This is a genomic window from Pseudomonas sputi, assembly GCF_021603585.1.
Classification (GTDB): Bacteria; Pseudomonadota; Gammaproteobacteria; order Pseudomonadales; family Pseudomonadaceae; genus Aquipseudomonas; species Aquipseudomonas sputi.
This window is the reverse complement of record NZ_BQHI01000029.1, coordinates 1-56272: the sequence shown is the minus strand read 5'-3', so window position 1 is coordinate 56272 and position 56272 is coordinate 1. Positions and strand designations below refer to the sequence as shown.

Below are 56272 nucleotides of genomic sequence, written 5' to 3'. Positions count from 1 at the left end.
TCTGTGAATTGCTCAAGCAGCTCTTTCGGGATTTTTGGCAGCTCTCGCAACGCGGGTTTCTTTTTGGTTGGCATACATGCACCTCTTACTCATGTTATGCCCGAACACAAAGTTTCTGACACCCCCGGAACGGGTTGGCTTTCAATGCCGCCTGATGAACCCTGTCAACGCCGCCAACGCCTCCGGCGAGCGCAGCCGCTGGGTGAACAATTCGCCCTCCTCCTCGATCACCTTGCGAATCAACTCGCGATCCGGCGCCCGCATCAATTGCTTGCTGATGCGTACCGCCTCGGCCGGCAGCTCATCAAACCGCAACGCCATCTCCCGGGCCTTGGCCAGTGCCGCTTCGCCGCTGCCCAATGCCTCGGTGGCAATCCCCCATTGCGCGGCTTGCTCACCGGTAAAGCCGTCACCGAGCAACAACAACTCCGACGCCTTGGCCTGCCCGAGCAAGCGCGGCAGGATCAGGCTGGAACCGAACTCCGGGCACAAACCGAGATTGACGAACGGCATCCGCAACCGCGCATCCCGCGCCACGTAAACCAGATCGCAATGCAGCAACAACGTCGTGCCAATCCCCACCGCCGCCCCGGCCACGGCAGCGATCACCGGTTTGCGACACTCCAGCAGATTGAGCATGAACTGAAACACCGGGCTGTCGAGGTCGCTCGGCGGTTGCTGGATGAAATCGGCAATGTCGTTGCCGGCGGTGAAGCACTCGGCGCTGCCGGTGATCAGCACGGCGTTGATTTCGGGGTCGCGGTCGGCCTGATTCAGCGCCTCGGCCAACTGGCTGTACATGGCGCGGGTCAGGGCGTTTTTCTTGTCCGGGCGGTTGAGGCGCAGGGTCAGCAAACCGCGTTCGCAGTGCAGCAGAATGGCTTCGGGCATGGCGTGTCTCGCGTCTGAAAGATCAGCGCTCAACCACGGCTCAGAAAAACATCGGCCAGCAGTTGATTGCGCGGCAGTCCGGCCAGGAACAGACGCTTGGCAAAGGCGTCGACGCTAGCCGTCGAGCCGCAGACTAAGGCCAGGGTTTGCCGGGAAACAAGGCGCAGTTGCGCCAAAGCGCCCGGCAACTCGGCCGCGGTCCATAGTTCGACGCTGAGGTTTTCCCGCTGCGCAGCCAGTGCTTGAAGGGGTTTGGCCAGATAATGCCCGGCGGCATCATGGGCCAGGTGAATGATGCGGATGGTGCCCCGGTGATCCTGGCGCAAGGCCTCGCGTAACACACCGAACAACGGCCCCAGCCCCGTACCCGCTGCAAGAAACAAAAGCGGTCGGTCGTGCCAGTCCGGGTCGTAATGCAGCGCGCCGCCGCGCAGTTCGCCGAGCCGGATCGGGTCACCGATCTGCAAGCGGCGCGCGGCATCGCTGAATTCACCCGGCTCGCGGCAATCGAGGTGGAATTCGAGAAAGCGGTCCTCTTCGGGAAGGCTCGCCAGCGAATACGGCCGCGCAATGTGGCCGGCCCACAGCACCAGATGCTGGCCGGCGCTGTAGCGAAACGGTCGCTGGGGTGTCAGGCGCAATCGCAGCACGCTGTCGCCGAGCCAGTCCAGCGCTTCGACCACTGCCGGACGACCATCGGTGACGGGATCGAAGGTGTGCACCTGCAAGTCTTCAACCACCTGACACTGACAGGCCAGCCGCCAGCCCTGCTCACGCTGTTCGGCGCTCAGCGCATCCGGTCGACTGTCGGCAGGCAAGCCTTGGACGCATTGCACCAGACACGCATGGCAGCTGCCGGCGCGGCAGCTGTAAGGCACCGCCACGCCGTTCTGATTGAGGGCATCGAGCAGGTTGCTGCCCGCCGCCACCGCCCACTGTCGTTCACCGACCCGCAGTTCAGGCATCGACGTTCTCCCACGCCGCCGCGCAGCGATTGCGCCCGTCGCGCTTGGCCCGGTACAGCGCCTGATCGGCACGTTGCAAGGCCTCGTCCAGATCGTCGCCCAGTTCCAGCAGGGTCATGCCGGCGGACAGGCTCAGGTTTTTCACATTCAGACCCACCAGTTCAACGTCGGTGAAGGCGATGCGCAGGCGTTCGCAACAGGCGGTCAGGCGCTCGGCGTTGCAATCGGGCAGCAGCACCACGAATTCTTCACCACCATAACGCGCGAGTACATCGCCGTCGCGCAGGCAGGCGCCAGCGACCCCGGCGAAGGCTTGCAACACCTGATCGCCGGCGGCGTGGCCGTGGATATCGTTGATGCGCTTGAAATGGTCGAGGTCGATCAGCGCCAGCCCATGCACCACGTCGGCTTCCATCGCATTCAACTCGCGGGTGGCCAGGCGCAGGAAATGCCGGCGATTGAACAGCCCGGTCAGTTCGTCGGTGGCCACCAGGTCTTCGAGCTGGCGCATCATCCCGCGCAGGGTGTCCTGATGCGCCTGCAGGGCGAACCGGCGCTGGCGCATGCGTTGCCGTGAGGTCTGGACGAAGCGTGCGTAAATCACCAGCCAGGCCAGCACGATCAACAGGATGCAGGCCTGCAACGCGGAAAGCGCCGGATCGTGCAGACGCAAGTGGTAACCGTCCCAGAGCGTGATGGCGCAAAAACTGAAAAACACCAGCATCGCGCAGCGCACGAACGCCCGCTGTGACAGATGGAACAGGCCGAACAGCAGGATCAGTACATAAAAGACCAGAAACTCGCCCCGAGCCTCCTGCAGATGGGCGATCAGCCACGTCTGCCAGCCAAGGCCCAGCAGCACCTGTGCTTCGGTCAGGCTCGGGTCGGAAAAGCGCAGGTTGCAGCCCGAGTAAAACACCGCGAACAGGGTTGCCTGGCTGATGACCACCAGGGCGCTGCCGACGGCGACGCCAGCCAGCGAATCTTCGTAATGTCCGGTGAAATACGCCAGCCACAGCAGCAGCAAAGCCAATCCGTAGGTGGCTGCAGCGAGGGCAAAGCGTTTAAGCAAAAGACGTTGAATGGCGTTATGGGTCAATCGTTGACTCACCGTGCGATAAGAGGCTGACCGAGTGTCCTACTCTACAGACCGGCTGCCACTTTAGTGGCCCAGTCGATAAATGACCATTGATTTTCGGGCCGGGTATTTGGCGTCAAAAACCCGCAGCCATGCGACCAACGAATGACTCCCGGCAGATGTGCCCGCCAGCGAGGCGCGGTATACTGCCGCGCCTTTTTAGCGTCGCGCCAGCAGCCCCGGCGTGCCTTGAAAGGTGTCTGCGACCGATGCACCCAAGCCGCAGGCACCTTATTGAATGTTCCCGTCTTTTAGAGGAGCGCGACTCATGACCGTGATCAAGCAAGACGACCTGATTCAGAGCGTTGCCGACGCCCTGCAGTTCATTTCCTACTACCACCCCGTGGACTTCATCCAGGCGATGCACGAAGCCTACCTGCGCGAAGAATCGCCAGCGGCCCGTGACTCGATGGCGCAGATCCTGATCAACTCGCGCATGTGCGCCACCGGCCACCGGCCGATCTGCCAGGACACCGGCATCGTGACCGTGTTCGTGCGGGTGGGCATGGACGTGCGCTGGGATGGCGCGACCATGAGCCTGGACGACATGATCAACGAAGGCGTGCGCCGCGCCTACAACCTGCCGGAAAACGTCCTGCGCGCCTCGATCCTCGCCGACCCGGCGGGCGCTCGTAAAAACACCAAGGACAATACCCCGGCGGTCATCCACTACTCCATCGTTCCGGGTAACACCGTGGAAGTGGACGTGGCGGCCAAGGGCGGCGGTTCCGAGAACAAGTCGAAAATGGCCATGCTCAACCCGTCCGACTCGATCGTCGACTGGGTACTCAAGACCGTTCCGACCATGGGCGCCGGCTGGTGCCCGCCGGGCATGCTGGGCATCGGCATCGGCGGCACCGCCGAAAAAGCCGCCGTCATGGCGAAAGAAGTGTTGATGGAATCCATCGACATTCACGAGCTCAAGGCCCGTGGCCCACAGAACCGCATTGAAGAAATGCGTCTGGAACTGTTCGAGAAGGTCAACCAGCTGGGCATCGGCGCCCAGGGCCTCGGCGGCCTGACCACCGTGCTCGACGTGAAGATCATGGACTACCCGACCCACGCCGCCTCGCTGCCGGTGTGCATGATCCCGAACTGCGCCGCCACCCGTCACGCGCACTTTGTGCTCGACGGTTCCGGCCCGGCCTCGCTGGAAGCGCCACCGCTAGACGCCTACCCGGAAATCGTCTGGGAAGCCGGCCCGTCGGCCCGTCGCGTCAACCTCGACACCCTGACCCCGGAAGACGTGCAGAGCTGGAAGCCGGGCGAAACCGTCCTGCTCAACGGCAAGATGCTCACCGGTCGCGACGCCGCGCACAAGCGCATGGTCGAGATGCTGAACAAGGGCGAAACCCTGCCGGTAGACCTCAAGGGTCGCTTCATCTACTACGTCGGCCCGGTTGATCCGGTCGGTGACGAAGTGGTTGGCCCGGCGGGCCCGACCACCGCTACGCGGATGGACAAGTTCACCCGTCAGATCCTTGAGCAGACCGGTCTGCTGGGCATGATCGGCAAGTCCGAGCGCGGCCCGACCGCCATCGACGCGATCAAGGACAACAAGGCTGTGTACCTGATGGCCGTCGGCGGCGCCGCCTACCTGGTGGCGCAGGCGATCAAGAAATCCAAGGTCCTGGCGTTCGCCGAGCTGGGCATGGAAGCGATCTACGAGTTCGAGGTCAAGGACATGCCGGTCACCGTCGCGGTGGACAGCAAAGGTGAATCGGTACACATCACCGGCCCTGCGATCTGGCAACAGAAGATCAGCGAAAGCCTGGCGGTGGAAGTGCAGTAAGCGCTTTTATCGGCTTCGCAAAAAACGGGCGGTCAGCGATGACCGCCCGTTTTTTTTGCCCGCCGTCAGTCGGCACCTGTCAGATCTGACAGGTGCCGCGGCGAAAACCCTCTGTTAGCGTGGAAACTCGACGTTCACAGGTTGTGTTGCCATGGCCCTTGATGCAGATGCGCTTGTCACTCCGCCTTCCCTTGCCAAGACAGCGTCCATTGCAACGAACGGGCGCAGTTTCGGGCAGGTTGGCGTGTCCGGGCAGCCGTCTTACGCCTTGCAGGTGCCATTACTGTCAACCGCCGGGCGCACACTGATTCCCGAGTTACAACTGGTCTATTCCGGCAACGCGGGCAACGGCAAGTGTGGCCTCGGCTGGGATCTGCGGTATGCAGCCATTTCGCGAAAAACCAGCAAGGGCGCACCGACCTATACAGCCGACGATGTCATGGAGGTCGACGGCACCGACCTGCACCCCGAACGGACGACGCGCGGCAAGATCAAGTCGACCCGTCGTACCCTCGGAAAAGGCCGGCGAGCCCGAACGTTTTCGGTGGTGCGCTACATTCCGCGGCTGGAAAGCACTTTTGCCCGCTACGAATTCTGGACCCCCGAGACAGGCAACCCCTTCTGGGTGGTGTTCAGCCCCGACGGCTCGCAGCATTGCTACGGCAACACGCTCGACGCGTGCATTCACGACAGCGAGGACGAGAGCCACATTGCGGTGTGGCTATTGGTGGAAACCGTGAATGTGGCAGGTGAGCACATCTACTACGAATACAAGCGCGACGACAACGACCCTGATCCGCGATTCGACTATCAGACCCAGCGCTACCTGCGCCAGGTCTGTTACGGCAACAAGACAGCCAGCGCCGGCCTGTTGTGCCTTGAACATGAGCGGCCGCAGGACCTTGGATGGTTTTTCCTGCTGATCGTGGACTACGGCGAACGCGACACCAGACTGGACGTCGTTCCACCTTATCTGGCCGAGGATGAAAAAAAATGGCTGCCGCGCAGTGATCCGATTCGCCTGCACAGCTTCGGCTTCGAAGTCGGCACCCGGCGCCTGTGCAAGCAGTTTCTGATGTTCAACCACACCGGCCGCGATCCGATGCTGGTCAATCGCCTGTTGCTGGAACACGAAACCACGCCTCTGCGATACAACCACCTGAAAGCGGCGCATTACATGAGTTACGACGCGGCGGGCCGCGTCAAACACTCTCCCCCGCTTGAATACTTCTACAACGCGTTTGAACTCGACACGGTCCCCCAGCCCTTCCTGACACTCGACGCCATGCCCGGACTCAACGACGGTCAGCCTTACCACTGCGTTGATCTTTACGGCGAAGGCCTGCCCGGATTTCTCTGCCAGTACGACAACGCCTGGTATTACCGGGAACCCTTGCGCGGCACGCCTGGCACAGATGAAATCGTCTACGGCCCCTGGGCCTTGCTGCCGCTGATCCCGAATGCCGATAGGCTCCAGCCGGCGGTGCAGATCCTGACCGACCTCACCGGTGACGGTCGCCTGGACTGGGTCGTCGCCCAGCCTGGCGGCAGCGGTTATTACACCCTGAACCCGGACAGCAACTGGTCGCCGTTCAAACCGTTCAAGCAGTTTCCCGTGGAGTTTTTCCATCAGTTGACACAACTGGGCGACTTGAGCGGTGACGGCCTGGATTCTGCCGCCCTGGTCGGCCCGAACTGTGTACGGGTGTATGCCAACCTGCGCGAAGAAGGATTTGCACCTGGCAAGGACGTACCGCATACCCCGGATCGCTTGCCACTCTTCAGCGCCGCCCGCAGCGAGCTTGTCATGTTTGCCAATCTGCACGCCAGCGACCGCTCCGGACTGTGCAGGGTCCGCCACGACAAGATCGAGGCCTGGGCCAGTCGCGGCCATGGCAAGTTCGCCAAAGGTGTCGAAATCAGCCCTCTGCCCTTCGAATACGGATCTTTCAATGTCGATCAGGTTCGTTTCGCCGATCTCGACGGCTCCGGTGCGCCCGCGTTGATCCGCCTCTGCTCCGATCACTTCGAGATCTACTGGAATTACGGGGGCAATGCCTTTGAGCAAGTACCGGTAAACGTCGACTGGCCCGAAGGCATCCGCTACGACAACCTCTGCCAGGTGACCTTTGCCGACCTGCAGGGCCTGGGTTGCGCCAGCCTGCTGCTGACCGTGCCGCACATGAAGCCGCAGCACTGGGTTTATCACTTTTGCAGTGAACGGCCGTACCTGCTCAGCGGATCCAATAACAACATGGGCTACAGCGCCACGCTGCAATATCGCAGCAGTGCGCAATACTGGCTGGACGAGAAACGCCTGGAGTTGATGGCCCGCAGACGTCCGGTCTGTCGGTTGCCGTTTCCTCAGATGGTGCTCCATTGGCTACGCCAGGATGATGAAATCACCGGCAATTACCTGATGCAGTTCCATACGTATTTCGAGGCTTACTACGACGGTAACGAACGTGAATTTCGCGGTTTCGGCCGCATATGTCAGACCGACAGCGAACTGGAACCGGGCAAGGCCGAGAGCGGCCATACGGCGCCGATGCGAATGACAAGCTGGTTTCATACGGGTCAGGCCATCGATCAGGTGTTGAAAGGTACTTGCGAACTCGACGGGGAGATAAAGCCACTGCCGCCCACGGTTATTTCGCAGTTCGATGCAAAACGCCGCACAGAGCGAGTTCGCACGCGGCGCAATGCCAACGACACCGAAATCGCCTATGCCCTGGCCGGTCAGCTGCTGCGCACAGAAGTGTGTCAGGCAGACGACCCCGCCCCGGCCCCGGTGTTTTCGCTGTCCGAGGTTCGCTACCTGGTTCGGGTGGTCAACGACAGTCCGTCGAGCCTGCTGGTGCGCGAACTGGAGAGCCGCAACCACCAATACGAACGTTTCATGGACGACTCGATCTGTCAGCACGTTATCAATCTGGAGTGGAACGAGTACGGCCAGCCGACTCACAGTGTCACGGTGGCCTGCGCACGCCGCCGCACGGAAAACGACCCTCCGCCCTTCGAGCAGGAGGATCAACAGCGTGCCTGGAAAGACAGCTTCGATGAGCAACAGGAAAATTTTTATCTGACGGAAACCCTCGCCGAGTACCTTCACCTGATGACTGACGGGCACTGGCTGCTCGGTCTGCCCTGGCGCCAGCGCAGTAATGCACTGATGCTGCCCAAAGGCGCGTTGCCGGGCGGGCTGCGCGCGGAGGACATCCGTTTTGAAAACTTCGAGCAACATAAAGACAGTGCCGAGTGGAAAGCCGCCCGTGAACTGACGTCCCTCTCGCAGCAAACATATCTGGAGGGAGCTGATGGCCAGATCCTTTACCCCCCGCTGGCGGGGCCGACGGAACAGGCCGTATTCGACAAAAAGGCATTGTCGGCATACGACACAGTTCCCATTGTCATTCGGGACGAGCTGGTAAAAATCGGCTATAAGCCCATGAGCCTGTTTTTGCCACCGGATCCGGATGAAGATGATCTGAAAAACCTGTGGTCAGCCGAGAGCGGCTTTTTCACCTACACCGATGCGAACGGTTTTTACCACGTCACCGATGTGCGGCAGACCGCCAGTCATGGGGTGACACACATCACCTGGGATGCAGACCACCTGCTGATCATGGCCACCACCCTTGCGGATGGCTGCACGACGACAGTCACCCATGACCCCCACACGCTCCAGCCTTTGGGCATCACGGACGCCAACGACAACATCCAGGAAGTGCTCTATGAGCCGGGCGGCCAGCCCATGGTGCACAGTTTTCATGGCACCGAAGAAGGCAAACCGGCCGGCTTCATGCCACTGGCCGAGTACCCCGAACAGACGGACCTGAGCGTCGAGTACGCCCTCGCCCATCCAAAAGAAGTGCTGGCATCCGCCGCCAGTGTGGTGCGTACGGAACTGTTCAGCTGGATGCCATTGCTGCCGCCCGCAACGCTGCCGGGCAAAAGAAAGGCATGGATCGCCAAAGGGCTGATTCTGCCCGACGGACGCATCCGCGCCTCGGCCCGGCGCTGGCTGAACCAGCAAAAAAAACGCACGACCAGCGAACAGACACTGCTCGGAATCATCCATACCGCCAAGCGGCAACCGGTGCACATTCTCAATCTGGTTGCCGACCGCTACCACACCGACCCGCTGCAATTGATTCAGAGAAACATCGTTTACATCGACGGCTTCGGCCGCGAATTGCAAAGCAAACAACTCGTGCCGCCAGGCGATGCCTTCGTGGCCACGCACGAGGACAACCTCGAAACGGGGGCCGATGGCAAGCCGATCGAGATGCCGGCCGTTCAACGCTGGCGCGTACAAGGTCGTGTGGAATACAACCACAAAGGCGAAACCATCCGCGTCTACCGCCCCTATTTCCTCAACACCCATCGCTACATCAATGACAGCGCGATGCGTGAGCACGGCTACCACGACCGGATGTTCTACGACGCCCTGGGGCGGCCCGTCCAGACCATCAATGCCCTCGGCCATCGGGCGTTCGACATCCTGCACCCATGGTTCAAGCTCAGCTATGACTTCAACGACACCGACGACACCGACGACGCGCCAGCCACCCGGCCCGCCAGGCGCCCCGGACTGCCCGCCAGACCGGCGAAGAAGGTCAAGTCATGAACGCCAGTGTGCATTGGCACACACCGTCGCTGGCCGTCACCGGCCCGCGCGGCGAGGCCATCAGAACGGTCGAATATTTACGCAAGGTCGCCAGCGGTCCCGTACAGGCGCTTGTCACTCGCCAACAGCATGACTTGGCCGGCCGGCCAGTGGCGCAATACGACCCGCGTCTGGTCATACCCAATACCCAGACTGTGTTTGCGCTGAACGGCCAGCCGCTGAGGACGGCCAACGTCGACTCCGGCACGAACGCCACACTGCGGGGACTTGCTGGAGAATCCCTGCAAACCTGGGACGCAAACGGCAATCATCGCCGCATGATTCATGATCCACAGCTACGCATGGTCAGTCTTGAAGAGAACGGTGCGGCGGATATCGAAACATTCACCTATGCCTCGGCGACAGCCAATGCCGGAAACAATCTGCGCGGGAATTTGATCGAGCTGAAGGATCCGTCAGGCTCCGTCGAATTCAAAAGCTACGCACTGACCGGCCAACCACTGAGTGAAACCCGCACCTTTACAGACGCCCAGACGTACACCAACCAGCAAGCCTTCAGCCCGCTCGGAGCGATGCTCGAGAGCACCGATGCAGGCGGGCACCAGCAACGATCGTTTTACAACGTTGCCGGACAGCTCGTTCGAGCACAGCTCAAGATTGACGCTGAGCCAGATTGGAAAACGATCTTGCAGGAAGCGCATTACAACGCGGCCGACCAGATCGTCGAACAGTTGACGGGCAATGACGTGAGCAGTCGATGGCACTACAACCCGGCCGACGAACGTCTACATCGACAGGTCACGCAAAAGGCCTCGGCGCCGGCACTTCAGGATTTCGAGTACCAATACGACCGGGTCGGCAATATCACCCGGATTATCGACCACACCTATGTCCCTACGTATTTCAAGAATCAGCAGGTCGATGGCCACCGCGAGTTCAGCTACGACTCGCTATCCCGGTTGACCCGTGCAACCGGTTACAGCGATGCGCCACCGAAGGACAACCCCGGCCGGCCACAGCCGACCGATCCCAAAGACCGGCGCAACTACGTTGAAACCTACGAACACGACTCCGGTGGGAACCTCATCAAAACCATCCACGTACGCGATGGCATCCACCACACCTTAAAGATGTGCATTGATCCCGCCAGCAACCGGGGCGTACGTTGCGAGTCCGACGAACCACCACCCGACTTTACCCAAGCATTCGATCCGGCCGGCAACCTGCTGACACTGCAGCCTGGCCGGCCGATGCGCTGGAACAATCGCAATGAGCTGGAAAAGGTGACACTGGTCGATCGCGGCGGGACCAACGATGACCAGGAGACCTTCCGCTATAGCCAGGGCGAACGGGTCTACAAGCGCCTTGAGACACACGCCTCCAAAGTCAGTCACTTTCATGAAGTGCGCTACCTGAGTCGTCTGGAGATTCGCACGAAGGACAACGGTGAACTTCTCCACGTCATCGTCATTCCCATCGGGGCCGGTGAGGTGCGATGTCTGCACTGGAAAGCCGGCAAGCCACCGCTGATCGACAAGGATCAACTGCGCTACACCCACACGGATCACCTACGATCGGCACTGCTGGAAGTGGATCATCAAACCCGGATCATCAGTCACGAACGCTACTTTCCATTCGGTGGAACGGCGACCCTTACCGCTCGCGATGAGATAGAAGTCGATTACAAAACCGTGCGTTTTTCGGGCAAGGAGAAGGACTTCTGCGGGGTTCAATATTTTGGTGACCGTTACTATGCCGATTGGCTGCAACGCTGGATCAGTGCAGACCCGGCGGGAAATGCAGATGGACTGAATCGGTATGCCTATGTGGCAAACAATCCAGTGCGATATATCGATCTTCAAGGCAGGGAAAAGGCAGAGAACGTTATTCACAACTATTCGAGATTCATAAACGTTGTCGCCGGGCACGCCGAACAAACAATTGGACAACTCCACAACATTTTCCAAAAGAAAGTCGGGTTGGAACTTTTGAAAAATCTGGGAGGTGAATCCGTAAATGCGGTAGTCGGCTTTGTCGGCGGCTACTACGGCGGCCAATTGATTAGCCCGCTCATTCCTGATTCTCAGCACTATGCGCACCTTGCTACGCTTGCAAATACAAGCAATGCCAGTGTGCAAGGCAAGCCTCCATTCAGCGAAGGTCTGAGCGGCGGCAACGTTGGCGGAGACTTGCTCGGAGCGATGGGTGCCATTGCGACAAACAGTCTGACCAGTCCACTTATACCGCAGACCTCGAAAATGTCCGTTGCCGCGATTGATAAAGACCTGGGGCTGGTTGCCGACAAGGCGATTGACTGGAAAGAGCTTCCAGGCAAGGTGCTCAATCCCGATTTTTTAATGACCAGAGTGATCGGTTCGGTGGTGCCGGGAATCAATGCGTTTATGAATATGGGATCCCGGGTCCAGGAAGCTGAAGACATCATCAACCAGCTCGATCCTGTGAAAATCAACAAAATCGAAACAATGCTCGCTGACTGGAAAGCTGCCGTCATTGAGCGCTGGACCAATGCCGAAAAAGCCTTCGACGCGCTTGGCACAAACGTGATCTACCCAGCCGACCTGCTGCCGAATGTGAACAACATGACATCAGCCGAGGCCATCGCACCTGTTCGCCGGTCGGCACTGAAACAGGCAACCGAGAACACACTGAATTACATTGATCGCGCACAAAAAGGTATGGCCTGGTACAAGAAAATGGGCACCACGGACAATCAGTTCTTGCAACGGCAAGCCCATCCAGACGTAAATTTTTCCCGAGCACGCCACTTGTGGTCCAAGGTCCGAGGGTTGGTAGCTTGATTCACAGGCACACCCCCTCGCTCATCGTAAACGACGGGCGAGGCCTGCCGATTCGCCAGGTCGCGTATCTGCGCGCTATCGCCGGCGCCCCGGTGGAAACGCTCATCACCCGCCTGCGCCACGACAACGCCGGGCGCCTGGTCGAACAGCAGGACCCGCGGTTGTCGGTACCCAACTTCGTGAATGTATTCGGCTTGAGTGAGCAGCCTCTCAAGGTCGACAGCGTCGATGCCGGCCCGAGCCTGACCCTGCCAGGGCTTGCCGGGGAAGAGCTGAGGCGCTGGGATGCGCGGGGCAATCTCTGGTGCACAACCTTCGATGATCAATTGCGGGCGGTGAGGCTCGATGTAAACGCGATGGCCGGCGTAGAAAAGATGACTTACGCCGATGCCACGCAGGATCCCGGTCACAACCTGTGCGGACAGATGATCGAGCTGGAGGACTCATCGGGCTCGGTGAAGTTGCACAGCTTCGCAATGACCGGCCCGGCACTGCGAGAAACCCGCACCTTTCACGATGGCAAAGCGTTTGTCAGCCGTCGCAGTTACAGCCCGCTGGGCGCGGAATTGACGCAGACCGATGCCGGGGGACATCAGCGACTGTCGACATACGACGTGACCGGTCAACTCAATCGGGTGCAGTTGCAAATCAACGGACAGACCACCTGGCAAACCGTGTTGCAGGATGCGCAGTACAGCGCCTCCGGGCAGATCATCGAACAACAGGCCGGCAACGGTGTGACCAGCCACTGGCATTACCGCGCCGCCGACGGGCGCCTGCATCGCCACTGCGCGCAGAAGGGCTCGGGACCGGTGCTTCTGGATTTCGAGTATGAATACGACCGGATGGGCAACATCACCCGCATTCTCGATCACGCCTACACGCCGACTTACTTTCGCAACCAGCGGGTCGAGGGTCACCAGACGTTCGATTACGACACGTTGTACCGACTGATGCGCGCCACCGGCTACAGCGACGCTCCGCCCTCGGACAACATCGGACCGCCACAACCGACCGACCCCGCCGACCGGCGCAGTTACGTCGAGCACTACAAATACGACCACGGCGACAATCTCGTCAAGACCACCCACGTGCGCGACGCCACCAGCCACACCTTCGAGATGTTCATCGACCCCGTCAGCAACCGCGGCGTGCGTTGGAAACCCGGTGATCCGCCACCGGATTTCAGCCAACTGTTCGACCGTGCCGGCAATCTGCAGGCCCTGCAACCCGGCGTGCCGATGCACTGGAACACCCGCGGCGAACTGGAAAAGGTGACGCTCATCGATCGCAATGGCGGCCGCGCAAACGACGAAGAGTATTACCGCTACAGCCAGGGCCAGCGGGTCTACAAACGCCACGACACCCACACAACGAAAGTCAGTCACTTTCATGAAGTGCGCTATTTGCCGGGGCTGGAGATCCGCACCAAGCACAACGGCGAGGAGTTGCACGTCATCACGCTCGACATCGGACCTGGCGGAGCGCGCTGCCTGCACTGGAAGAAAGATCCGGCAAACATCGGCGCCGACCAGCTGCGATTCACGCTGCCGGACCACCTGGGTTCGGCTGTCAGGGAACTCGATACACAGGCGCGATTGATCACCGACGAGCGCTATCTGCCATTCGGCGGCACCGCTGTTTATACCAGGCACTCCGCCGTGGAGGTCGATTACAAGACCGTCCGTTACTCGGGCAAGGAAATGGATGTCACCCGGCTGTATGACTACGGCTCCCGCTACTACGCCGACTGGCTGGGGCGCTGGGTCAGTGCCGATCCGGCGGGCACTGTCGACGGACTGAATCTCTATGCGTTCGTGGGGAACAATCCGCTGCGCTTCATTGACCTTCAGGGCATGAACAAGGAAGAAAGCGCCGCCCGCCAGCAGATCACCGAGTATTCGAACCTGCTGTCGGCCACGAACAGTGAACTGAGGAAGCTCAACTACCAGCTCTACAACCTCACTCGTACACGTGATATTTACAAAACCGCCGGCAAGAAATTTCTGTTCAGCCTCGCGTCGTTTGCTGTCGCGATCAAGGCTGGCGCCATCGGAGGGACGATCGCCGGCGGCGCGGCCAGTGTCACCGGGCCCGCAGCGCCGGTTGCTGTCGCGATCAAGGCTGGCGCCATCGGAGGGACGATCGCCGGCGGCGCGGCCAGTGTCACCGGGCCCGCAGCGCCGGTTGCGGTGCCGGTGGCAGCCGCCATCGGCGGAATCATGGCCGCGGAAGCGGCCAGCAAGGTCATGGAAAAGCTCGGCGATGAAACCACTCTGGGCTACACCATCCTGCCCACCCCGTCGGCGCTGTCAGTCGGCCAACTGAAAAACAAGGCCTCGGCACAGCCGTTCAGTGTCACGGCAACCGCCAGAAGCTTCGACCCGAGAACCTCAGCGGGCCTGACCAAAACAGGCATCGAAACCACCGCCAGAGCGGTGGGCAAACACCTCAAGGTGCCCTACCTGAAACCGTCACTGGCCATCTTTCGGCAAGCCGCCGAACTGACCGAAGCGCTGAATGACGCCTGGGGCCAGGGTGATCTGGATCAGCTCAGTGCGCGACTCGACGAACTGTCGATTCACCTCGACCGGGAGGAAGCCACGGCCCTGCAAAACATCACCGCTCTGGCGAACGCAGATCCCGCGCCGGTGCGACTGGAGGGAGCCATGTCGTTGCCGCAAAAAACGGACAACAATTTGCCCGCCCTTGAACAGAAAATGAAGATTGGACGCGCAGCGATCAAGCAATCCAGAAACCTGTTGAGCCGAGTCTCGGCCCATATCGAGCAGCGACAACACGCGGCCTGAGTCAACGTTGGTGGCCGCAGCCGTGCTATCGTGCCGGCCCGACTATCAGCGTTTGCCAAAGCATGCTCGCGACCTCTCGCTTCCTGCGCATGACCCTTTATGCGTTTCTCATTCTTGCCGGCGCCGCGCTTGCCGCGACGCTCGCGATCCGCCACGCCGAGCGCCAGGCGCTGGAAGAAGACGCGGCCCGGGCCAATCAGCAACTGGCGCTGTACGCCAACTCGCTGCACACCCTGATCGACCGCTATCGTGCCCTGCCCGCCGTGCTCGCACTGGACCCGCAATTGCGTGCGGCGCTGGCCGGTCCCGTGAGCGCCGAACAGCAAACGGCGCTCAATCTGAAGCTGGAAAAGATCAACGGTGCCGCACAGTCCTCGACCCTGGAACTGCTCGACCGCACCGGGCTCGCGGTGGCCGCCAGCAACTGGCGTCTGCCCAGCAGTTATGTCGGCCACAACTATGGATTCCGTCCCTATTTCAGCCAGACCCGAACTCAGGGCACCGGGCGTTTCTACGCGGTCGGCGTAACCAGCGGAATCCCCGGTTACTTCTTGTCCAGCGCGGTGCTCGGCGACAACGGCGAGTTCCTCGGGGCGATGGTGGTCAAGCTCGAATTTCCCGAACTTGAACGCGAATGGAGCCAGGGCAGTGACACCCTGCTGGTCAGCGATGCGCGCGGGATCATCTTCATCGCCAACCAGCCCGGCTGGCGCTATCGCCTGCTACACCCGTTGAGTCCGGCCGATTACCGCGAGATCAAGGCCACCCGCCAATACGATAAACAGTCGCTGGTGCCGTTGACGCATCTGGCGCTGCGCAGCTTCGACGACAACAGTGATCTGCGCCGCGTCGAAGGCCCGCAAGGCACGGCGGATTACCTGTGGGAATCGCTGCCGCTGACCGCCGAAGGCTGGACGCTGCATCTGCTGCGCCGCCCGCAAGTGTCCTTCGAAGACCAGCGCAATGCCGGCCTCGCCGCTGCCGGGGTATGGCTGGCGCTGGTGTTCCTGTTGCTGTTTCTCAACCAGCGCTGGCGTCTGGCGAAGATGCGCCAGCGCAGCCGCGAAGAGCTCGAGCAACTGGTCGAGGAGCGTACCCGCGATTTGCGCACGGCGCAGGACGGCCTGGTGCAGTCGGCCAAGCTTGCGGCACTCGGGCAGATGTCCGCGGCGCTGGCCCACGAAATCAATCAGCCGCTGACCGCCCAGCGCATGCAGCTTGCAACTCTGAGGCTGCTGCTCGATCACGGTCGGGTCGATGACGCCTACAAGGCGCTCAAACCGGTGGATGAAATGCTCACGCGCATGGCCGCCCTCACCGGCCACCTGAAAACCTTTGCCCGCAAGAGCCCCAGCGGCCTGCGCGAACGGCTGGATCTGGCGACGGTGGTCGATCAGGCCCTGCAATTGCTCGATGCGCGCCTGCGCGATGAACAGGTCAGCCTGGTGCTGCACCTGACCCGTCCGGCGTGGGTCCGCGGCGATGCCATTCGCCTGGAGCAGGTGTTGATCAACCTGCTGCGCAACGCCCTCGATGCGATGCAGGGCAAGCCTTGCAAGCGTCTGGAAATCCGCCTGGAAGTCGACGAGCAACTGTGGCGCCTTAGCGTTATCGACAACGGCGGCGGCATCGCCGAAGCTCATCTGGGTCAGGTGTTCGATCCGTTCTTCACCACTAAACCGGTGGGTGACGGGCTGGGTCTGGGGCTGGCGGTTTCCTTCGCCATCGTCCATGAGTCCGGCGGGCGCCTGTGCGCCGAGAATGGTGACAACGGTGCGGTGTTCAGCCTGACCTTGCCGATCGATCTGGAGGCACACATCTGATGCTCAATTCGGTGATGGTGGTCGATGACGAAAGCAGCATTCGCAGTGCCGTCGAACAATGGCTGAGCCTGTCCGGGTTCCAGGTGCAGCTGTTCAGCCGCGCCGAGGAATGTCTGGCAGCACTGCCCAAGCACTTTGCCGGGGTGATCCTCAGCGATGTGCGCATGCCGGGCCTCAGCGGTCTTGAGCTGCTGGCCGAAGTGCAGCGCCGCGATGCCGACCTGCCGGTGATTCTGCTGACCGGCCACGGCGATGTGCCGATGGCGGTCGAAGCGATGCGCGACGGCGCCTACGACTTTCTGGAAAAACCCTTCAGCCCCGAAACCCTGCTCGGCAGCCTGCGCCGGGCGCTGGACAAGCGTCGGCTGGTGCTGGAAAACCGCGCCCTGCACGAACAGGCCGATAACCGCGCCAGACTCGATGCCACGCTGCTGGGTGTGTCCCGTGGCTTGCAGACCTTGCGCCGGCAGGTGCTGGATCTGGCGACGCTGCCGGTCAACGTGTTGATCCGTGGCGAAACCGGCAGCGGCAAGGAACTGGTCGCCCGCTGCCTGCACGACTTCGGCCCGCGCGCCGACAAGCCGTTCGTGGCGCTGAACTGCGCGGCGATCCCCGAGCAACTGTTCGAAGCCGAATTGTTCGGACATGAGAGCGGCGCATTCACCGGGGCCTCGGGCAAGCGCATCGGCAAGCTGGAATACGCCGATGGCGGCACGCTGTTTCTTGATGAAATCGAAAGCATGCCGCTGGCCCAGCAAGTGAAACTGCTGCGGGTGTTGCAGGAGCAGAAGCTGGAACGGCTGGGATCGAACCAGAGCATTCGGGTGGACTTGCGCATCGTCGCCGCGACCAAACCCGATTTGCTGGATGAAGCGCGGGCCGGGCGTTTTCGCGAGGATTTGGCGTATCGCCTGAACGTCGCCGAATTGCGCCTGCCGCCATTGCGTGATCGTCGCGAGGACATTCCGCTGTTGTTCGAGTCCTTCGCCCAGAGTGCCGCCGAGCGACTGGGCCGGACCTTTGCGCCGCTCAGTGGCGCGCAATTGAGCCACCTGCTGAGTCATGACTGGCCGGGCAATGTTCGCGAGTTGGCGAACGTCGCCGAGCGGCAGGTGCTGGGGCTGGATGAACCGGTGCACGGCATCGATCCGGGGCAGTCGCTGGCGGCGCAGCAAGAGGCGTTTGAAGCGCAGTGCCTGCGTGCCGCTTTGACCCGGCACAAGGGGGATGTGAAAGCCGTGCTTGAGGAACTGCAACTGCCGCGTCGCACCTTCAATGAAAAGATGCAGCGCCATGGTCTGACCCGGGAAATGTTCGTACCCGAATGAATCGTTCCCACGCAGAGTGGAACGATCAGATAGGCGAAAATCCGCTTACTCATTCCGGATCATCGGCAAAAAACCGCTCAACCCATCTGCCCAGCCCCTCTAAACCGGCCCTCCCCCCGTTGGCACAGCTCCTGCTATAGCCCTCGCAGGCTGCGTTTCAACGCGCTCCACAAAAACAATTAAACGAAGGATCCTTCAATGGATAACTCCAACGCCCTGCCCCTTGGGTCGGCTGCCGTGCCGGCCAAAGAACGAACCACCGCCAGTCGCATCAAGTCGATCTTCAGCGGCTCCGTCGGCAACATGGTCGAGTGGTACGACTGGTACGTCTATGCCGCCTTCTCGCTGTACTTCGCCAAAGCCTTCTTCCCCAAAGGCGACACCACCGCCCAACTGCTCAACACCGCCGCGATCTTCGCCGTGGGCTTCCTGATGCGCCCGATCGGTGGCTGGCTGATGGGCCTGTACGCCGACAAGGTCGGACGCAAAAAAGCCCTGATGGCCTCGGTTTACCTGATGTGCTTCGGCTCGCTGATCATCGCCCTGAGCCCGGGTTATGAAACCATCGGTGTCGGCGCGCCGATCCTGCTGGTGTTCGCCCGCCTGCTGCAAGGCCTGTCGGTCGGTGGCGAATACGGCACCTCGGCGACTTATCTGTCGGAGATGGCGACCAAGGATCGTCGCGGCTTCTTCTCCAGCTTCCAGTACGTGACTTTGATTTCCGGCCAGCTCATCGCGCTGGGCGTGCTGATCGTGCTGCAACAGTTCCTGACCACCGAAGAGCTGTACGCCTGGGGCTGGCGTATTCCGTTCGCCATCGGCGCGCTGTGCGCCATCGTGGCGCTGTACCTGCGTCGCGGCATGGAAGAAACCGAGTCGTTCACCAAGAAGGAAAAGTCCAAGGAAAGCGCCATGCGCACCTTGCTCCGTCATCCGAAGGAACTGCTCACCGTGGTCGGCCTGACCATGGGCGGTACGCTGGCGTTCTACACCTACACCACCTACATGCAGAAATACCTGGTGAACACCGTCGGCATGAGCATCTCCGACTCCACCACCATTTCCGCCGCCACACTGTTCCTGTTCATGTGCCTGCAACCGATCATCGGCGGCCTGTCCGATAAGATCGGTCGTCGCCCGATCCTGATCGCTTTCGGCGTGCTCGGAACGATCTTCACCGTGCCGATCCTGATGACCCTGCACACCATCCAGACCTGGTGGGGCGCGTTCTTCCTGATCATGGCGGCGCTGATCATCGTCAGCGGCTACACCTCGATCAACGCCGTGGTGAAAGCCGAGCTGTTCCCGACCGAAATCCGCGCCCTGGGCGTCGGCCTGCCGTACGCGCTGACCGTGTCGATCTTCGGCGGCACCGCCGAATACATCGCGCTGTGGTTCAAGAGCATCGGCATGGAAACCGGTTACTACTGGTACGTGACCGCCTGCATCGCGGTGTCCCTGCTGGTGTACATCACCATGAAAGACACCCGGAAACACTCGCGGATCGTCACTGACTGATCCCGCAACGCCAATCAAAAAAGGGGCAGACCTTCGCGGGTCTGCCCCTTTTTCATTGGCCGATCAGCGGTTCCCGGTGATTAATCGCTGGTTAATTCGCCGAAGCGATCCTGCACCTGCCTGAATCGATCACAGTCGCCACGCCCCGTCGAGCACCCTCTGCGATGTGGTTTGCGGGCCTTAATATCGACTTAATCGATTGTTATCAGCATTATTTTGCTCTTTTTAATCAATTTAATTGGCGCAGCATGAACCCCATGCGAAACACATCGCCAACGAATAAAGAATCTGGAGAACGACCATGAAAACCAAACTGATCCTCGCCCTGACCCTGTCCGTACTGGCCGCCAACACCTTCGCCGCCGATGGCTCGGACAAAACCAAATCCGCCGACTTCATTTCCGGCGCCAGCGCTGCCATCGAAACCAGCCACACCGGCACCTACGCTGCCGACGGCTTCGATAAAACCAACGTCGGCAAAGCCGTCGCTGCTGATGGTTTCGACAAGACCGGTACTGCCAACGCCATCGCTGCCGACGGTTTTGACAAGACCGGTACTGCCAACGCCATCGCTGCCGACGGTTTTGACAAGACCGGTACCGCCAACGCCATCGCTGCCGACGGTTTCGACAAGACCGGTACTGCCGCTGCCATCAGTTGATCGCGGGATACACACACCACAGCCCGGCTTCGGCCGGGCTTAGTCATGTCTGGAGGACTGGAAATCAGCCGCCCGTCCTTGCACTATGGCCGCTTTCTGAAAGCCGTTTCCAGGATCCCCCGCCATGCCCGATGACATCCATTTCTACGAACCGGCCAACGGCCACGGTCTGCCCCACGATCCGTTCAACGCCATCGTCGGCCCGCGTCCCATCGGCTGGATTTCTTCGCAGGATGCCGAGGGCCGGCTGAACCTGGCGCCCTACAGTTTCTTCAACGCGTTCAACTACATTCCGCCGATCATCGGGTTCTCCAGCGTCGGTCGCAAAGACAGCCTGAACAACATCGAGCAGACCGGCGAATTCGTCTGGAACCTCGCCACCCGCCCGCTGGCCGAGCAAATGAACCAGAGCTGCGCGATGGTCGGGCCCGAGGTCAACGAGTTCGAACTGGCCGGGCTGACGCCGGTGGCGTCGAAGGTGATTGCTGTGCCGCGCGTGGCCGAAAGCCCGGTGTCCTTCGAGTGCAAGGTCACCCAGATCATTCAGTTGCAGCGCGCCGACGGCGAGACCGTGCCGAGCTGGCTGGTGCTCGGCGAAGTGGTGGCCGTGCACATTGCCAAATGGCTGTTGAAGGACGGGATCTACGACACCGCCGCCGCCGAACCGATTCTGCGGGGCGGCGGGCCGGCGGACTATTTCCAGCTGGGGCCGGAGGCGTTGTTCAAGATGTGGCGCCCGGGCGCGACGAAGTAAGCGGTTACCAGATCAGCTCGGCGTCGTCGGTGACGCCCTTGAGCTTGTCCAGTTCATTGATCGCGGCGTCATCGGCCGCGATGGCGCCGGAAAAAACCCGATCGTTCAGCAGTTTGTGAAAGCGCGGGGCGCCGCCGTCGACCAGGGCCTTGACGGCGATTGCCGCGTGATAACCCTTGTTGCCGCCCAACTCGACGGGGACTACAGCGGAAACCGCTTCGAAGTGTTCGAACTCTTTACGTGCCATATCGCAGGTCCTGGCTCAGTCAGATAAGCCGGACATTAAACATTCAACCGGCGAGTTTGTGTATCGGCGCAGTGCATTGCCCTACGGCCTGTGCAGCCGAGACTTCCTTGAACGTGTGGAAATCCAGGCTGTTGACCACCAGGTCCTGCACCAGCTCGGCAAAGATTTCCATCGTCGGACTGCTGAAGTACGCGGTCATCGATTGCTGGTTGCTCCAGAAACCGGAGACCAGCCACAAATCCGGATCGCACTGCGAATGCTGCAAGGAGAAGCTCAGGCAACCGGGGGCGGCGCGGGACGGTTCGATCAGGGCGCTCAGGCGCATGCCGAGTTCCGCCGAGCGTCCGGCACGCGCTCGAACGAAGGCCATATGACTGACGGGAATCTGCTTGGACATGTTCAACCCTCCCAGGGAGTCGCGTGGCAGCCGGGAACGGGCTGCGACAGGATTGAAGGTTAAGGGCGGCCCCCTGTTCGCCGTTAGTCGATTCCTGCCGTCGCGTTGCACAATCCTGCGAGACTGTCTTGCAGACCTGTAACAAGTCGTGAATTCCTGTCACCGTCCTGTCACACCGGTTTCGGGCAACGCTGACGACCTGCGTCCTGCTATGGCTGGACGGGCCAACAACCCAATGCAGGATCAGGCAAGCATTTCGCAGGATGTGTCTACCGCCCTGGCTTGCACAAACTTATGCTCTGCCCCATTCCACCGACTTTGCCGAGGATGCCGCACGTGACGTCATTCGATCGTTTTCAAGCGCCAGCCGATGCCGACATGGAAAAGCAGCGCGCGGAACTGGCGGCCATCATTCGCCGCAACACATCCGAAGATGGCAGTTATGCCACCGCCGTCGACTCACTGTTCATGTCGCGCCACACAAAATCCCACGATTTCGCCCCGGTGCTCGCGCAACCGGCGCTGTGCATCATGGCCCAGGGGCGCAAAGAGGTACGGCTGGCGGACGAATTCTTCAATTACGACCCGCTCAATTACCTGGTGGTGTCGGTTTCGATGCCGTTGAGCGGGCGGGTGGTGAATGTCTCGCCCGAGGAGCCGATCCTCGCCGTGCGCCTGGACATTGATCCTGCGCAAATCACCGCGCTGATCGCCGACGCCGGCCCGATGGGCGTACCGACCCGACCGACCGGGCGTGGTTTGTATGTGGAAAAAATCGACAGCGCGATGCTCGATGCGGTGCTGCGTCTGGCGCGTCTGCTCGACGCGCCGAAAGACATCGCCATGCTCGCGCCGCTGATCCGCCGGGAAATTCTCTATCGCCTGCTGCGCAGCCCGCAGGGCCATCGCCTGTACGAAATCGCCATCGCCAACAGCCAGAGTCACCGCATCAGCCAGGCGATCAAATGGCTCAACGGCAACTTCGAACAGCCGCTGCGCATTGATGATCTGGCGAAGGAAGTGAACCTCAGCGTCTCGACCCTGCATCACCGTTTCAAGGCGATGACGGCGATGAGCCCGTTGCAGTATCAGAAGCAGCTGCGCCTGCAAGAGGCGCGGCGCCTGATGCTGACCGAAGGGCTGGAGGCGTCGGCGGCCGGGTATCGCGTGGGCTATGAAAGCCCGTCGCAGTTCAGCCGCGAGTACAGCCGGTTGTTTGGCGCGCCGCCATTGCGGGATCTGGCGCGCCTGAGATTGAGTGTCTGATCAGGCGCCCAACACGCGACACGCCTCACTCGGCAACGTCACCGAAACCGGATGCCCGATCCCCAGCCCGATGCCCTGACACGGCGTGCTCAGCGCCGTGAAGGTCACGCCGGAACATTCCACCGTGGTCTCGATGGTCGCGCCGATATCCCGCACGAACGTCACCTTGCCCAGCAAGCGATTGCCCGCCGTGGCCTGCGGCGCTGAGAGTTGCAGGTCTTCGGGGCGGATCAGCATTTTCACTTTCTGCCCGACCACGATGCTGCTGCAGATCGGCACTTGCAGCGCATCGCCGCCCGGCAGCACGACCTTGCCATCGCCCAGTGCGGTGGCCGGAAAAATATTCCCCGAGCCGATAAAGTCCGCGACGAATTCGTTGGCCGGATGCCGATAGATTTCAATCGGCGTGCCCACCTGCTGCACCCGATGCTCGCCCAGCACCACCACGATATCGGCCATGGTCATGGCTTCGCGCTGATCGTGGGTGACCATGATCGTGGTGATGTTCAGGCGTTGTTGCAGTTGCCGGATTTCCACCTGCATGGACTCGCGCAACTTGGCATCCAGCGCCGACAGCGGTTCGTCGAGCAACAGGATTTTCGGGTGCGAGGCAATTGCCCGGGCAATCGCCACCCGCTGGCGCTGACCGCCGGACAGTTTTGCCACCGGGCGATCGATCATCGGTTGCAGCTGGATCAGCTCCAGCAACTCCACCACCCGCGCCTGTTGATCGGCTTTGCTCACACCGCGCAGTTTCAGCGGATAGGCGATGTTCTCGCCCACGGTCATGTGCGGGAACAGCGCCAGCGACTGGAACACCATGCCGAAGTTGCGCAGGTGCGCCGGGGTGCGGCCGATGTCCTCGCCGTCCAGGCGGATCTCGCCGCCGGTGAGGGTTTCCAGCCCGGCGATCATTCGCAGCAGCGTAGTCTTGCCGCAGCCCGACGGGCCGAGAAAGCACACCAGTTTGCCTTCGGGCAAATGCAGGTTGACGTCCTTTACCGCGCAGGCCGAGCCGTAGTGTTTCTCGACGTTTTCCAGAATCAGACCAGACATAACTCACCTCAAGAAATCAGAACGAAACGCCGCCTTCACCGACCAGCTTCTCCAGCGCCCAGATCAGGACGAAGTCGATCAGCACGATCAGCACGGCAAACGAGAACACGGTAGGGTCAAGCGATGACACGGTGCGGCTGTACATCCAGATCGGCACGGTCATGACGTCGATGGTGTAGAGGAAATAGGTCACGGCGAATTCGTTGAACGAGACGATGAACGCCAGCAGCATCCCCGCCAGAATCCCCGACTTCATCAACGGCACCACCACATCGACGATGGCGCGCAGCGGCGAGGCGCCGAGCATTTGCGCCGCCTCTTCGACTTCGCTGCCGATCGAAAGCATGGCCGCGGTGCAGTTCTTCACCACGAACGGCAGCGCCAGAATCACGTGGGCAATCACCAGCCGTGAGGTGGTCATGTGGAACGGCAGGCTGTCGAACACCAGCAGCAAAGCCAGCCCCAGCACCACCATCGGAAACACCAGCGGCAGCGACATCAATTGCAGCGCCACACCCTTGCCACGGAACTCGCAACGGGTCAGCGCGTACGCCGCCGGCACCGCGATCAACGTGGCGAAAATCATCGTCAGGCACGCTACCAGCAAACTGGTGCCCATGGCCTGGCCGAGGCTCAGCACATCGCTGGCATCGGGCGAGACGAAGGTGTGCCACGCCGCCTTGTACCACTGCAGGCTGTAGCTGCTCGGCGGGAAGTCGAGGTTCGACGCGCCGCTGAACGACATCACGATCATGGTCAGAATCGGCAACACCGCCAGCAGCAGAATGAACCCGGAAAGGATGCCGGCCAATTTGCCGGTATCGCCCGGCAACAGCGACTGACGCTTCTTGGACAGGGCACTCATTGCGAAGCCTCCAGCAGACGGCGACGGCGGCCGGTGATGTATTCGGACAAGGTCATGATGGCGAGCGTGGTGACGATCAGCACCACCCCGGCAGCGGACGCGGCGGGCCAGTTCATCAGCGGGGCGATCTGGTCATGCACCATCACCGCCAGCATCGGCACGCGCCGACCGCCGAGCAGCAGCGGCACCACGAAGCTGCTGGCGTTGTAGGCGAATACCAGCGTTGCGCCGGTGATGATCCCCGGCAGGCTCATTGGCAACACCACTTGACGGAACACTTGAAAACGACTGGCGCCGAGGGTGGCGGCAGCTTCTTCGTAGCTGCGGGCGACGCCGCGCATGGCGCTGGCAATCGGCAGCACGGCCAGCGGAAACGCGGTCTGCACCAGGCCCATCAACACACCGTTCTGGTTGTACAGCAACATGATCGGGCGCTTGATCAGACCCAGACCCATCAGGGTCTGGTTGAGCATGCCGCCGGGGCCGAGGATCACCAGCCAGCCGTAGCTTTGCAGCAGCAGGTTGACCAGCAGCGGCAACAGCACCGCCGCCAGAAAGATCCGCCGCACGAACGGCGAGGTCAGGCGCGACATGGTGTAGGCCACCGGGATCGCCAGCACCACCGCGATCACCGCGCTGATTAACGCCAGACGCAAGGTCAGCAGCAACGATTTGAGGTAGTAGGGTTCGAGCAACTGGGCGTAGCTGGCCAGGCTGAAACCGCTCCACTCCGAGCCTTTGGTGCCGACGCTCATGCGCAGCACCAGCAGGCTGGCGGCAATCAGCACGCCGAGAAACAGCATCGACGGCGTGAGAAAAAACCACGCCCGCGCAGTCGGCGAAACACCTCGCGCCGGGCGCACGTCACCCGCGCCAACCGGTTGGGTCAGGGATTGATGTTCCATAGCAATGATCTCGTCAATGGAGAACGAATCTCCCGGGCACCCCGATCATGCGGTGCCCCGGAAGGTCGGCGTCAGGAAGAAAAGATTTCCGTATAGCGACGAATCCACTGGTCATGCACGGTCGCCAGGAAGGCGTTGTCGTGCATGATCGCCTTCTCCGCGATCTGCTCCGGGGTGAGGATGAACGGGCTCTTGCGCGCTTCGGCGGAGATGATCGCCTTGGCGTTGACCGGGCCGTTGAAGATGTCTTCGGCCATCTTGCCCTGCACCAGCGGGTCGAGGGAGTGGTCGATGAAGGCGTAGGCCAGGTCGGTGTCGCCCGGACGGTGCTTCGGCATCACCGAGAGCATCAGGTCGGTGTAGAAACCTTCCTTCATGCCGAACGTGGCGCCCAGGCCATAGTTCGGGTCGCGGATCTGCTTGGGGAAAAACGCGGGAGCGTAGAGACCGCCCATGTCCAGGGAACCGGTGCGGAACAACTCGGCAATCTGGTTGGGGTTTTCACCCAGGGTCACCACGCGGTCTTTCAGCTCCGCGAGTTTCTTGAAGCCTGGCTCGATGTTGTGCTCGTCACCACCGGCCAGTTTGGCGGCGATGATGATCAGGTCCATGGCTTCGGTCCAGTTCGGCGGCGGCAGGAAAATGTTCGGCGCCAGATCAGCGTCCCACAGCGCGGCGTAACTGTCCGGTGCGCTGCTCTGGGTGCGAGTGCTGTAGACCAGACTGTTGCACCACAGCAGGTAGCCGATGCCGTGACCGTTGGCGCCGGTGCGGTATTTTTCCGGGACGTCGACCAGGTTGGGAATGCGGTTGAGATCAGGTTTTTCCAGCAGCCCGGCAGCGGCCAGACCTTCGGCGCCAACGCCCGCCAGGGTGATGATGTCGTACTGCGGACGGTCACCGCCGGCCTTGAGCTTGGCGACCATTTCCGAGGTGCTGCCGGTGCGGTCGGCAATCACTTTGGCACCGGTCTTGGCTTCGAACGTTGCGGCGATATTGCGCAGTGCGGCCAGGCCGGTGTCATCGGACCAGGTCAGCAGGCGCAGGGTCTTGCCGGCAAAGCGGGTGTCGCTGGCACTGGCCCGGATGAAGGGCATGCTCATGGCCGCCGCAGCCACCGAGGCCACGCCGACGGTTTTGATGAATTGACGCCTGTTCAGATCGTGCTCGCCCATTTGGGACTCCCATTATTCTTGTAAGTACGAGACTGGTCGCAACCCTTGCATCTGCTTGACCGATATGGCTCAAGCGCCCGGTTTCAAAGGGCTTGAGCGTGGTCTGCGGGTTCATCCTGAGGTCGTGCAAAACACCTGACTATCGATAAAAACTCATTGAAGCCATGACGCCGGCGCATGCCTCGTTGCGAGGCATGCGCTGACCTTTTTCGGGCATTCAGAGCGCGCGGATCACGTGCTTGATTTCCTGAAATGCCGCCAGGCCCCACGGCCCCAACTCGCGGCCGATGCTGCTCTGTTTGTAGCCGCCCCACGCGGTCTGCGGGAAGATCACCTGCGGCGCGTTGAGCCACACCAGCCCCGCCTGCAAGGCGTTCGCGACCCGGTCCGCCGTCTCTGCGTTACGCGTCACCACACTCGCCACCAGACCAAACTGAGTGTCGTTGGCCAGGGCAATCGCCTCTTGTTCCGAAGCGAAACTGCGCACGCAGATCACCGGGCCGAAAATTTCTTCACACCACAGCGCACTGTCCAGGGGCACTTCGGTGAAGATCGTCGGCTGCAAGAAATATCCACGCGCAAGATGCGCCGGGCGATTGCCGCCGCAGATCAGCTTGGCTCCGACGCTGAGGCCACGGTCGATGTGACCGAGCACACGTTGGTACTGCGCCTGATTGACCAGCGCGCCCATCTCGACTTCAGGATCGAACGGATCGGCCACCCGGATTTTTTCCGCGCGGGCCTTCAGACGAATCAGGAATTCATCGGCGATTTCATCGGCGACCAGCACCCTGCTGGTGGCCGAGCACATCTGCCCGGCGTTGAAGAAACCGCCACCGCAGGCAAGCTCCACCGCCAGATCAAGGTCGGCGTCTTCGAGGATCAGCAACGAGGATTTGCCGCCCAGTTCCAGGCTCACGCCCTTCACGGTTTCCGCGGCGCGTTGCATCACTTGCACGCCGACGGCGTTGCTGCCGGTGAAGGAAACCTTGGCGATGCGCGGGTCCGCCGACAGCGGCGCACCGACCGCCAGACCGGTGCCGCACACCAGGTTGAACACGCCTTTGGGCAGACCGGATTCGGCGATGATGGTCGCCAGTTCCAGCTCCGGCAGCGGCGTGACTTCCGACGGCTTGAGCACCACGCAGCAACCGGCGGCCAGGGCCGGGGCAAGTTTCCACGCGGTGGTGACCATCGGGAAATTCCACGGCACGATCAGCCCGACCACACCACACGGTTCGCGGCGCAGACGTGCGCTGAAGTCGTCGCTGGGCAGCGGCACGTTGCTGTCCTGTTTCGCATCGAGACCTTCGGCGAGTTCGGCGTAGTACTCGAAGGTGGCGATCACGTCGTCTACATCGATGCCCGCTTCGAACTGCGGTTTGCCGTTGTTGCTCGACTGCAACTTCATCAGATGTTCGCGGCCGTTGCGCACGCCATTGGCGATGTTGCGCAGGATCGCGCCGCGCTCGATGCCGGTGGTTTTCGACCAGCCCTTGAAGGCTTCAGTCGCTGCCGTTACCGCTTGATTGACGGCGCTTTCGTCACCGCCATTGACCGTGGTCAGCAACGCTTCGGTGGCCGGGTTGATCACGCGCAGATGCTCGCGCCCGGCAGACCATTGACCGTTGATGTACAGGCCGTCGAGTGTGGTCGGGAAGTTCATCATTGGGCCACCGCCTTCATCCATTGGGTCTGGTCGATTTCGATCAGGGTCGGGCCCTGACGATCGGTGGCGGCGCGCAGGGCACTGCGCAGGTGTTCGGCGCTGCTGATCGCCTCGGCCGCGCAGCCCAGAGCCTTGGCCACAGCGATGAAGTCCGGGGTGTAGATGTCGACGCCCACCGGCTCGATGGCGCGGTTGACCATGTATTTCTTGATCTCTTCGTAACCCTGGTTATTCCACAGCAGGATGATTACCGGTGTGCGAGCTTCGACGGCGCTGGCCAGTTCCGGCAGGGTGAATTGCAGACCGCCGTCGCCGATCAGGCACACCACCGGCGGACGCGCGCCGTGTTCGAGGGTGCCGCCAAGCCACGCGCCAATCGCCGCCGGCAAGGCGTAACCGAGGGTGCCGTAACCGGTGGACGAGTTGAACCAGCGGCGCGGGCGCTCCGGGTTGAAGGTGAGGTTGCCGGTGTACACCGGTTGCGTGGAATCTCCGACGAACACCGCGTTCGGCAACTCGTGCAGCACGGTTTCGAGGAAACGGGTCTGGGCCAGGGTCGGTGCGTCCCAGGTCGCGGCCAGGTCTTCACGCAGACGGGCGGCGCGTACCTGACCCCAATCGTTGCGGCGCTCGGCCAGCGATTTGTGCGACAGCGCACTGAGCAGCGCCTGTGCAGCGTTGCGCGAATCGGCGACCAGCGCGACATGTGGCGGGTAGTTGCGCACGGTCTGGTCCGGATCGATATCGACGCGCAGCAGCTTGCCGGGGATTTCGAAACCGCCGGCGAAGGTCACGTCGTAGTCGGTTTCCGCCAGCTCGGTGCCAATCGCGAGCACCACGTCGGCATCGGCTACCAGGGCACGGGTCGCCACCAGGCTCTGAGTCGAACCGATCAGCAGCGGATGGCTGGCCGGCAGCATGCCCTTGGCGTTGATGGTCAGGGCCACGGGTGCGTCGAGCAGTTCAGCCAGTTCGGTGAGCTCGGCAGCCGCGTCAATGGCGCCGCCACCGGCGAGGATCAGCGGACGCTGGGCGCCGGCCAGCAGATCCGTCATGCGGCTCACGGCGGCCGGCGCAGCACCGGCGCGGTCGATGTTGACCGGCACGCTGGCCAGCAATTCATCGGCTTCTTCGACCAACACGTCCAGCGGAATTTCGATGTGCACCGGACGTGGCCGTCCGGCCTGGAACAGCGCAAACGCTCGGGCCAGCACGCCCGGCAATTCGGACGCCGACATCAGGGTGTGGGAGAACGCCGCCACGCCGCCGACCAGTGCGCTCTGGTTCGGCAGTTCATGCAGCTTGCCGCGACCGCCACCCAGTTGGTTGCGCGACTGCACGCTGGAGATCACCAGCATCGGAATCGAATCGGCGTAAGCCTGGCCCATGGCGGTGGTGATGTTGGTCATGCCCGGGCCTGTGATGATGAAGCACACGCCCGGTTTACCGCTGGTGCGGGCGTAGCCGTCGGCCATGAAGCCAGCGCCCTGCTCGTGGCGCGGGGTGACGTGGTTGATGCTCGAACGGGCCAGCCCGCGATACAGCTCCACGGTATGCACCCCGGGAATGCCGAACACCTGCTCGACCCCATAACCTTCGAGTAACTTGACCAGTACTTCGCCACACGTCGCCATGTCTTTGCCCTTCTTGTTCGTTGAGGCACCGGGCTTTAAAGGAACCGGTGATTGGCCTCATTGAAACGGGCGACCCGTAGCCGCAACAATCGATAAAAGCTCATACTAGCCATGTCCTCACGTCATACCTTGGATCCACATGAAACGACTGCCTCCCCTGCCCGCCCTGCACACGTTTCTGATCACCGCGCAGTGCTGCAACTTCACCCGGGCCGCCGAGCAGTTGCACATCACTCAGGGTGCAGTGAGCCGGCAGATCGCCGGGCTGGAGGAACATCTGGGCTATGAGCTGTTCATTCGTCTGGCCCGGGGCCTGGAACTGACCGCCGAAGGTCGCGAATGGCTGCCACGGGTGCAGCAGGTGTTCAGCCTGATCGGCGATTCGGTGGAGCAGATCGGTGCCAGGCGCGAAACCCTGCAACTCAAGGCCCCAAGCTGTGTGATGCGCTGGTTGCTGCCGCGACTGTTGCAATGGCAGCGCGAGCGCCCGGACGTGCCGGTGAAACTCACGGCGTCGTTGCAACACGGGGTGGATTTTCATCGCGAGCAGTTCGACGCGGCGGTGATCTACGGCACCGCGCCCCACGACTCCCCCGCCACCCTGCATCTGTTCGATGAGCAACTGACGCCGGTTTGCTCGCCAACGCTGCTCAACGGTGGACCCGCCCTGCACACACCAGCGGATCTGCAACAACACTTGCTGCTGCATCCGACCCACACCGATGACGACTGGGCACTCTGGCTCAAGGCCGCCGAACTGCAATTGAGCAACATCGGCAGCGGTCAGCATTTCGAAACCCTGGATCAGGCGATGTCGATGGCGTCCCACGGGACGGGCGTGGCGATTGGCGACTGGTCGTTGATCGGCGACGACTTGAATGCCGGGCGACTGGTCATGCCGTTCGATCTGAAGGTGAAGACGGGACTGGGTTATTACATCGTCGCGCCGGCGTCGGAGCCGTCGGCGAAATTGCAGGAATTGATGGGGTGGCTGGTGGAGCAGGCTCATACCCGCTGAAGCCTTTGATGATCGTTCCCACGCAGAACCGGTGATCGTTCCCACGCTCCGCGTGGAAATGCTCAGCGGTCTGCGTGGGAACGATCCAGGACTTAATATCCGACGGTAAACCGCTGACGCGAATGCTTCGGCGTTTCCACTTCGTCGATCAGCGCAATCGCGTAGTCGGCGAAGGTGATCCAGCTCTGACCTTCGGCATTCACCAGCAAGTCATCCTTGCCGACGCGGAACTTGCCGGTACGCTCGCCTTCGACAAACAGCGCCGACGGCGACAGGAACGTCCAATCCAGTTCCTGCTCCTGACGCAAGGCCTCGAGGAATGCCGCACCGGCACTGGCCTCAGCCTTGTACTCGGCCGGGAAACCGGCGCTGTCGATCACGCGCGTGCCGTCCGGCAGCAACAGCGAACCGGCACCGCCGACCACCAGCAGACGTTTGACCCCGGCCTGTTTCACCGGACCGATCAGCGCATGGGCCGGCACCGTGGCGAAATGTGCGGCGCTGATGACTGCATCGTGACCGGCGACGGCGTCCTGCAATGCGGCGGCGTCCAGCACGTCGACATTCTTGCTGACCACACCGGCGCGGGCGCCGATCTTCGAGGTATCCCGCGCAATGGCGGTGACGCTGTGGCCGCGACGCAGGGCTTCTTCCAGCAGTTGGCTGCCGGCACGGCCGGTGGCACCAATGATTGCGATCTTGCTCATGACATTCTCCAGTTGGCGTGAGAGTGCTGCGTTTTCAGAATCGGGTTACCACTGCATTTCGCCCTTGGCGACTTTGGCGCTCAGCTCCAGCGAGCTTTCTTCGCCCAGTGTCGGGTAGCGTTTTTTCATCGCGGCGATCAGCGCGGCAGAATCCTTGGCCTTGGCGGTTTCTTCATCGAACGCCTTGATGTAGTCGGCGGTGAATTTCACCGCGGCCAGCGAACGGGCGCTGTCACCCAGGTAGTGCCCCGGCACCACGGTTTTCGGTTTCAGGGTTTCGATCGAGTGCAGGGTTTGCAGCCAGTCGGCATGGGATTGCGCAGTCTGGGTGTCGGCCATCCAGACGTGGATGTTCTCGGCGACGACCACACCGCCGACCACGGCTTTGAGCGAAGGAATCCACACGAAGCTGCGATCCGGCTGTTTGCCGTCCAGGCCGATCACCTGCATTTTCTGCCCTTCGAGCATCAGGCTGTCGCCCTTGAGCACGCCCGGCACGATGGTTTTGGCCGGCACGTCGGCGCCCATTTTCGGGCCCCAGTACGCGAGCTTGCCGTCGACGGTTTGCTTGATGTGATCAACGGTCGGTTGCGAGGCCAGCACCTTGGCATCCGGGAAGGCCTTGGTCAGGGTGTCGAGACCGAAGTAGTAATCCGGGTCACCGTGGCTGATGTAGATGGTGGTCAGTTGCTTGCCGCTGGCGCGGATCTTTTCCACCACTTGCTCGGCCTGAGACTTGCCGAACTGGGCGTCCACCAGAATTGCGTCCTTCTCGCCGCTGACCAGCACCGACGTCACCGGGAAGATCGCGTGGGTGCCCGGGTTGTAGACATCGAGGGTCAGGTTCGCGGCGGCTGCGTGGGCAGCAAAGCCGAGGGTGGCGGTGGCCAGTAAAACGCGCTTGAGGGTGGTGAAGCCGATCATGGGTTGCTCCGCTGTTCGAATGCCGTGCTTGGCGATGGGGACAGAGCTTAGTTGCCAGACTCGTTACAAAAAATGCGATGCTTGGACATAGTTTGTTTCTGAAAGCGGGCAAATCATGGATCGTCTCCAAGCAGTGCGGGTGTTTGTCACGGTGGTGGATCTGGGCAGTCAGTCGGCAGCGGCTGATCACCTGGACCTTTCGCGACCGGTGGTATCACGGTATCTGGCGGAACTGGAAGACTGGGTCGGCGCACGCCTGATGCACCGCACGACCCGCAAGTTGAGCCTGACCGCCGCCGGCAACGAAATCCTGCCGCGCTGTCGGCAGATGCTGGAGCTGTCCAGTGACATGCAGGCCGCCGTCAGCGAACCCGCCGATGCGCCTCGGGGGTTGCTGCGAATCAGCGTCAGCACTTCATTCGGCCAGGCGCAACTGGCCGATGCCATGGCGGCGTTCGTCAAAGCCTATCCGGGGGTGAACATCGACCTGCAAATGCTCGATCGCACCGTGAACCTGGTGGACGAGCGCATCGACCTGGCGATCCGCACCAGCAATGATCTCGACCCGAATCTGATTGCCCGGCGCCTGACGGTCTGTCGTTCAGTGGTCTGCGCAGCGCCCGCCTATCTGCAAGAGCATCCGCAGCCGCAGCGAGTCGAGGAACTGAGCCGGCACAATTGCCTGACCCATTCCTATTTCGGAAAAAGCCTGTGGCATTTCGAGGAGGATGGCGAACCGGTCTCGGTGCCGGTGCAGGGCAACATCAGCGCCAACGAGGCCAGTACCCTGCTGCGCGCGACCCTGGCCGGCGCCGGCGTGGCGATGCTGCCGACCTACCAGGCCGGGGTGCATGTGCACCGCGGCGAACTGGTTCGCCTGCTGCCCCACGCCGAGCCGCGACAGATGAACATCTACGCCGTGTACGCATCGCGCAAGCACATGCCGGCGGCGTTGCGCTGCATGCTGGACTTTCTGGTGCAGCGCTTTCCCGAAAACCCGCAATGGGATATCGGGTTGTAATCCCGTTCACAGAGCCGCTGGCAACTCCACGGCGCTGACCTATGCTGAAAGTAGTACCCAAGGGTATTCGTTCAGAGGTCAACGCCATGAACACCAGAACAAGAAGATACCTCGCGATTTTCATCACCTGCGCGGCCACGCTGGCGCTGTACGGCACCGCGGCATGGCGCGTGGAGCAGCTGCGGCAACTGCCCCGCGAATACGCGAGCTGCAATTTCGAGCGCTGCATCCCTCACAACGCCACCCTCAACGCCCTGCGCTGACACAGGACGTCAGGCGTCGTCGTTCTGTTCGGCCTTCAAACGGTCGCGGAACGCCTTTGGCGAGATCCCCACCCGGCGTCGGAACAGGCGCGTGAAGTTGGTCGGATCGGAAAACCCCAACACCTCGGACATCTCGTAAATGGTCATGCTGGTGTAAGTCAGCAGGCGCTTGGCTTCCAGCAATTGACGCTCGTGCATGATCTGCAACGCCGGTTGCCCCGCCAGTTCGCGGCAAGTGCCATTAAGGTGCGAGACGGAAATCCCCAGGCGATGGGCCAGGTCTTCGACCTTGACGTGCTGTCTGTACGTCTCCTCAACCAGTTGAATAAAGCCATTGAGGTATTCGCGCTGACGCTGCGGGCGTTGCGTGGCGTTGTGACGGCGGATCGCCTGACGGCTGACCCAGACCATGATCACGCTGACCAGCGAATGCATGAGCATTTCACGTGCCGGTTGATGGCCGTTGTACTCGGCCTGCAACGCGGCAAACAGACTGTTGAGGTAATCCGCGTCCTTGCCCGCCGGATAGCTTTCGGCCTGAGCCAGGGCCTGTACCGCGCCGCCCAGTTGCGCCTGCAGATGGTTGATCAACGGGGTGGCGAGGGTGACAACAAACCCTTCGACGTCCTCGGAAAAGCGGAATCCGTGCACCGATAACGGCGGCAGGATCTGGATCGCGGTTTCGTTCAGTTGCGTGCGTTGGCCTTCGATTTCAAGCTCTGCCTGACCTTTGAATACGAAGAGCAACTGGCACAAATCGGCGTGGCGGTGGGGTTTGATTTCCCATTGGTGTTCGCGGCTGCGTTTGGAAATGGTTTCACAGTGCAGCAAGTCAGGGGTCGGCCAGTCCAGGCTTTCACCGTAGAGCTTGAACACCGGAATCGAAGGCAGGTCAGGCTTGTTCATCACTTCAATCCAGGCCTCGAGGTTTGCGGGCGATAATCGCACCGATTGGCAGAATGTACAGGTATCGGCTCAGTTTTCACCTTCAATTGACAGACCCGCAAGGGAAAAATGCAAGCACTCGAATCCTGAAAATCATTCACCGGCCATTGTCGCGTGAAGCTTGCGAGTCATAAAAACAATGAAAACGCTGAAAACCCAAGTCGCCATCATCGGCGCCGGTCCGTCCGGATTATTGCTCGGCCAACTGCTGCACAACGCCGGCATCGAGACCCTGATTCTGGAGCGCCAGACACCTGACTATGTGCTCGGCCGAATCCGCGCCGGCGTGCTTGAACAAGGCATGGTAGAGCTGTTGCGCGAGGCCGGTGTGGGTCAGCGGATGGACGCCGAAGGGCTGGTGCACGGTGGTTTCGAACTGGCCCTCGACGGGCGTCGTGTGCACATCGATCTGCAAGCCCTGACCGGTGGAAAAACCGTGATGGTCTACGGCCAGACCGAGGTCACCCGCGACCTGATGGCCGCTCGTCGGGAGACCGGCGGCCAGACCCTCTACGAAGCCCGCCATGTCGTTCCCTGTGACATGAAAAGCGACGAAGCCTATGTCACGTTTGAAAAGGACGGCGAAACCTGGCGCGTCGATTGTGACTACATCGCCGGTTGCGACGGTTTCCACGGCGTGGCCCGGCAGTCGATTCCCGAGGACTGCCTGAAGGTCTTCGAACGGGTTTATCCGTTCGGCTGGCTGGGCATTCTCGCCGACACGCCACCGATCCACGATGAACTGGTCTACGCCCGCCATGAGCGCGGCTTTGCCCTGTGCAGCATGCGGTCGGCGACCCGCACCCGTTATTACCTGCAAGTGCCGGCCGAAGAAAACGTCGACGACTGGCCCGATCAGCGTTTCTGGGATGAGCTGCGCAATCGTCTGCCGGAGGATCTGGCGCAGAAGCTGGTGACCGGCCCGTCGATTGAAAAGAGCATCGCGCCGCTGCGCAGTTTTGTGGTCGAGCCGATGCAGTACGGGCGGATGTTTCTGGTCGGGGATGCGGCGCACATTGTTCCGCCGACCGGCGCCAAGGGTTTGAATCTGGCGGCCAGCGACGTCAGCACGCTGTTCAGGATTCTGCTGAAGGTCTACCGCGAAAGTCGCACCGACCTGCTGGAGAAGTATTCGGAAATCTGCCTGCGTCGTGTCTGGAAAGCCGAGCGTTTCTCCTGGTGGATGACCTCAATGCTGCACCGCTTCGACGAGCATGATGATTTCAGCCAGCGCATCTGTGCTTCGGAACTGGACTACTTTGTCAGCTCGGAGGCCGGTCAAAAAACCATTGCAGAAAATTACGTCGGGCTTCCTTATGAGGCTATCGAATAGCTTCCTACCGACTTACACTGGCGAGCATCCCCGCTCGCCTGGCGATCTGCGGGACCCTCACTGCCCGCAGGTTTTGCCCGTGACCCACCTCAACCATCCCGAAACGCCCAAACCGGCCATTCGCAGCGTGCTGGTCGCGCTGATGATGGCGATCTTTCTCGGTGCGCTGGATCAGACCATCGTCGCCGTTTCGATGCCGGCCATTTCCGCACAGTTCAAGGACGTCAGCCTGCTGGCCTGGGTGATTTCCGGCTACATGGTGGCGATGACCGTGGCGGTGCCGATCTACGGCAAGCTCGGTGACCTGTACGGGCGGCGCAAACTGATGCTGTTCGGCATGGGCCTGTTCACCCTCGCCTCGCTGTTCTGCGGCATGGCCCAGAGCATGGAGCAACTGGTGCTGGCGCGGATTTTCCAGGGCATCGGCGCCGGTGGGATGATTTCGGTGAGCCAGGCGATCATCGGCGACATCGTCCCGCCTCGCGAACGCGGGCGCTATCAGGGCTATTTCTCAAGCATGTACGCGGTGGCCAGCGTTGCCGGCCCGGTGCTCGGCGGCTACATGACCGAATACCTGTCGTGGCGCTGGGTGTTTCTGATCAACCTGCCGCTGGGCCTGGGCGCGTTCTGGGTAGCGCGGCGCAATCTGATCGGCCTGCCGATTCCCCAGCGCAAACCAATCATCGATTATCTCGGCACGCTGTTGATGATCATCGGCCTGACGGCACTGTTGCTGGCGATCACTCAGGTCGGCCAGGGCCATGCATGGCGCAGCAGCGAAGTGCTCGGCCTGTTCGCTTGCGCGGTGGCGGTGCTGGCGGTGTTCGTCTGGCATGAGCGACGCGCCCGGGAGCCGTTGCTGCCGATGCACCTGTTCACCAACCGCAGCGCCCTGCTGTGCTGGTGCACGATTTTCTTTTGCAGCTTCCAGGCGATTTCCCTGATCGTGCTGATGCCGCTGCGCTTTCAGAGCGTGACCGGCGCGGGGGCCGACAGCGCTGCATTGCACTTGCTGCCGCTGGCGATGGGGTTGCCGATCGGCGCCTATTTCGCCGGGCGCCGCACCTCGATCACCGGACGCTATAAACCGCAGATTCTGTCCGGCGCGCTGCTGATGCCGATCTCGATCCTCGGCATGGCCTTCAGCCCGCCCGATGCGACGTTGCTCAGCAGCCTGTTCATGTTGCTCAGCGGGATTGCCGGCGGCATGCAGTTTCCGACCTCGCTGGTCGGCACACAGAATTCGGTGGAGCAAAAGGATATCGGCGTCGCCACCAGCACCACCAACCTGTTCCGCTCCCTGGGTGGCGCGGTGGGGGTAGCGTTGATGTCGGCGCTGTTGCTGGCGTTGTTGCAGGATTCCAGCTTCGCCCACCTGGCCGGCAGCTCGCTGATGAGCGAAGGGCATTCCGGCAACGTGCTGCTCGACGGCCTGAACGCCGCGCCCGGCGATGCGCAGGATGCCTTGCGCGCCGAGTTGCTGGTGACGTTCCGGCATTTGCTGATGGTCAGCGCGGCGGTGTCACTGCTGGGGCTGGCGGCGGCGATAGCGATGCCGAACCGCTTGTTGCGGGGCCGTGAGCACGGCGCCCGCTGATTGATGCCGATGGCTCCTACGGGCTGCGTGGGAGCGTTGAGGAATCAAGCACTGTAATAACCGACCGCCACCAGCAGATTCCCGACTTTCTTCAGGTAGGCATGCTTGTCCTCGACCTTGCCGGTCACCGGGTTTTTCCAGCGGTATTCGTACTCGCCCTCATCCTGCTTGCCGATCAGCGCCAGAATCGGTTCGCCCACCGGCTTGCCTTCCGGGTCCTCGACCTTGGCGAAATCGGTGTTGATCAGCCGCAGGTTGGTGCCGTGGGCGACATAGCGGTGGTTGTCGAGATTGACCACGAACACATACAAGTCGTCTTGCAAATAACCGCCCTTGAGCGAATTGATCGCTGACAGCGTGCCCTTCTCGTCCTTGGTCAGATCGGCAGCAGCCTTGTCGAGCAACGCTTTGGCCTGCTCCGCCGACGCGCGCGGCAAGTAATAACCCACCGCCAGAATCCGCTGACCGATGCGCTGATAGTAAACGTGCTTGCGCTCGACCTTGCCGTCGGACCAGTTCTGCCAGCGGTATTCGGCCTGCTGGATGCCGTTGCCTTCCGGCACTTTCAAGGCGTCCTTGAAGGACTTCTGCAAGTCCGGCCCGAGCACTTCGCTCACGTCGCGCCCGATCAATGCCGACGACGGCCCACCGCTGGCGAGCATCACGCCCTTGGTGTCGACCACGAACACGTAGCGGTCCTTGTCGACGAATTCGCCCTGACGGCTGAACGCCGCGAACGCCTTGTCGCCGTTGTCGTGGTAATAGGCCAGAGCCTTTTCCAGCAAGGCGATGGCGGCCTTGCTGTCGTCTTTTTCGGTGGTGGCCGCGTTGGCCTGACCGAAACTCAACAGCAGTACCGCGCCGAGCCAGGCCAGTTTTTGCACAAACCCCATGACGCATCCCTCGTTCTTGTTGGTGTTTCAAGAGCGTAGACGGCTTGAGGCCATGTATGGCTATTCAGAAAGCTTCTGAATGTTGCTGCGGCGAGGGCGTTCGCGCCCTCGCCGCACAGGAGGCTTACGGACGGGCGTTGAGTTGCCGTTGCAGGTTCTGGATCTGCGCTTGCAGGGTGTTGATGTTGCGGGTCATCTGCGCTCGGAACGCGTCGAACTCGGCAGTGCTGGTGCCCCCCTGCGCAGCGGCCGGACGATTGTCCTGCTCGCTCTTGAGAATGACGATTTCCTGCTCCAGACGGTCGATGGCGGCGCTCGGATTGCCTTGTTTTTTCAGGGCCGTGATGTCGGCACCGAGGCTCTTGAACTGCGCATCGAAGCCTTTGACCTGAGCATCGAGACTCTTGAGCTGGGCGTCGACCTTGCTGGTGTCGGCCGGCGTGCTTTTGAGGGTCGCCAGTTCGGTGCTCAGGGCTTTGACCTGGGCCTGCAACTGGGTGTTGGCGGTCTGCTGTTCGGTGGTCTGGGCGGTCATCTGCGCCAGGCGCTTGTCCAGATCGCTTGCCTGCCCGGCCACGCCCTGCTGCTGTTTGCTCTGATCCTGAAGGGCGCTTTGCAGCTGTTTGATCTGCTGCTTCAGGGCTTCGCTGTCGGTGGTGACGTTGGTCTGGCTGGCCACGACCTTGCCGGAAATGTCCTGCAGGCGCCCCGCCGCTTCCTCACTGATGCGCGCGAAACTTTCCTGGGTCGCCACCAGTTGCTGCTCCATCAGCGAAATCTGCTGGAAGCTCCACCAGGCCAGACCGATGAATGCGAAGAACAATGCGCCAACCAGTGCCCACAATGGCCCGGTGCTGGCGGCCTTGACCCTGACCACCGGCGGCGTGCGCGAATGCACGGAGGTGCGGGCGGTGACCGGAAAATCGTCGTCATCGAGGGTATCGGCGCGCAGGCTCGGTACATCGTCGAAATCGTCGTGGGCATCGTTACGCATGGACATTGAGGCAACCTTTGTGGAACGCGGTGATGGCAGATTGGCGCGAAGTATAAACCCCGCGGCCGCTGGGGTTGACCCTCAAGCCGTGGCGCGGTTCAGTGCCGGCCGGCAGATTCGTATCAACGAATGTCCTGAGCCTTCCACCAGCCACAGAACTCATCAAGGGCCGTCCACAGACTGACTTTCGGATCGTAGTCCAGATAATGCCGGGCGCGACTGATGTCGAGGGTGAAATTTTTGTTCATCACCTGCATGCCCAGGCGCGACAGGGTCGGCTCGGGACGCCCGGGCCAGAGCTTGCACACACCTTCGTTGAGCGCCGCCATGCTGTAGGCCAGCCCGTAGGAACGGTACTGGGTGACCTGTGGGACTTCCATCTTGCGCATCACGTAATTGACCACATCCCACAGCGGCACCGGGGCGCCGTTGCTGATGTTGTAGGCCTTGCCCAGCGCGGAAGCATCGGCCAGCAGGCTGCTGAGCAATGCTTCATTGAGGTTGTGCACGCTGGTGAAATCGACCTTGTTCAGCCCGTTGCCGATGATCGCCAGACGGCCTTTGCGCTGCATGTTCAGCAGGCGCGGAAAGATGCTCATGTCGCCGGCGCCGGTGACGAAGCGCGGGCGCAGGGCGAGGGTTTCGAGGCCGAATTCCTGGGCGCCGAAGACCTTTTGCTCGGCCAGGTATTTGGTCGCCGCATAGTGATGCTTGAAGCGATTGGGCACTTGTTCCTCGGTCAGGCCGAGATGGTCGCGACCGTCAAAGTAGATCGATGGCGACGACAGATGCACCAGCCGCCGAACCCGTTGTTTCAGGCAGGCCTCGACCACGTTTTCGGTGACCTGCACGTTGCCCTGATGGAAGTCCTGATAACGGCCCCACAAACCGACCGCGCCGGCGCAATGCACCACGGCTTCGACATCGCTGCATAGCGCACGCACCAGATCCGGATCGCTCAAATCGCCTTGAACGAACTCGGCCCCGCGACGCACCAGATGCTCGACACCCTCGGCCCGGCGACCGTTGACCCGCACGTCCAGGCCCTGCTCCAGGGCGAAACGCGCAAAGCGTCCGCCAATGAAGCCGCTTGCGCCGGTGACCAGAATTTTCATGTAGAGCTCCAACAAAACCAGCTGCAAGCTTCAAGCTTCGAGCTGCAAGGTAAAAACAGTACGCAAGCGCTTTACTTGACGCTTGCAGCTTGACGCTCGCAGCTGCTTTCAGGCCACCAGCCATTGCGCCGACGAGCGCACCAATTGCTCGGTCAACAGCCCGAGCAATTGACCGCCATTGCGCCAATGATGCCAGTACAAGGGCACGTCGATCGGTTTATCTGGCAACAGTTCGCGCAGTACGCCGCGCTCCAGTTGCTCGCGCACCTGTAATTCCGGCACCAGTCCCCAGCCGAGTCCCGCTTCGGTCAGGCGGATGAACCCCTCGGACGACGGGCACAGGTGATGTTCGAAACCGCCATCGACGCCGAGGGACGCGAGGTAACGATGCTGGAGAAAATCGTCCGGGCCGAACACCAGCGCCGGGGTGCGCGGTAGCTGTTCGGCCCGCACACCCTCGGGAAAGTGCCGTTCAATGAACGCCGGGCTGGCCAGCGCTCGATAGCGCATCGCCCCGAGCAATACGCTGCGTGCACCCGCCACCGGCCGTTCGCTGGCGCACAGGCAAGCGGCCACTTCACCGGCGCGCATGCGTTTGAGGCCGACGGTCTGGTCTTCGACGATCAGGTCCAGCAACAGATGTTGTTCGGCGCAGAAATCGCCCACCGCCTCGGCCCACCAGGTGGCGAGGCTGTCGGCATTCAGAGCGATGCGCAGGCGCTCCGGCAGGCCCTCTTCGTCCAGCGCCGGTACCAGCGTCTGCAAATCCCGTTCGAGCAGGCGTACCTGCTGCACATGGTTGAGCAGGCGCCGGCCGATCTCGGTCGGCGACGGCGGCGTGCCGCGCACCAGAACCGGCTGGCCGACCCGCGCTTCCAGCAGTTTGATCCGCTGGGAAATCGCCGATTGCGAAAGGCCCAGCACCTGCGCCGCCCGTTCGAATCCGGCCTGCTCGACCACGGCGGCCAGAGCGGAGAGCAATTTGTAGTCGAACATCAGTTTTCCTAATGAGCGATCAGCACTATTGGTTTTTCTTATACAGCCTCAACCGGGAGAATAGCCAGCAAGCACTCTTTATCAAGGACCACCCCCATGGCTGGCGAAACCGCGTTGACCACCCTGCTGCGCAGCATGAACCCTCAGCTCAATGCCGGCGAATACGTGTTCTGCACCCTGCGCGACGGCCAGTTGCCGAGCGGTCTGGAGATCGTCGGCAGTTTCCGTGAACAGGAAGGTCTGACGGTCATTCTCGAACGCTCTCACGCCGAGCGCGCCGGTTTCAGCTTCGACTACGTTGCGGCGTGGATCACCCTGAACGTGCATTCGGCGCTGGAAGCGGTCGGCCTGACTGCCGCCTTCGCCACCGCACTGGGCAAGGCCGGGATCAGCTGTAACGTGATCGCCGGCTTTTACCACGATCATCTGTTCGTCGGTCAGGCCGACGCCGAACGTGCCATGCAAGTGCTGCGCGACCTCGCAGCCCACGCGGAGTAATCGTCATGTGGCAAAGCTATACCAATGGTTTGCTGGTGGCGTTCGGGCTGATCATGGCGATCGGCACGCAAAATGCCTTTGTCCTGGCCCAGAGCCTGCGGCGTGAACATCACTTGCCGGTCGCCGCGCTGTGCGTCACCTGCGATGCGCTGCTGGTGGCGGCCGGCGTGTTCGGTCTGGCCACGGTGCTGGCGCAGAACCCGACATTGCTGGCAGTTGCCCGCTGGGGCGGCGCGGTGTTCCTGATCTGGTACGGCAGCCAGGCGCTGCGCCGGGCCTGCTCGAAACAGAGCCTGCAACAGGGTGAAAACCAGACTGTGCGTTCGCTGAGGGCGGTAATGCTCAGTGCACTGGCGGTGACGCTGCTCAATCCGCACGTCTATCTCGACACCGTTTTGCTGATCGGTTCTCTCGGTGCGCAACAGTCGGTGCCCGGCGCTTATGTGGTCGGCGCGGCGAGTGCTTCGCTGCTGTGGTTCTTTACCCTGGCGTTCGGCGCGGCATGGCTCGCACCATGGCTGGCACGGCCGAGTACCTGGCGGATTCTCGATCTGTTGGTGGCGGTGATGATGTTCACCGTGGCGGGTCAGCTCATTCTGGCTTCGTGATTATTCCAAACAGCTCTGGAACCTCTATCCCACACAGTTGTTGCGTGGTTAAGCCGCACCCCCGGTGCTATGATCCGAACCCTGCGCCGCAAAGAGTAAAAACTCGCCGGTGCATTTCTGGCCGCCCGTGATCGGCCTTGCGCTCACCGCAACAGACCTGATTAGGAGAATCATCATGGCTTTCGAATTGCCGCCGCTGCCTTACGCACACGATGCCCTGCAGCCGCACATTTCCAAGGAAACCCTGGAATTCCACCACGACAAGCACCACAACACCTACGTCGTGAACCTGAACAACCTGGTGCCAGGCACCGAGTTCGAAGGCAAGACCCTGGAAGAGATCGTCAAGACTTCCTCGGGCGGCATCTTCAACAACGCCGCTCAGGTCTGGAACCACACCTTCTACTGGAACTGCCTGGCGCCAAATGCCGGCGGTCAACCAACCGGCGCACTGGCTGAAGCCATCAACGCGGCGTTCGGTTCGTTCGACAAGTTCAAGGAAGAGTTCAGCAAAACCTCGATCGGCACCTTCGGTTCCGGCTGGGGCTGGCTGGTGAAAAAGGCTGACGGTTCCCTGGCGCTGGCCAGCACCATCGGCGCCGGCAACCCGCTGACCAGCGGCGACACCCCGCTGCTGACCTGCGACGTCTGGGAACACGCTTACTACATCGACTATCGCAACCTGCGTCCGAAGTACGTCGAGGCGTTCTGGAACCTGGTCAACTGGAAGTTCGTGGCCGAGCAGTTCGAAGGCAAGACCTTCACCGCTTAAGCTGCACGCCAGACAAAAACCCGGCTTTGCCGGGTTTTTTTATACCTGCGAAAATCATCGTGGGTGCGTTGCATCGCAAACAGGGCCTTTTCCCACATCTGATACAGCCCTTCTCCCCTTGCTCCCAGGCCACGGCGGACTAACATCAAAAAAAGGAAAAATTGTCCGACGCCCCTCAAGTTGGAGGCCGAAACTACCGACACAGTACAACCAGGGCAAAGACTCCAGACAGCAGCATTTCGGCCAAGGCCACGGACAAATATTCTGCGGCTCGATTGTCCCTTTGACTGCCAACACGGGATTGCCAATACTCATGGCAACTTGACGCTACCCGCACGGAACAAGGAATAACCCTTTGAAGCTGGAACTCAAGAACAGCTTGTCGGTGAAGTTGCTCCGGGTCGTGCTCCTGTCGGCATTGATCGTCGGCGTGGTCTTGAGCTGCGCACAGATCGTGTTCGATGCCTATAAAACACGCCAGGCCGTCGCCGGCGATGCCGAACGCATCCTCGACATGTTCCGCGATCCCTCCACCCAGGCCGTCTACAGCCTGGACCGGGAGATGGGCATGCAGGTGATCGAAGGCCTGTTCCAGGATGACGCCGTGCGCCAGGCCTCCATCGGTCATCCCAACGAAGCCATGCTCGCGCAAAAGTCGCGTGAGCTGCAGCAGTCCAACAGCCGCTGGCTGACCGACCTGATCCTCGGCCAGGAGCGCACGTTCACCACCCAACTGGTGGGGCGCGGGCCCTACAGCGAGTATTACGGCGACCTGAGCATCACCCTCGACACAGCCACCTACGGTCAGGGTTTCATCGTCAGTTCGGTGATCATCTTCATTTCCGGCGTGTTGCGCGCCCTGGCCATGGGCCTGGTGCTGTATCTGGTCTATCACTGGCTGCTGACCAAACCGCTGTCGCGGATCATCGAACACCTCACCGAGATCAACCCGGACCGCCCCAGCGAACACAAGATTCCGCAGCTCAAGGGCCACGAAAAAAACGAACTGGGGATCTGGATCAACACCGCCAACCAGTTGCTCGAATCCATCGAACGCAACACCCACCTGCGCCACGAAGCGGAAAACAGCCTGCTGCGCATGGCCCAGTACGACTTCCTGACCGGCCTGCCGAACCGCCAGCAATTGCAGCAGCAACTGGACAAGATTCTGGTGGATGCCGGCAAGCTGCAACGCAGGGTCGCCGTGCTTTGCGTAGGTCTGGACGATTTCAAAGGTATCAACGAACAATTCAGCTACCAGACCGGCGACCAGTTATTGCTCGCCCTGGCTGACCGGCTACGCGCCCACAGCGGTCGCCTCGGCGCCCTCGCCCGTCTCGGCGGCGACCAGTTCGCCCTGGTGCAGGCCGATATCGAGCAACCCTACGAAGCGGCGGAACTGGCGCAAAGTATCCTTGATGACCTGGAAGCCCCGTTCGCCCTCGATCATCAAGAGATTCGCCTGCGCGCCACCATCGGCATCACCCTGTTCCCGGAGGACGGCGACAGCACCGAAAAGCTGTTGCAGAAAGCCGAACAGACCATGACCTTGGCCAAGACCCGCTCGCGCAACCGCTATCAGTTCTACATCGCGAGTGTCGACAGCGAGATGCGCCGACGCCGCGAACTGGAAAAAGACCTGCGCGATGCGCTGTTGCGCGACCAGTTCTACCTCGTCTATCAGCCGCAGATCAGCTACCGCGATCACCGCGTGGTAGGGGTCGAGGCATTGATCCGCTGGCAGCATCCGGAACACGGTCTGGTGCCGCCGGACCTGTTCATCCCGCTGGCGGAACAGAACGGTACCATCATTGCCATCGGCGAATGGGTTCTGGATCAGGCCTGCAAGCAACTGCGCGACTGGCACGATCAGGGCTTCGTCGACCTGCGCATGGCGGTCAACCTGTCCACCGTGCAACTGCACCACGCCGAACTGCCGCGGGTGGTCAACAACCTGTTGCAGATGTACCGCCTGCCGCCGCGCAGCCTGGAGCTGGAAGTCACCGAAACCGGCCTGATGGAAGACATCAGCACCGCCGCCCAGCACCTGCTGAGCCTGCGCCGCTCCGGCGCCTTGATCGCTATCGACGACTTCGGCACCGGCTATTCCTCGCTGAGTTATCTCAAGAGCCTGCCGCTGGACAAGATCAAGATCGACAAGAGCTTCGTCCAGGATCTGCTGGATGACGACGATGACGCGACCATCGTTCGCGCCATCATTCAACTAGGCAAAAGCCTGGGCATGCAGGTGATCGCCGAGGGCGTGGAAACCGCCGAACAGGAAACCTACATCATTTCCGAAGGCTGCCACGAAGGTCAGGGCTACCACTACAGCAAACCGCTGCCGGCGCGCGAGTTGAGCATTTATCTCAAGCAGGCCCAGCGCAGCAACGCGGCCATCCTCTGAAATCTTCTTGCCAAGCCCGGCGAACCCCTTGATCCGCCGGGTGCGGTCTGCGCTGTTGATCCAGCGCAAACCCCGTGCAAATAAGAAATATTTCCAGCTACAACCCTTTACACATAATGCGAAAGATTTGCATTATGTCGCAGCTTTGCGCGCCCCCGCGCCTGTCCACTCACAATTACCGAAGCAGGATGTTCGCCATGATTCGTATGCCTCTGGCTACCGCCAGTCTGCTGGCCATCGCTATTTCCCTCGCCGGTTGCGGCGAAGGTAAAGACAAAGAAAAGGCCGCCGCTCCTGCGCCGACTCCGGCTGCGAGCACCGCTGCACCGGCTGCGCCTGCTGCTGCCAGTAAAGTCGACGAAGCCGCCGGCAAAGCCGTTGTCTCGCACTACGCCGATATGGTCTTCGCCGTTTACAGCGATGCCGAATCCACCGCAAAAACCCTGCAAACCGCCATCGACGCGTTCCTCGCCAAGCCGAACGACGACACCCTGAAAGCCGCCAAGGCTGCCTGGGTCGCCGCCCGCGTTCCTTACCTGCAGAGCGAAGTCTTCCGCTTCGGCAACACCATCATCGACGACTGGGAAGGTCAGGTGAACGCCTGGCCCCTGGACGAAGGCCTGATCGACTACGTCGACAAATCCTACGAGCACGCACTGGGCAACCCGGGCGCCACCGCCAACATCATCGCCAACACCGAAGTGCAGGTCGGCGAAGACAAGGTCGACGTCAAGGACATCACCCCGGAAAAACTCGCCAGCCTGAACGAGCTGGGCGGTTCCGAAGCCAACGTCGCCACCGGCTACCACGCCATCGAATTCCTGCTCTGGGGCCAGGACCTGAACGGCACCGGCCCTGGCGCCGGCAACCGTCCGGCTTCGGACTACCTGGAAGGCAAAGGCGCCACTGGCGGTCACAACGACCGTCGTCGTGCCTACCTGAAAGCCGTGACTCAACTGCTGGTCAGCGACCTGGAAGAAATGGTCGCCAACTGGAAGCCGAACGTGGCCGACAACTACCGCGCCACCCTGGAAGCCGAACCGGCTGAAAGCGGCCTGCGCAAAATGCTGTTCGGCATGGGCAGCCTGTCCCTGGGCGAGCTGGCTGGCGAGCGCATGAAGGTGTCCCTGGAAGCGAATTCCCCGGAAGACGAACAGGATTGCTTCAGCGACAACACCCACAACTCGCACTTCTACGATGCCAAAGGCATTCGTAACGTTTACCTGGGCGAGTACACCCGTGTCGACGGCACCAAACTGACCGGCGCCAGCCTGTCGTCGCTGGTGGCCAAGGTCGACCCGGCTGCCGACACCGCGCTGAAAGCCGATCTGGCTGCCACCGAAGCCAAGATCCAGGTCATGGTCGATCACGCCAACAAGGGTGAGCACTACGACCAGCTGATCGCCGCCGGCAACACCGCCGGCAACCAGATCGTCCGCGACGCGATCGCTTCGCTGGTCAAGCAGACCGGTTCGATCGAAGCCGCTGCCGGCAAGCTGGGCATCAGCGACCTGAACCCGGACAACGCCGATCACGAGTTCTGATCACAGCGTCCGCGTTAAAAAAGGCGACCTTCGGGTCGCCTTTTTGCTGGTCGTTCCCACGTCGAACTGTCTGCGTGGGAATGCTCAGTACCCCTGGCGCAAATCAAGCAAACGATAATTCCTCTTATTCAAACCCCGGCGCCCTGTTAGACTTTGCGCCTTTAAATTCGCCCCTTTTGCAGGAAGTCTGATGCCCTCGCTGCCTCTTCGCTTGACCGCACTGTTTCTGGCCCTGGGCCTGAGTGCCTGCGATGACGCCCCGCGTTTCACCAAGGCCGAGCCGGGTGAGGCCCGTTCCGGTGGCGCGGCGACCGTGCGCAAGAGCGATCAGAACGCGTTCTCCCTGCCGTCCGCCAACCTGCCGCCCTCGCGCCGGGTGGACTTTAGCGTCGGCAACAGTTTCTTTCGCAACCCTTGGGTGATTGCGCCGTCGACCACCACGGCCCGTGACGGCCTTGGCCCGCTGTTCAACACCAACGCCTGCCAGAACTGCCACATCAAGGACGGCCGCGGTCATCCACCGACGCCGGATGCGGCCAACGCGGTGTCGATGCTGGTGCGCCTGTCGATCCCCGATGCGCCGCAGTACGCCAAATTGATCGAGCAGGTCGGTGTGGTGCCCGAGCCGGTCTACGGCGGGCAGTTTCAGGACATGGCCGTGCCAGGCGTCACGCCGGAAGGCAAGGTGCGGGTCGACTACATGCCGGTGCCGGTCCGCTTCAAGGACGGCACTGAAGTCGAATTGCGCAAACCGGTCCTGCAGATCACCCAGCTCGGCTACGGCCCGATGCACCCGGACACGCGTTTCTCGGCCCGTGTTGCGCCACCGATGATCGGCCTGGGCCTGCTCGAAGCCATCCCTGAGGAAGCGATCCTCGCCAACGCCGCCGCGCAGGCCAAAGAGAACAACGGCATCAACGGCCGGCCAAACCGGGTCTGGGATGACGCGCAGCAAAAGACCGTCATGGGGCGATTTGGCTGGAAAGCCGGCCAACCCAACCTCAATCAACAAAATGTTCACGCGTTTTCGGGTGATATGGGCCTGACCACCAGCCTGAGGCCGTTTGATGACTGCACCGACGCGCAAACCGCCTGCAAACGGGCGCCGAACGGCAACGGCCCGGACGGCGAACCGGAAGTCAGCGACAACATCCTGCGCCTGGTGCTGTTCTACAGCCGCAACCTCGCGGTTCCCGCCCGTCGTGGAGTCAACGATGCGCAGGTGCTGGCCGGCAAGAATCTGTTTTTCCAGGCGGGCTGCCAGTCCTGTCACACACCGAAATACACAACCGCCGCCAACGCGGCCGAACCTGAACTGGCCCATCAAGTGATTCGCCCCTACAGCGATCTGCTGCTGCACGACATGGGCGAAGGTCTGGCGGACAACCGCACTGAATTCCAGGCTTCCGGCCGCGACTGGCGCACCCCGCCGCTGTGGGGTATCGGCCTGACGCAGACGGTCAGTGGCCACACCCAGTTTCTGCATGACGGCCGCGCCCGCAACCTGCTCGAAGCGGTGCTCTGGCATGGCGGCGAAGCGAAGGCGGCGCAGCAACAGGTTTTGTCTTTCAATGCCGAGCAGCGTGCCGCGCTGCTGGCGTTCTTGAACTCACTTTAAACACTTAAAAGAATCGGGAGCCCGACATGTTCCGTCCCAAGCTGTTGTTCACCAGCCTTGCCGCACTGGCCCTCGGCGCGTGCTCGCCGCAGGATCCGCAAGCCGTCACCTCGGCGGCCATCGCCAAATCGGTGATCCTGCCGACCTACACCCGCTGGGTCGAAGCCGACAAGCAACTGGCCGTCAGCGCCCTCGCCTACTGCCAGGGCAAAGAGACGCTGGACACCGCCCGTGCCGACTTCCTGCATGCACAGAAAGCCTGGGCCGAGCTGCAACCGCTGCTGATCGGCCCGCTGGCCGAAGGCAATCGCTCGTGGCAGGTGCAGTTCTGGCCGGACAAGAAGAACCTGGTCGGCCGTCAGGTCGAGCAGTTGGTCACCGCGCAACCGCAGATCGACGCCGCCGCCCTGGCCAAGTCCAGCGTCGTGGTTCAAGGCCTGTCCGCCTACGAGTACATCCTGTTCGACGCCAAGCCCGACGTGGCCAACGACGCGCAGAAAGCCAAATACTGCCCGCTGCTGGTAGCCATCGGCGAGCGTCAGAAACAACTGGCCGAAGAGATCCTCAACAGCTGGAACAACACCGACGGCATGCTCGCGCAGATGAGCAAATTCCCGAACCAGCGCTACGCCGACTCCCACGAAGCGATCGCCGATCTGCTGCGGGTACAGGTCACCGCCCTCGACACCCTGAAGAAAAAACTCGGCACGCCGATGGGCCGCCAGAGCAAGGGCGTGCCCCAGCCGTTCCAGGCTGACGCATGGCGCAGCCAGTCGTCCATGGAAGCGCTGGAAGCCAGCCTCGCGGCGGCCAAAACCGTCTGGGAAGGCGTCGACAACAAAGGCCTGCGCGGCCTGCTGCCGGCTGAGCAAAAGCCGCTGGCGGACAAGATCGACGCTGCCTATGCAGCCTCGCTCAAACTGTTCGACAGCACCCAGCGCTCGTTGACCGAAATGCTCAACGATGACGCCGGTCGTCAGCAGCTCAACGACATCTACGACAGCCTCAACGTCGTCCACCGCCTGCACGAAGGCGAACTGGCCAAGGCGCTGGGCATCCAACTGGGCTTCAACGCCAACGACGGTGACTGATGAGGGCACGTGCCATGCTGCGACGCCAGGCTCTGACTTTAGGTAGTTTGCTGCTGGGAGCAGTGACACTGGGCGGCTGGACGCTGTTCAAACGCAAGGACCAAAGCCCGCTGCTGCTGTCGGCGCGGGACGACACCGACGGCAAGCACTACGCCGTCGGTTATCGGCTGGACGGCACGAAGGTGTTTGCCACCGAAGTCGGCCAGCGCTGCCACGACATCATCAATCACCCGACGCTGCCGATCGCGCTGTTCGTCGCCCGCCGACCGGGCACCGAGAGCTACCTGATCGACTTGCGCAACGGCGCATTGCTGCAAACCGTGACGTCGCAGCCGAACCGGCATTTCTACGGCCACGCGGTAATCCACCACAGCGGCGACTACCTGTACGCCACCGAAAACGACACCACCGATCCGGGCCGTGGCCTGCTCGGCGTGTACAAATTCGAAGGCGAACGACTGGTGCACAGCGGCGAGATTCCCACCCACGGCCTCGGCCCGCATCAGGTGTCATGGATGCCCGACGGTGAAACCCTGGTGGTGGCCAACGGCGGGATCCGCACCGAGGCCGAAAGCCGGGTCGACATGAACCTCGACGCCATGGAACCGAGTCTGGTGCTGATGCAACGCGACGGCACCCTGCTGAGCAAGGAAACCCTCGCCCAACAGATGAACAGCGTGCGCCACCTGGGGATCGCCAGCGACGGCACCATCGTCGCCGGCCAGCAATTCATGGGGCCTTCCCACGAACGCTCGGAACTGCTGGCGATCAAACGTCCCGGCCAGCCATTCGTGGCGTTCCCGGTGCCGGAGCATCAGTTGCAGTCGATGGGGCATTACACCGCCAGCGTCGCCGTGCACAGCGACCTGCGTCTGGTGGCGCTGACCGCACCGCGCGGCAATCGCTTCTTCATCTGGGACCTGGACAGCGGCGAAGTGCGCCTCGACGCCCCGTTGCCCGACTGCGCCGGCGTCGGTGCGGTGAAGGACGGGTTTGTCGTGACCTCCGGTCAGGGACGCTGCCGCTACTACGATTGCCGCCAGGACGATCTGTTGGCCAAACCACTGGATTTGCCCGCAGGGCTCTGGGACAACCATCTTCATCTGATGGCCTGAAATTCGCCGCCGACCGTTCGGTCGGCGGCCCCGCTTTTCTCCACCTTCTTCCCTTACACCCGATAAAAACTGGCAGTTGGAATCCCTGCCGGACTCGGGGTAATGTGCCCGCCTGTCTCGCCTGATTTTCTCCAAGGAACTGGAAATATGCTGCGTCGCCGCATGCTGATCATGTTGGGTGTTGTACTGCTGATCGTTTTGCTTCTCGCCGGTTACAAGGCCTTCTCGATCTATACGATGATCCAGGGCTTTTCAAAACCGAAGCCGCCGATCAGTGTCGCCGTGGCCACGGCTGTCGAGCGCCCGTGGCAGATGCGCCTGCCCACCGTCGGTACACTGAAGGCGCTGCAAGGCGTCGACCTGAGCCTGGAGAACGCCGGCACCGTCACCGAGCTGAAGTTCGAATCGGGGCAGAAGGTCAAGGCCGGCCAGCCGTTACTGCAACTGGACAGCGCCGTCGAAGCCGCCTTCCTCGAAACCGCCAAGGCCGATCTCGGTCTCGCGCAACTCGATTACGGTCGCGGCAGCCAGCTCGTCGGCAGCAGCGCCATCTCCAAAGGCGAATTCGACCGACTCTCGGCGCAACTGCAAAAAAACAAGGCGACGGTCAATCAACTCAATGCGGCGCTGGCCAAAAAACGCATCGTCGCACCCTTCAGCGGCACCATCGGCATCCGCCTCGTCGACATCGGCGACTACCTCGCCAGCGGCACCAAGATCGCCACCCTGCAGGATCTGAGCAGCCTCTACGCCGACTTCTACGTGCCCGAACAGTCGGTGCCGAAACTGGCCATCGGGCAACCGGTACAGATTACGGTCGCGGCGTATCCCGGCGAGAACTTCACCGGCGCCATCAGCGCCATCAACCCCATCGTCGAGAGCACCACCCGCAACATTCTGGTTCGCGCCACCCTGGCCAACCCCGACGGCAAGTTGCTGCCGGGCATGTTCACCAGTGTCGAGGTGCTGCTGCCGGATCCGCAGAAACACGTCGTGGTCCCGGAAAGCGCGATCACCTACACCCTGTACGGCAACTCGATATACGTGGTCACCCAGAAAAAAGCCGAAGACGGTACCGTCGAAAAAGACGACAAGGGCCAACCGGTGCTGATCGCCGAGCGTCGGTTCGTCGAGACCGGCGAACGCCGCGATGGCCAGGTGATGATCAACAAGGGCGTGCAGAACGGCGAACAGGTGGTGACGGCCGGCCAGATCAAACTGGACAACGGCGCCCACATTGCCATCAGCGATGACAAGACCCTCGGCGAGCAGAACAGTCCGCCCCGCGCCGACTGATCAAGGAAACCCCATGGCTTTTACCGATCCGTTCATCCGCCGCCCGGTGCTCGCCACCGTGGTCAGCCTGCTGATTGTGCTGCTGGGCTTCCAGGCCTGGAGCAAGCTGCCGCTGCGCCAGTATCCGCAAATGGAAAACGCCCTGATCACGGTGACCACCGCGTATCCCGGGGCCAACGCCGAAACCATCCAGGGCTATATCACCCAGCCGATGCAACAGAGCCTGGCCAGTGCCGAGGGTATCGACTACATGACCTCGGTCAGTCGCCAGAACTTCTCGGTGATTTCGATCTACGCGCGCATCGGCTCCAACAGCGACCGCTTGTTCACCGAACTGCTGGCCAAGGCCAACGAGGTAAAGAACAAACTGCCCCAGGACGCCGAAGATCCGGTGCTGAGCAAGGAAGCCGCCGACGCTTCGGCGCTGATGTACATCAGCTTCTTCAGCAAGGAGCTGAACAACCCGCAGATCACCGACTACCTGTCGCGGGTGATCCAGCCGAAACTGGCGACCCTGCCGGGCATGGCCGAGGCGGAGATTCTCGGCAACCAGGTGTTCGCCATGCGCCTGTGGATCGACCCGGTGAAACTCGCCGGTTTCGGCCTCAGCGCCAGCGACGTGACCAACGCGGTGCGCCAGTACAACTTCCTCTCCGCCGCCGGCGAAGTGAAAGGCGAGTACGTGGTCACCAGCATCAACGCCAACACCGAACTGAAGTCCGCAGAAGCCTTCGGCAAGATCCCGCTCAAGGTCAGCGGCGACAGCCGGGTGCTGCTCAGCGATGTGGCGCGGGTCGAGATGGGCGCGGAAAACTACAACTCGATCAGTTCGTTCGGCGGTACGCCCTCGGTGTACATCGGGATCAAGGCCACGCCCGGGGCCAACCCGCTGGACGTTATCAAGGAAGTACGCAAGATCATGCCGGAGCTGGAAGCCCAGCTGCCGCCCAACCTCAAGAGCGAAATCGCCTACGACGCCACGCTGTTCATCCAGGCCTCCATCGACGAAGTGGTGAAAACCCTGTTCGAGGCGGTGCTGATCGTGATCGTGGTGGTTTTCCTGTTCCTCGGTGCGCTGCGTTCAGTGGTGATTCCGGTGGTGACCATCCCGCTGTCGATGATCGGCGTGATGTTCTTCATGCAGATGATGGGCTACTCGATCAACCTGCTGACACTGCTGGCGATGGTGCTGGCCATCGGGCTGGTGGTGGACGACGCGATTGTGGTGGTGGAAAACATCCACCGGCACATCGAGGAAGGCAAGACACCGCTGGAGGCCGCGCTCGAAGGCGCCCGGGAAATCGCCATGCCGGTGGTGTCGATGACCATCACCCTGGCAGCGGTGTATGCACCGATCGGGTTCCTCACCGGGCTGACCGGGGCGCTGTTCAAAGAGTTTGCGTTGACCCTGGCCGGCGCGGTGGTGATCTCCGGCGTCGTTGCCCTGACCCTGTCGCCGATGATGTGCGCCATGCTGCTGCGCCATGACGAAAATCCCACGGGCCTGGCCCATCGCCTGGACCGGATTTTCGACAGCCTCAAGCGTCGCTATCAGAGCATGCTGCACGGTACGCTCAACACCCGGCCGGTGGTGCTGGTATTTGCGGTGATCGTGCTGTGCCTGATTCCGGTACTGCTCAAGTTCACCAAGTCGGAACTGGCACCGGACGAGGATCAGGGCATCATTTTCATGATGGCCAACGCCCCGCAACCGACCAACCTCGATTACCTGAACACCTACACCGACGAATTCATCAAGATCTTCAAAGAGTTTCCGGAGTACTACTCCTCGTTCCAGATCAACGGCTATAACGGGGTGCAGAGCGGCATCGGCGGTTTCCTGCTCAAGCCGTGGAACGAGCGCAGCCGCACGCAAATGGAGATCCTCCCCGAAGTGCAGGGCAAACTCGAGGGCATTGCGGGTCTGCAGGTCTTCGGTTTCAACCTGCCATCCCTGCCCGGTACCGGTGAAGGCCTGCCGTTCGAGTTCGTGATCAACACCGCCAACGATTACGAGCTGTTGCTGCAAGTGGCCGACCGGATCAAGAAGCGCGCCATGGAGTCGGGCAAGTTCGCCTTCGTCGACCTCGACCTGGCTTTCGACAAGCCCGAAGTGGTGGTCGACATCGACCGCGCCAAGGCGGCGCAGATGGGCGTGTCGATGCAGGATCTGGGCGGTACGCTGGCGACTTTGCTGGGCGAGGCGGAAATCAACCGGTTCACCATCGAAGGCCGCAGCTACAAGGTCATCGCCCAGGTCGAACGGGCCTACCGCGACAACCCGGACTGGCTGAACAACTACTACGTGAAAAACACCCAGGGCGAACTGCTGCCGCTGTCGACCCTGATCACCGTGACCGACCGCGCACGACCGCGACAGCTCAACCAGTTCCAGCAACTCAACGCGGCGAAACTGTCCGGGTTCCCGCTGGTGAGCATGGGTGAAGCCATCGACGCCGTGTTGCAGATCGCCCGGGAAGAGGCCCCGGCCGGTTTTGCCTTCGATTACGGCGGCGCCTCCCGGCAGTTCGTCCAGGAAGGCAGCGCGCTGTGGGTGACCTTCGCGTTGGCGCTGGCGATCATTTTCCTGGTGCTCGCGGCGCAGTTCGAAAGCTTCCGCGACCCGCTGGTGATTCTGGTGACCGTGCCGTTGTCGATCTGCGGGGCGCTGATTCCGCTGTTCCTGGGCTGGTCGAGCATGAACATCTACACCCAGGTCGGGCTGGTGACGCTGATCGGGCTGATCAGCAAGCACGGGATCCTGATCGTCGAGTTCGCCAACCAGTTACGCAAGGACAAGGGGCTCACGCCTCGGGAGGCGGTGGAAGAAGCGGCGGCGATTCGTCTGCGTCCGGTGTTGATGACCACCGCGGCGATGGTGTTCGGCATGGTGCCGCTGATCCTGGCCACCGGTGCCGGTGCGGTCAGTCGCTTCGACATCGGGACGGTGATTGCCACGGGGATGTCGATCGGGACGCTGTTTACGCTGTTTGTCCTGCCATGCGTTTATACCGTGCTGGCGAAACCCGATCCCAAGCCATAACGCAATAAAAAAGGTTCATCACGGATTGCCGGGAAACACGCTCTTGATCTTCATGAAAAAGAATTCGCTATCCCGGTAACCGTACGCCATCCGTTTGATGACCTTTATTCGATTGTTTATGCCTTCCAGCT

44 protein-coding genes are annotated in these 56272 nt (G+C 61.6%); 25 read left to right on the top strand and 19 right to left on the bottom strand.

Annotation, left to right across the window (positions count from 1 at the left end; translation table 11 throughout):
- Nucleotides 1–141 precede the first annotated feature (141 nt).
- From L6D81_RS25665 to L6D81_RS25655, 3 genes are read right to left on the bottom strand one after another with little or no spacing between them, the layout of a single operon-like run.
- Entirely contained in the window at nt 142–891 is a 750-nt protein-coding gene (locus tag L6D81_RS25665) for an enoyl-CoA hydratase-related protein (RefSeq protein ID WP_236182448.1), read from the bottom strand.
- A gap of 29 nt (nt 892–920) precedes the next feature.
- Complete coding sequence (locus tag L6D81_RS25660; protein ID WP_236182447.1) at nt 921–1856, bottom strand: iron-sulfur-binding ferredoxin reductase; 936 nt, start codon at nt 1854–1856, stop codon at nt 921–923.
- The gene (locus L6D81_RS25655; RefSeq protein WP_236182446.1) at nt 1849–2955 is read right to left on the bottom strand and encodes a GGDEF domain-containing protein; all 1107 of its coding nucleotides are present in this window, start codon (nt 2953–2955) and stop codon (nt 1849–1851) included. Before L6D81_RS25655 ends, L6D81_RS25660 begins: the two co-directional genes overlap by 8 nt.
- Nucleotides 2956–3262: 307 nt before the next feature.
- On the opposite strand from L6D81_RS25655, the gene L6D81_RS25650 reads away from it, so the two are divergent.
- The 9 genes from L6D81_RS25650 to L6D81_RS25610 all read left to right on the top strand — a co-directional run bounded on the left by L6D81_RS25650 (nt 3263) and on the right by L6D81_RS25610 (nt 21129).
- On the top strand, nt 3263–4786 hold the full coding sequence (locus L6D81_RS25650; protein WP_007960181.1) for a fumarate hydratase: 1524 nt from the start codon (nt 3263–3265) through the stop codon (nt 4784–4786).
- 274 nt (nt 4787–5060) lie between these two features.
- Nucleotides 5061–9416: a SpvB/TcaC N-terminal domain-containing protein gene (locus L6D81_RS25645; RefSeq protein ID WP_309295824.1), complete on the top strand. Its 4356-nt coding sequence runs from the start codon at nt 5061–5063 to the stop codon at nt 9414–9416.
- Nucleotides 9413–12235: an RHS repeat domain-containing protein gene (locus L6D81_RS25640; RefSeq protein ID WP_236182444.1), complete on the top strand. Its 2823-nt coding sequence runs from the start codon at nt 9413–9415 to the stop codon at nt 12233–12235. The genes L6D81_RS25645 and L6D81_RS25640 overlap by 4 nt, the downstream gene beginning before the upstream one ends.
- Before the next feature lie 92 nt (nt 12236–12327).
- A complete protein-coding gene (locus tag L6D81_RS25635) occupies nt 12328–15045 on the top strand; it encodes an RHS repeat domain-containing protein (RefSeq protein ID WP_236182443.1) in 2718 nt (905 codons plus the stop codon).
- 62 nt (nt 15046–15107) lie between these two features.
- Nucleotides 15108–16868: a sensor histidine kinase gene (locus L6D81_RS25630; RefSeq protein WP_236182442.1), complete on the top strand. Its 1761-nt coding sequence runs from the start codon at nt 15108–15110 to the stop codon at nt 16866–16868.
- The gene (locus L6D81_RS25625) at nt 16868–18196 is read left to right on the top strand and encodes a sigma-54-dependent transcriptional regulator (protein ID WP_236182441.1); all 1329 of its coding nucleotides are present in this window, start codon (nt 16868–16870) and stop codon (nt 18194–18196) included. The genes L6D81_RS25630 and L6D81_RS25625 overlap by 1 nt, the downstream gene beginning before the upstream one ends.
- Nucleotides 18197–18394: 198 nt before the next feature.
- Nucleotides 18395–19714 (top strand): MFS transporter, encoded by a 1320-nt coding sequence (locus L6D81_RS25620; protein ID WP_236182440.1) that lies wholly within the window; start codon nt 18395–18397, stop codon nt 19712–19714.
- A gap of 301 nt (nt 19715–20015) precedes the next feature.
- Nucleotides 20016–20375: a hypothetical protein gene (locus L6D81_RS25615; protein WP_064383791.1), complete on the top strand. Its 360-nt coding sequence runs from the start codon at nt 20016–20018 to the stop codon at nt 20373–20375.
- Between the two features lie 124 nt (nt 20376–20499).
- Nucleotides 20500–21129: a flavin reductase family protein gene (locus L6D81_RS25610; protein WP_011335689.1), complete on the top strand. Its 630-nt coding sequence runs from the start codon at nt 20500–20502 to the stop codon at nt 21127–21129.
- Between the two features lie 4 nt (nt 21130–21133).
- Here the strand turns inward: L6D81_RS25610 and L6D81_RS25605 are convergent, their stop codons facing one another.
- Together L6D81_RS25605 and L6D81_RS25600 are read right to left on the bottom strand one after the other, a co-directional pair.
- Nucleotides 21134–21376 carry a hypothetical protein gene (locus L6D81_RS25605; RefSeq protein WP_236182439.1) on the bottom strand — a complete coding sequence of 81 codons (243 nt, stop codon included), beginning with the start codon at nt 21374–21376 and terminating at the stop codon, nt 21134–21136.
- A gap of 43 nt (nt 21377–21419) precedes the next feature.
- A complete protein-coding gene (locus L6D81_RS25600) occupies nt 21420–21773 on the bottom strand; it encodes a putative quinol monooxygenase (protein ID WP_236182438.1) in 354 nt (117 codons plus the stop codon).
- A 336-nt stretch (nt 21774–22109) separates the two neighbouring features.
- Here L6D81_RS25600 and L6D81_RS25595 point away from each other — a divergent pair, with 336 nt between their 5' ends.
- Nucleotides 22110–23039 carry an AraC family transcriptional regulator gene (locus tag L6D81_RS25595; protein WP_236182437.1) on the top strand — a complete coding sequence of 310 codons (930 nt, stop codon included), beginning with the start codon at nt 22110–22112 and terminating at the stop codon, nt 23037–23039.
- Here the strand turns inward: L6D81_RS25595 and L6D81_RS25590 are convergent, their stop codons facing one another.
- From L6D81_RS25590 to L6D81_RS25565, 6 genes are all read right to left on the bottom strand, one after another.
- A complete protein-coding gene (locus tag L6D81_RS25590) occupies nt 23040–24095 on the bottom strand; it encodes an ABC transporter ATP-binding protein (RefSeq protein WP_236182436.1) in 1056 nt (351 codons plus the stop codon).
- 16 nt (nt 24096–24111) lie between these two features.
- Nucleotides 24112–24960, bottom strand: a complete 849-nt coding sequence (locus tag L6D81_RS25585; RefSeq protein WP_236182435.1) for an ABC transporter permease — start codon at nt 24958–24960, stop codon at nt 24112–24114.
- The gene (locus L6D81_RS25580; protein WP_236182434.1) at nt 24957–25865 is read right to left on the bottom strand and encodes an ABC transporter permease; all 909 of its coding nucleotides are present in this window, start codon (nt 25863–25865) and stop codon (nt 24957–24959) included. The genes L6D81_RS25585 and L6D81_RS25580 overlap by 4 nt, the downstream gene beginning before the upstream one ends.
- Nucleotides 25866–25936: 71 nt before the next feature.
- Nucleotides 25937–27040, bottom strand: a complete 1104-nt coding sequence (locus L6D81_RS25575; RefSeq protein WP_236182433.1) for an extracellular solute-binding protein — start codon at nt 27038–27040, stop codon at nt 25937–25939.
- A gap of 217 nt (nt 27041–27257) precedes the next feature.
- A complete protein-coding gene (locus tag L6D81_RS25570) occupies nt 27258–28706 on the bottom strand; it encodes an aldehyde dehydrogenase family protein (protein ID WP_236182432.1) in 1449 nt (482 codons plus the stop codon).
- The gene (locus tag L6D81_RS25565; protein WP_236182431.1) at nt 28706–30343 is read right to left on the bottom strand and encodes a 5-guanidino-2-oxopentanoate decarboxylase; all 1638 of its coding nucleotides are present in this window, start codon (nt 30341–30343) and stop codon (nt 28706–28708) included. The genes L6D81_RS25570 and L6D81_RS25565 overlap by 1 nt, the downstream gene beginning before the upstream one ends.
- A gap of 139 nt (nt 30344–30482) precedes the next feature.
- Here L6D81_RS25565 and L6D81_RS25560 point away from each other — a divergent pair, with 139 nt between their 5' ends.
- Nucleotides 30483–31361, top strand: a complete 879-nt coding sequence (locus L6D81_RS25560; protein ID WP_236182430.1) for a LysR substrate-binding domain-containing protein — start codon at nt 30483–30485, stop codon at nt 31359–31361.
- Nucleotides 31362–31453: 92 nt separating this feature from the next.
- On the opposite strand, the gene L6D81_RS25555 is transcribed toward L6D81_RS25560, so the two are convergent.
- Both L6D81_RS25555 and L6D81_RS25550 read right to left on the bottom strand, forming a co-directional pair.
- Nucleotides 31454–32068: an NAD(P)-dependent oxidoreductase gene (locus L6D81_RS25555; RefSeq protein WP_236182429.1), complete on the bottom strand. Its 615-nt coding sequence runs from the start codon at nt 32066–32068 to the stop codon at nt 31454–31456.
- A gap of 45 nt (nt 32069–32113) precedes the next feature.
- Entirely contained in the window at nt 32114–32992 is an 879-nt protein-coding gene (locus L6D81_RS25550) for an MBL fold metallo-hydrolase (RefSeq protein ID WP_236182428.1), read from the bottom strand.
- A 115-nt stretch (nt 32993–33107) separates the two neighbouring features.
- Here L6D81_RS25550 and L6D81_RS25545 point away from each other — a divergent pair, with 115 nt between their 5' ends.
- On the top strand, nt 33108–34013 hold the full coding sequence (locus L6D81_RS25545; protein WP_236182427.1) for a LysR family transcriptional regulator: 906 nt from the start codon (nt 33108–33110) through the stop codon (nt 34011–34013).
- A 41-nt stretch (nt 34014–34054) separates the two neighbouring features.
- Nucleotides 34055–34276, top strand: coding sequence for a hypothetical protein (locus tag L6D81_RS25540; RefSeq protein WP_011335701.1), 222 nt, complete (start codon nt 34055–34057; stop codon nt 34274–34276).
- Between the two features lie 9 nt (nt 34277–34285).
- Here the strand turns inward: L6D81_RS25540 and L6D81_RS25535 are convergent, their stop codons facing one another.
- Nucleotides 34286–35182: a helix-turn-helix domain-containing protein gene (locus L6D81_RS25535; protein WP_236182426.1), complete on the bottom strand. Its 897-nt coding sequence runs from the start codon at nt 35180–35182 to the stop codon at nt 34286–34288.
- A 178-nt stretch (nt 35183–35360) separates the two neighbouring features.
- Between L6D81_RS25535 and pobA the strand changes: the two genes are divergently transcribed.
- Both pobA and L6D81_RS25525 read left to right on the top strand, forming a co-directional pair.
- A complete protein-coding gene (gene pobA, locus L6D81_RS25530; RefSeq protein ID WP_236182425.1) occupies nt 35361–36554 on the top strand; it encodes a 4-hydroxybenzoate 3-monooxygenase in 1194 nt (397 codons plus the stop codon).
- A 79-nt stretch (nt 36555–36633) separates the two neighbouring features.
- Nucleotides 36634–38151 (top strand): MDR family MFS transporter, encoded by a 1518-nt coding sequence (locus L6D81_RS25525; RefSeq protein ID WP_236182424.1) that lies wholly within the window; start codon nt 36634–36636, stop codon nt 38149–38151.
- Nucleotides 38152–38195: 44 nt separating this feature from the next.
- On the opposite strand, the gene L6D81_RS25520 is transcribed toward L6D81_RS25525, so the two are convergent.
- From L6D81_RS25520 to L6D81_RS25505, 4 genes are all read right to left on the bottom strand, one after another.
- Nucleotides 38196–39044 (bottom strand): cache domain-containing protein, encoded by an 849-nt coding sequence (locus L6D81_RS25520; RefSeq protein ID WP_236182423.1) that lies wholly within the window; start codon nt 39042–39044, stop codon nt 38196–38198.
- 124 nt (nt 39045–39168) lie between these two features.
- Complete coding sequence (locus tag L6D81_RS25515) at nt 39169–40044, bottom strand: ATPase (protein ID WP_236182422.1); 876 nt, start codon at nt 40042–40044, stop codon at nt 39169–39171.
- Nucleotides 40045–40160: 116 nt separating this feature from the next.
- Nucleotides 40161–41153 carry an NAD-dependent epimerase/dehydratase family protein gene (locus L6D81_RS25510; RefSeq protein ID WP_236182421.1) on the bottom strand — a complete coding sequence of 331 codons (993 nt, stop codon included), beginning with the start codon at nt 41151–41153 and terminating at the stop codon, nt 40161–40163.
- Between the two features lie 108 nt (nt 41154–41261).
- Nucleotides 41262–42149, bottom strand: a complete 888-nt coding sequence (locus tag L6D81_RS25505) for a LysR family transcriptional regulator ArgP (protein WP_236182420.1) — start codon at nt 42147–42149, stop codon at nt 41262–41264.
- 96 nt (nt 42150–42245) lie between these two features.
- Between L6D81_RS25505 and L6D81_RS25500 the strand changes: the two genes are divergently transcribed.
- The 10 genes from L6D81_RS25500 (at nt 42246) to L6D81_RS25455 (ending at nt 56141) form a co-directional block, all read left to right on the top strand.
- On the top strand, nt 42246–42647 hold the full coding sequence (locus L6D81_RS25500) for an ACT domain-containing protein (protein ID WP_236182419.1): 402 nt from the start codon (nt 42246–42248) through the stop codon (nt 42645–42647).
- 5 nt (nt 42648–42652) lie between these two features.
- Entirely contained in the window at nt 42653–43255 is a 603-nt protein-coding gene (locus tag L6D81_RS25495; protein WP_236182418.1) for a LysE/ArgO family amino acid transporter, read from the top strand.
- 175 nt (nt 43256–43430) lie between these two features.
- On the top strand, nt 43431–44027 hold the full coding sequence (locus tag L6D81_RS25490; RefSeq protein WP_003227660.1) for a superoxide dismutase: 597 nt from the start codon (nt 43431–43433) through the stop codon (nt 44025–44027).
- Between the two features lie 355 nt (nt 44028–44382).
- On the top strand, nt 44383–46434 hold the full coding sequence (locus tag L6D81_RS25485; protein WP_064383811.1) for a putative bifunctional diguanylate cyclase/phosphodiesterase: 2052 nt from the start codon (nt 44383–44385) through the stop codon (nt 46432–46434).
- A gap of 197 nt (nt 46435–46631) precedes the next feature.
- Nucleotides 46632–47978, top strand: a complete 1347-nt coding sequence (locus tag L6D81_RS25480; protein ID WP_236182417.1) for an imelysin family protein — start codon at nt 46632–46634, stop codon at nt 47976–47978.
- A 190-nt stretch (nt 47979–48168) separates the two neighbouring features.
- Nucleotides 48169–49596 (top strand): di-heme oxidoreductase family protein, encoded by a 1428-nt coding sequence (locus L6D81_RS25475; RefSeq protein WP_236182416.1) that lies wholly within the window; start codon nt 48169–48171, stop codon nt 49594–49596.
- Between the two features lie 26 nt (nt 49597–49622).
- The gene (locus tag L6D81_RS25470) at nt 49623–50687 is read left to right on the top strand and encodes an imelysin family protein (RefSeq protein WP_236182415.1); all 1065 of its coding nucleotides are present in this window, start codon (nt 49623–49625) and stop codon (nt 50685–50687) included.
- A 14-nt stretch (nt 50688–50701) separates the two neighbouring features.
- Nucleotides 50702–51802 (top strand): DUF1513 domain-containing protein, encoded by a 1101-nt coding sequence (locus L6D81_RS25465; protein WP_236182414.1) that lies wholly within the window; start codon nt 50702–50704, stop codon nt 51800–51802.
- 147 nt (nt 51803–51949) lie between these two features.
- Complete coding sequence (locus L6D81_RS25460; protein ID WP_236182413.1) at nt 51950–53098, top strand: efflux RND transporter periplasmic adaptor subunit; 1149 nt, start codon at nt 51950–51952, stop codon at nt 53096–53098.
- A 13-nt stretch (nt 53099–53111) separates the two neighbouring features.
- On the top strand, nt 53112–56141 hold the full coding sequence (locus tag L6D81_RS25455; RefSeq protein ID WP_236182412.1) for a multidrug efflux RND transporter permease subunit: 3030 nt from the start codon (nt 53112–53114) through the stop codon (nt 56139–56141).
- Between the two features lie 18 nt (nt 56142–56159).
- On the opposite strand, the gene L6D81_RS25450 is transcribed toward L6D81_RS25455, so the two are convergent.
- The coding region (locus tag L6D81_RS25450) for a transposase (RefSeq protein WP_036984840.1) at nt 56160–56272 on the bottom strand (113 nt) is incomplete at its 5' end.

What these genes read in the sequence shown, in the direction of transcription:
- L6D81_RS25580 (WP_236182434.1), bottom strand. Translation starts at nt 25,865, where the DNA reads ATGGAACATCAATCCCTGACCCAACCGGTTGGCGCGGGTGACGTGCGC.
- L6D81_RS25460 (WP_236182413.1), top strand. Translation starts at nt 51,950, where the DNA reads ATGCTGCGTCGCCGCATGCTGATCATGTTGGGTGTTGTACTGCTGATC.
- L6D81_RS25565 (WP_236182431.1), bottom strand. Translation starts at nt 30,343, where the DNA reads ATGGCGACGTGTGGCGAAGTACTGGTCAAGTTACTCGAAGGTTATGGG.
- L6D81_RS25550 (WP_236182428.1), bottom strand. Translation starts at nt 32,992, where the DNA reads ATGATCGGCTTCACCACCCTCAAGCGCGTTTTACTGGCCACCGCCACC.
- L6D81_RS25615 (WP_064383791.1), top strand. Translation starts at nt 20,016, where the DNA reads ATGAAAACCAAACTGATCCTCGCCCTGACCCTGTCCGTACTGGCCGCC.
- L6D81_RS25520 (WP_236182423.1), bottom strand. Translation starts at nt 39,044, where the DNA reads ATGGGGTTTGTGCAAAAACTGGCCTGGCTCGGCGCGGTACTGCTGTTG.
- L6D81_RS25540 (WP_011335701.1), top strand. Translation starts at nt 34,055, where the DNA reads ATGCTGAAAGTAGTACCCAAGGGTATTCGTTCAGAGGTCAACGCCATG.
- L6D81_RS25605 (WP_236182439.1), bottom strand. Translation starts at nt 21,376, where the DNA reads ATGGCACGTAAAGAGTTCGAACACTTCGAAGCGGTTTCCGCTGTAGTC.
- L6D81_RS25555 (WP_236182429.1), bottom strand. Translation starts at nt 32,068, where the DNA reads ATGAGCAAGATCGCAATCATTGGTGCCACCGGCCGTGCCGGCAGCCAA.
- L6D81_RS25505 (WP_236182420.1), bottom strand. Translation starts at nt 42,149, where the DNA reads ATGTTCGACTACAAATTGCTCTCCGCTCTGGCCGCCGTGGTCGAGCAG.
- L6D81_RS25475 (WP_236182416.1), top strand. Translation starts at nt 48,169, where the DNA reads ATGCCCTCGCTGCCTCTTCGCTTGACCGCACTGTTTCTGGCCCTGGGC.
- L6D81_RS25560 (WP_236182430.1), top strand. Translation starts at nt 30,483, where the DNA reads ATGAAACGACTGCCTCCCCTGCCCGCCCTGCACACGTTTCTGATCACC.
- L6D81_RS25515 (WP_236182422.1), bottom strand. Translation starts at nt 40,044, where the DNA reads ATGTCCATGCGTAACGATGCCCACGACGATTTCGACGATGTACCGAGC.
- L6D81_RS25465 (WP_236182414.1), top strand. Translation starts at nt 50,702, where the DNA reads ATGCTGCGACGCCAGGCTCTGACTTTAGGTAGTTTGCTGCTGGGAGCA.
- L6D81_RS25455 (WP_236182412.1), top strand. Translation starts at nt 53,112, where the DNA reads ATGGCTTTTACCGATCCGTTCATCCGCCGCCCGGTGCTCGCCACCGTG.
- L6D81_RS25500 (WP_236182419.1), top strand. Translation starts at nt 42,246, where the DNA reads ATGGCTGGCGAAACCGCGTTGACCACCCTGCTGCGCAGCATGAACCCT.
- L6D81_RS25640 (WP_236182444.1), top strand. Translation starts at nt 9,413, where the DNA reads ATGAACGCCAGTGTGCATTGGCACACACCGTCGCTGGCCGTCACCGGC.
- L6D81_RS25650 (WP_007960181.1), top strand. Translation starts at nt 3,263, where the DNA reads ATGACCGTGATCAAGCAAGACGACCTGATTCAGAGCGTTGCCGACGCC.
- L6D81_RS25585 (WP_236182435.1), bottom strand. Translation starts at nt 24,960, where the DNA reads ATGAGTGCCCTGTCCAAGAAGCGTCAGTCGCTGTTGCCGGGCGATACC.
- L6D81_RS25535 (WP_236182426.1), bottom strand. Translation starts at nt 35,182, where the DNA reads ATGAACAAGCCTGACCTGCCTTCGATTCCGGTGTTCAAGCTCTACGGT.
- L6D81_RS25490 (WP_003227660.1), top strand. Translation starts at nt 43,431, where the DNA reads ATGGCTTTCGAATTGCCGCCGCTGCCTTACGCACACGATGCCCTGCAG.
- L6D81_RS25660 (WP_236182447.1), bottom strand. Translation starts at nt 1,856, where the DNA reads ATGCCTGAACTGCGGGTCGGTGAACGACAGTGGGCGGTGGCGGCGGGC.
- L6D81_RS25630 (WP_236182442.1), top strand. Translation starts at nt 15,108, where the DNA reads ATGCTCGCGACCTCTCGCTTCCTGCGCATGACCCTTTATGCGTTTCTC.
- L6D81_RS25570 (WP_236182432.1), bottom strand. Translation starts at nt 28,706, where the DNA reads ATGAACTTCCCGACCACACTCGACGGCCTGTACATCAACGGTCAATGG.
- L6D81_RS25590 (WP_236182436.1), bottom strand. Translation starts at nt 24,095, where the DNA reads ATGTCTGGTCTGATTCTGGAAAACGTCGAGAAACACTACGGCTCGGCC.
- L6D81_RS25665 (WP_236182448.1), bottom strand. Translation starts at nt 891, where the DNA reads ATGCCCGAAGCCATTCTGCTGCACTGCGAACGCGGTTTGCTGACCCTG.
- L6D81_RS25575 (WP_236182433.1), bottom strand. Translation starts at nt 27,040, where the DNA reads ATGGGCGAGCACGATCTGAACAGGCGTCAATTCATCAAAACCGTCGGC.
- L6D81_RS25625 (WP_236182441.1), top strand. Translation starts at nt 16,868, where the DNA reads ATGCTCAATTCGGTGATGGTGGTCGATGACGAAAGCAGCATTCGCAGT.
- L6D81_RS25470 (WP_236182415.1), top strand. Translation starts at nt 49,623, where the DNA reads ATGTTCCGTCCCAAGCTGTTGTTCACCAGCCTTGCCGCACTGGCCCTC.
- L6D81_RS25620 (WP_236182440.1), top strand. Translation starts at nt 18,395, where the DNA reads ATGGATAACTCCAACGCCCTGCCCCTTGGGTCGGCTGCCGTGCCGGCC.
- L6D81_RS25610 (WP_011335689.1), top strand. Translation starts at nt 20,500, where the DNA reads ATGCCCGATGACATCCATTTCTACGAACCGGCCAACGGCCACGGTCTG.
- L6D81_RS25600 (WP_236182438.1), bottom strand. Translation starts at nt 21,773, where the DNA reads ATGTCCAAGCAGATTCCCGTCAGTCATATGGCCTTCGTTCGAGCGCGT.
- L6D81_RS25480 (WP_236182417.1), top strand. Translation starts at nt 46,632, where the DNA reads ATGATTCGTATGCCTCTGGCTACCGCCAGTCTGCTGGCCATCGCTATT.
- pobA (WP_236182425.1), top strand. Translation starts at nt 35,361, where the DNA reads ATGAAAACGCTGAAAACCCAAGTCGCCATCATCGGCGCCGGTCCGTCC.
- L6D81_RS25495 (WP_236182418.1), top strand. Translation starts at nt 42,653, where the DNA reads ATGTGGCAAAGCTATACCAATGGTTTGCTGGTGGCGTTCGGGCTGATC.
- L6D81_RS25545 (WP_236182427.1), top strand. Translation starts at nt 33,108, where the DNA reads ATGGATCGTCTCCAAGCAGTGCGGGTGTTTGTCACGGTGGTGGATCTG.
- L6D81_RS25510 (WP_236182421.1), bottom strand. Translation starts at nt 41,153, where the DNA reads ATGAAAATTCTGGTCACCGGCGCAAGCGGCTTCATTGGCGGACGCTTT.